This is a genomic window from Chitinophaga sp. 01L420 (assembly GCF_056399985.1).
In genome coordinates, this window is sequence record NZ_JBFTSK010000002.1 from 1 (window position 1) to 57,671 (window position 57,671).

48 protein-coding genes (1 of these 48 running past the window's edge) are annotated in these 57,671 nt (G+C 41.3%); 4 read left to right on the forward strand and 44 right to left on the reverse strand.

The window, feature by feature from the left end:
- Positions 1–212: 212 nt before the first annotated feature.
- The 21 genes from AC1DP6_RS01690 to AC1DP6_RS01790 form a co-directional block, all read right to left on the reverse strand.
- The gene (locus tag AC1DP6_RS01690) at positions 213–1,580 is read right to left on the reverse strand and encodes a N,N-dimethylformamidase beta subunit family domain-containing protein (RefSeq protein WP_477053309.1); all 1,368 of its coding nucleotides are present in this window, start codon (positions 1,578–1,580) and stop codon (positions 213–215) included.
- A 103-nt stretch (positions 1,581–1,683) separates the two neighbouring features.
- Positions 1,684–3,504, reverse strand: a complete 1,821-nt coding sequence (locus tag AC1DP6_RS01695; RefSeq protein ID WP_477053310.1) for a cytochrome-c peroxidase — start codon at positions 3,502–3,504, stop codon at positions 1,684–1,686.
- A 44-nt stretch (positions 3,505–3,548) separates the two neighbouring features.
- Entirely contained in the window at positions 3,549–4,154 is a 606-nt protein-coding gene (locus AC1DP6_RS01700; RefSeq protein WP_477053311.1) for an LbetaH domain-containing protein, read from the reverse strand.
- A gap of 5 nt (positions 4,155–4,159) precedes the next feature.
- On the reverse strand, positions 4,160–5,014 hold the full coding sequence (locus AC1DP6_RS01705) for a glycosyltransferase family 2 protein (protein ID WP_477053312.1): 855 nt from the start codon (positions 5,012–5,014) through the stop codon (positions 4,160–4,162).
- Between the two features lie 49 nt (positions 5,015–5,063).
- A complete protein-coding gene (locus AC1DP6_RS01710) occupies positions 5,064–6,206 on the reverse strand; it encodes an NAD-dependent epimerase/dehydratase family protein (protein WP_477053313.1) in 1,143 nt (380 codons plus the stop codon).
- A 121-nt stretch (positions 6,207–6,327) separates the two neighbouring features.
- The gene (locus AC1DP6_RS01715; RefSeq protein WP_477053314.1) at positions 6,328–7,302 is read right to left on the reverse strand and encodes a WaaS/CpsH family glycosyltransferase; all 975 of its coding nucleotides are present in this window, start codon (positions 7,300–7,302) and stop codon (positions 6,328–6,330) included.
- 18 nt (positions 7,303–7,320) lie between these two features.
- Positions 7,321–8,358 carry a hypothetical protein gene (locus AC1DP6_RS01720; protein ID WP_477053315.1) on the reverse strand — a complete coding sequence of 346 codons (1,038 nt, stop codon included), beginning with the start codon at positions 8,356–8,358 and terminating at the stop codon, positions 7,321–7,323.
- A gap of 245 nt (positions 8,359–8,603) precedes the next feature.
- Entirely contained in the window at positions 8,604–9,965 is a 1,362-nt protein-coding gene (locus AC1DP6_RS01725) for a lipopolysaccharide biosynthesis protein (RefSeq protein ID WP_477053316.1), read from the reverse strand.
- Between the two features lie 203 nt (positions 9,966–10,168).
- Positions 10,169–11,356, reverse strand: a complete 1,188-nt coding sequence (locus AC1DP6_RS01730) for a hypothetical protein (RefSeq protein WP_477053317.1) — start codon at positions 11,354–11,356, stop codon at positions 10,169–10,171.
- 62 nt (positions 11,357–11,418) lie between these two features.
- On the reverse strand, positions 11,419–11,973 hold the full coding sequence (locus tag AC1DP6_RS01735) for an acyltransferase (protein WP_477053318.1): 555 nt from the start codon (positions 11,971–11,973) through the stop codon (positions 11,419–11,421).
- 39 nt (positions 11,974–12,012) lie between these two features.
- Positions 12,013–12,750 (reverse strand): SDR family oxidoreductase, encoded by a 738-nt coding sequence (locus AC1DP6_RS01740; protein WP_477053319.1) that lies wholly within the window; start codon positions 12,748–12,750, stop codon positions 12,013–12,015.
- A 2-nt stretch (positions 12,751–12,752) separates the two neighbouring features.
- Complete coding sequence (locus tag AC1DP6_RS01745; RefSeq protein ID WP_477053320.1) at positions 12,753–13,664, reverse strand: Gfo/Idh/MocA family protein; 912 nt, start codon at positions 13,662–13,664, stop codon at positions 12,753–12,755.
- Entirely contained in the window at positions 13,661–14,374 is a 714-nt protein-coding gene (locus AC1DP6_RS01750; RefSeq protein ID WP_477053321.1) for an acylneuraminate cytidylyltransferase family protein, read from the reverse strand. Before AC1DP6_RS01750 ends, AC1DP6_RS01745 begins: the two co-directional genes overlap by 4 nt.
- Position 14,375: 1 nt before the next feature.
- Positions 14,376–15,419: a nucleotidyltransferase family protein gene (locus AC1DP6_RS01755; RefSeq protein ID WP_477053322.1), complete on the reverse strand. Its 1,044-nt coding sequence runs from the start codon at positions 15,417–15,419 to the stop codon at positions 14,376–14,378.
- A gap of 56 nt (positions 15,420–15,475) precedes the next feature.
- Positions 15,476–16,639, reverse strand: a complete 1,164-nt coding sequence (gene neuC, locus AC1DP6_RS01760; RefSeq protein WP_477053323.1) for a UDP-N-acetylglucosamine 2-epimerase — start codon at positions 16,637–16,639, stop codon at positions 15,476–15,478.
- A complete protein-coding gene (neuB, locus tag AC1DP6_RS01765) occupies positions 16,636–17,643 on the reverse strand; it encodes an N-acetylneuraminate synthase (RefSeq protein WP_477053324.1) in 1,008 nt (335 codons plus the stop codon). Before neuB ends, neuC begins: the two co-directional genes overlap by 4 nt.
- Before the next feature lie 2 nt (positions 17,644–17,645).
- A complete protein-coding gene (locus AC1DP6_RS01770; protein ID WP_477053325.1) occupies positions 17,646–18,281 on the reverse strand; it encodes a NeuD/PglB/VioB family sugar acetyltransferase in 636 nt (211 codons plus the stop codon).
- A 13-nt stretch (positions 18,282–18,294) separates the two neighbouring features.
- Positions 18,295–19,443, reverse strand: coding sequence for a LegC family aminotransferase (locus tag AC1DP6_RS01775; protein ID WP_477053326.1), 1,149 nt, complete (start codon positions 19,441–19,443; stop codon positions 18,295–18,297).
- A 12-nt stretch (positions 19,444–19,455) separates the two neighbouring features.
- Positions 19,456–20,454, reverse strand: coding sequence for an NAD-dependent 4,6-dehydratase LegB (locus AC1DP6_RS01780; RefSeq protein WP_477053327.1), 999 nt, complete (start codon positions 20,452–20,454; stop codon positions 19,456–19,458).
- A gap of 61 nt (positions 20,455–20,515) precedes the next feature.
- A complete protein-coding gene (locus AC1DP6_RS01785) occupies positions 20,516–21,604 on the reverse strand; it encodes a Wzz/FepE/Etk N-terminal domain-containing protein (RefSeq protein ID WP_477053328.1) in 1,089 nt (362 codons plus the stop codon).
- Between the two features lie 58 nt (positions 21,605–21,662).
- On the reverse strand, positions 21,663–23,987 hold the full coding sequence (locus tag AC1DP6_RS01790; protein ID WP_477053674.1) for an SLBB domain-containing protein: 2,325 nt from the start codon (positions 23,985–23,987) through the stop codon (positions 21,663–21,665).
- A gap of 675 nt (positions 23,988–24,662) precedes the next feature.
- Here AC1DP6_RS01790 and AC1DP6_RS01795 point away from each other — a divergent pair.
- On the forward strand, positions 24,663–25,163 hold the full coding sequence (locus AC1DP6_RS01795; RefSeq protein ID WP_441577800.1) for an RNA polymerase sigma factor: 501 nt from the start codon (positions 24,663–24,665) through the stop codon (positions 25,161–25,163).
- A gap of 68 nt (positions 25,164–25,231) precedes the next feature.
- Here the strand turns inward: AC1DP6_RS01795 and AC1DP6_RS01800 are convergent, their stop codons facing one another.
- The 12 genes from AC1DP6_RS01800 to AC1DP6_RS01855 form a co-directional block, all read right to left on the reverse strand.
- Positions 25,232–26,449, reverse strand: coding sequence for a sterol desaturase family protein (locus AC1DP6_RS01800; RefSeq protein ID WP_477053329.1), 1,218 nt, complete (start codon positions 26,447–26,449; stop codon positions 25,232–25,234).
- A 224-nt stretch (positions 26,450–26,673) separates the two neighbouring features.
- Positions 26,674–28,086: an RtcB family protein gene (locus tag AC1DP6_RS01805; protein WP_477053330.1), complete on the reverse strand. Its 1,413-nt coding sequence runs from the start codon at positions 28,084–28,086 to the stop codon at positions 26,674–26,676.
- The gene (locus tag AC1DP6_RS01810) at positions 28,068–28,838 is read right to left on the reverse strand and encodes a hypothetical protein (protein WP_477053331.1); all 771 of its coding nucleotides are present in this window, start codon (positions 28,836–28,838) and stop codon (positions 28,068–28,070) included. Before AC1DP6_RS01810 ends, AC1DP6_RS01805 begins: the two co-directional genes overlap by 19 nt.
- 88 nt (positions 28,839–28,926) lie before the next feature.
- A complete protein-coding gene (locus tag AC1DP6_RS01815) occupies positions 28,927–29,715 on the reverse strand; it encodes a hypothetical protein (protein WP_477053332.1) in 789 nt (262 codons plus the stop codon).
- An 87-nt stretch (positions 29,716–29,802) separates the two neighbouring features.
- Positions 29,803–30,867: an AAA family ATPase gene (locus AC1DP6_RS01820; RefSeq protein WP_477053333.1), complete on the reverse strand. Its 1,065-nt coding sequence runs from the start codon at positions 30,865–30,867 to the stop codon at positions 29,803–29,805.
- A gap of 997 nt (positions 30,868–31,864) precedes the next feature.
- On the reverse strand, positions 31,865–32,431 hold the full coding sequence (locus AC1DP6_RS01825) for a DinB family protein (protein ID WP_477053334.1): 567 nt from the start codon (positions 32,429–32,431) through the stop codon (positions 31,865–31,867).
- A gap of 580 nt (positions 32,432–33,011) precedes the next feature.
- Positions 33,012–34,094 (reverse strand): PA0069 family radical SAM protein, encoded by a 1,083-nt coding sequence (locus AC1DP6_RS01830; protein WP_477053335.1) that lies wholly within the window; start codon positions 34,092–34,094, stop codon positions 33,012–33,014.
- A 68-nt stretch (positions 34,095–34,162) separates the two neighbouring features.
- Positions 34,163–35,941, reverse strand: coding sequence for a MutS-related protein (locus AC1DP6_RS01835; RefSeq protein WP_477053336.1), 1,779 nt, complete (start codon positions 35,939–35,941; stop codon positions 34,163–34,165).
- Positions 35,942–36,070: 129 nt separating this feature from the next.
- Positions 36,071–37,501, reverse strand: a complete 1,431-nt coding sequence (locus AC1DP6_RS01840) for a glycoside hydrolase family 125 protein (protein WP_441577791.1) — start codon at positions 37,499–37,501, stop codon at positions 36,071–36,073.
- A 64-nt stretch (positions 37,502–37,565) separates the two neighbouring features.
- On the reverse strand, positions 37,566–39,995 hold the full coding sequence (locus AC1DP6_RS01845; RefSeq protein ID WP_477053337.1) for a bifunctional YncE family protein/alkaline phosphatase family protein: 2,430 nt from the start codon (positions 39,993–39,995) through the stop codon (positions 37,566–37,568).
- Between the two features lie 212 nt (positions 39,996–40,207).
- Positions 40,208–43,609 carry a methylmalonyl-CoA mutase family protein gene (locus tag AC1DP6_RS01850; protein ID WP_477053338.1) on the reverse strand — a complete coding sequence of 1,134 codons (3,402 nt, stop codon included), beginning with the start codon at positions 43,607–43,609 and terminating at the stop codon, positions 40,208–40,210.
- A gap of 650 nt (positions 43,610–44,259) precedes the next feature.
- Positions 44,260–44,979: an NUDIX hydrolase gene (locus AC1DP6_RS01855; RefSeq protein ID WP_441577788.1), complete on the reverse strand. Its 720-nt coding sequence runs from the start codon at positions 44,977–44,979 to the stop codon at positions 44,260–44,262.
- Positions 44,980–45,144: 165 nt separating this feature from the next.
- Here AC1DP6_RS01855 and ligA point away from each other — a divergent pair, with 165 nt between their 5' ends.
- Together ligA and AC1DP6_RS01865 are read left to right on the forward strand one after the other, a co-directional pair.
- On the forward strand, positions 45,145–47,259 hold the full coding sequence (gene ligA, locus AC1DP6_RS01860; protein ID WP_477053339.1) for an NAD-dependent DNA ligase LigA: 2,115 nt from the start codon (positions 45,145–45,147) through the stop codon (positions 47,257–47,259).
- A 114-nt stretch (positions 47,260–47,373) separates the two neighbouring features.
- Entirely contained in the window at positions 47,374–47,811 is a 438-nt protein-coding gene (locus AC1DP6_RS01865; protein WP_441577786.1) for a nucleoside deaminase, read from the forward strand.
- Here AC1DP6_RS01865 and AC1DP6_RS01870 read toward each other — a convergent pair whose 3' ends face one another.
- From AC1DP6_RS01870 to AC1DP6_RS01880, 3 genes are all read right to left on the reverse strand, one after another.
- Positions 47,812–48,741 carry an SPFH domain-containing protein gene (locus tag AC1DP6_RS01870; RefSeq protein WP_477053340.1) on the reverse strand — a complete coding sequence of 310 codons (930 nt, stop codon included), beginning with the start codon at positions 48,739–48,741 and terminating at the stop codon, positions 47,812–47,814.
- Positions 48,742–48,937: 196 nt separating this feature from the next.
- Positions 48,938–49,153: a hypothetical protein gene (locus AC1DP6_RS01875; RefSeq protein WP_477023583.1), complete on the reverse strand. Its 216-nt coding sequence runs from the start codon at positions 49,151–49,153 to the stop codon at positions 48,938–48,940.
- Between the two features lie 286 nt (positions 49,154–49,439).
- Entirely contained in the window at positions 49,440–50,144 is a 705-nt protein-coding gene (locus AC1DP6_RS01880) for a LuxR C-terminal-related transcriptional regulator (protein ID WP_477053341.1), read from the reverse strand.
- A 301-nt stretch (positions 50,145–50,445) separates the two neighbouring features.
- On the opposite strand from AC1DP6_RS01880, the gene AC1DP6_RS01885 reads away from it, so the two are divergent.
- Complete coding sequence (locus tag AC1DP6_RS01885; protein WP_477053342.1) at positions 50,446–51,051, forward strand: superoxide dismutase; 606 nt, start codon at positions 50,446–50,448, stop codon at positions 51,049–51,051.
- An 81-nt stretch (positions 51,052–51,132) separates the two neighbouring features.
- Here the strand turns inward: AC1DP6_RS01885 and AC1DP6_RS01890 are convergent, their stop codons facing one another.
- The 8 genes from AC1DP6_RS01890 to AC1DP6_RS01925 form a co-directional block, all read right to left on the reverse strand.
- On the reverse strand, positions 51,133–52,524 hold the full coding sequence (locus AC1DP6_RS01890; protein ID WP_477053343.1) for a Gfo/Idh/MocA family protein: 1,392 nt from the start codon (positions 52,522–52,524) through the stop codon (positions 51,133–51,135).
- Positions 52,525–52,704: 180 nt separating this feature from the next.
- On the reverse strand, positions 52,705–54,378 hold the full coding sequence (locus tag AC1DP6_RS01895; protein WP_477053344.1) for a S41 family peptidase: 1,674 nt from the start codon (positions 54,376–54,378) through the stop codon (positions 52,705–52,707).
- A gap of 50 nt (positions 54,379–54,428) precedes the next feature.
- Positions 54,429–54,659, reverse strand: a complete 231-nt coding sequence (gene yidD / locus AC1DP6_RS01900; protein WP_441577780.1) for a membrane protein insertion efficiency factor YidD — start codon at positions 54,657–54,659, stop codon at positions 54,429–54,431.
- 110 nt (positions 54,660–54,769) lie between these two features.
- The gene (locus tag AC1DP6_RS01905; protein WP_477053675.1) at positions 54,770–55,162 is read right to left on the reverse strand and encodes a ribonuclease P protein component; all 393 of its coding nucleotides are present in this window, start codon (positions 55,160–55,162) and stop codon (positions 54,770–54,772) included.
- Between the two features lie 13 nt (positions 55,163–55,175).
- The gene (gene rpmH / locus AC1DP6_RS01910) at positions 55,176–55,331 is read right to left on the reverse strand and encodes a 50S ribosomal protein L34 (RefSeq protein ID WP_012788729.1); all 156 of its coding nucleotides are present in this window, start codon (positions 55,329–55,331) and stop codon (positions 55,176–55,178) included.
- Between the two features lie 180 nt (positions 55,332–55,511).
- A complete protein-coding gene (locus tag AC1DP6_RS01915; protein ID WP_477053345.1) occupies positions 55,512–56,021 on the reverse strand; it encodes an OmpH/Skp family outer membrane protein in 510 nt (169 codons plus the stop codon).
- A 57-nt stretch (positions 56,022–56,078) separates the two neighbouring features.
- The gene (locus tag AC1DP6_RS01920) at positions 56,079–56,594 is read right to left on the reverse strand and encodes an OmpH/Skp family outer membrane protein (protein ID WP_291925254.1); all 516 of its coding nucleotides are present in this window, start codon (positions 56,592–56,594) and stop codon (positions 56,079–56,081) included.
- 66 nt (positions 56,595–56,660) lie between these two features.
- Positions 56,661–57,671: the 3' portion of a BamA/OMP85 family outer membrane protein gene (locus tag AC1DP6_RS01925; protein ID WP_477053346.1), read on the reverse strand. 1,746 nt of this gene lie beyond the right edge of the window; only the last 1,011 of its 2,757 coding nucleotides appear in the window; the start codon falls outside the window, past its right edge; its stop codon occupies positions 56,661–56,663.

Sequence of the window (57,671 nt, forward strand, 5' to 3'; positions counted from 1 at the left end):
TCGGTATGCCATGTGGGGTTATGTTCCAGATAGCTTCCATCTGTATAAATTTCCGGCATATTGATTTATTTTAATCAATTATACTTTATTTCCTCTTTTATTTCAAATTTAATTACGCAAAGCCACCCCCGATTTGTGAGCATGATAACTAAATAATTAAAAAGGAGCAGCCAAATGCTGCTCCTTTTTAAGATAGGCTTATAAAGCTTATATTAATTACTAAATAAATTTTTATTCGCCATTATCCCATCAATAGCATTCTGAGTGACTTTAGAGATGTTCGGAAAGGTTTTATATGAATAAATCGTGCACCAGTTAGTAGAAGGAAAAGTAACTACTATCCCTGACTTTTTCCTTTTCCGGAAAATGATGGCTGTCGGAACTGTTTTTACTGATCTAAATCCAAAATCATACCCTATGAGTTCAACTTTGTCAAATTTCAAAGCCTTATTATCGATAATGGGCGTGCCTTCACTATCAAATCCCTTTAAGGGAGCACCATCATATTCATTTGAAGGACATTTAATAATATCTCCTTTTTTCAGGTTCATCCCGGTCAATAGCGGCGAATTAGGATTCACTATTTTGAATCCATCCCATCCGTCATTCTTTGTTGCTATAGAACCATTCCCTCCCCGATCATAATCCACTCCAATGCTTTCGGTGATTTGATACCTAAGACTGGGACTAATCCAAAGCCACGTTTTAAGAGAGTCTGCAACACGTGGCTCCCCAACCGCTTTATAACAGATAAGTTTGGTCTTATCCTCGTTGTAGCGTACCTGCCACCACATGGTATTACCTGAAAGCACAATTGCATTTTTGCCTTCATCAATAAAACGATCAAAATTCCGTCTTGCCTTTCTTGACCAATATTCACTATGGCCGATAATAACAACAATCTTACCCTTTATATTATCGTAATCTTCCAGATCAATATCTGAAATCATATTGTAAGAATACGATTGTTGGCCAATCCATTTTAAGAATCCGGCGGCAAATGCAGAATACGGTATAGGCCTTTGAAATGAAACTATTTTGGCAACAGGTGTTGTATATAAACTCCTTCTTCCTGTTGCGCAATAAGCATTCTCAGTATTGTAGGGATAAACGACGGTGAAATCTACGGTTTCGTCTTTTGACTTTACTATCAACGGGATCTGGTTCGCAACAAGGTAAGTTCCACTTTTAAGTGTTGGAACTTTAAAAGTTACAGGATCACTATATCCAAATCCGTCTTCATATGGTTTTTCACCGGATGCTTCCTGCTTTGTCAGTCTATTAACCGGAACGCTGAACATAATCTTTCCGTCCAGATTATATACATTCAACGCTCTCTTAACAATTACTGATTGGGTAGACAAAAATAAAGCAACACTGTCTCCAACGTTGTACGATTGCTTATCTGTATATCCATTAATTACCAACTTATCCGGGATCGCGGTGCCTTCTTCCCCTGGGACTTCGGTATTGATGGGTTTTGTATTGTTTTTCCTACATGCTAAAAGACTTGCGCAAATTACAAGTAGGAAAACGAGTCTGTAGGCACCCTGCCTATAGAAGAGAGCATTTGATTCCAAAGGTATAATGTTTAGTCTGGGTTAAAGAACTTGCCAATTTAGTATTTAACTATAGCTGAATAAATAACGGAGCAAATTCTCATCCCCCCTATCAGGTCAGGATTTATTTTTGAGCGGTATCTGAAAGCGCATATAAAAAGGCGATAATCTGTCGCTGTTCAGTTGTTGTGAGCTGCAGCTTTCTTGCAGGAAGTGTTTGATTAGGCACGTGTATCCCCAAGCCAATTCCCCCTCCTTCATTATAAAAGTCCAGTACTTCTTCCAAAGATTTAAAGGCACCATTATGCATATAAGGCGCTGTGATGGCAACATTACGCAAGGTGGGCGTTTTAAAGGCAAACTTATTGGGAGCTGCCGGGATAACAAGGTACCGGCCCAGATCCCTGTCAATAATCTTACCATGTGGCTTTTCAGGCACTCCTAACACCTCAGCATCTTCTTTTACAAAATTCGGGGGCAGTACGCCATTAAACAATGGCACGAAATGACAGGTTGCGCATTTGGCTTTACCCATAAATAGATTAAATCCCTTTATGGCCGAGTCGCTGAGCTGCTCTTTTTCCCCTCTCATGTACCTATCAAATGGAGCATCCAAACTTACTAAAGAACGTATATAGCTTCCTATAGCATTCTGAAAATGATACGCAGTAACTGTTTCCCGTGATTCCGGAAATGCTTTCTTAAATAATTCGATATAACTGGCGCTAGCCTTAATTTTTTGTAGCGCATTACCAACAGAACCATGCATCTCATTTTCACTAGAGATAACATCAGTTACCTGATCTTCGAGAAAAGTAACCCTCATATCATAAAACAGCGCTGGCTGAAGGCCAGCATTATATAACGTAAGCGTATTACGCTTTGTTACAGATCGATTGTCTATGGATGGACTTTTAGCCAAACCGTCTGTAAATCCTTTAGCAGGTAGATGACAGGTAGCACAGGATCGCTTACGGTTGCCAGATAGTATAGGATCGTAAAAAAGCTTTTTGCCTAATAAAACTTTCTCACTGCTAATATGATCGCTCTCATTATCAGTATAAAAGTTATAGTCAAAAGCATCCGGTACAAATAAATTCTCCGCACTACTTTTTACAGGGCTATGCATGTTACCCATATCCACAGAAAGTGCGTTGGCTAACTTTATCAGGGAATGTGATAGCGGATTAGCATATGTAGTAATAAAAGTCAGTCTGTCGAAATCATTAAAACTCACCCCTGTAGCAAGATTACGGTCCCCTCCAGCAATAATACTGTCACATTGTGCCACAAGTCGCCCATCAACTTTCAGAAGAGATTCCTTATACAGACCAAGTACTTCACCTACCGATTGCCAGGCAGCTCTTGACTCTGGAATAGCATTTCGGGTAAGGTCTGCATCATAACCAACAACACCCAAGGCGATAATACGGAATACTTCCTGTCTAAGTGATTTAAAAACAAGGGAATCTGATAGTATTATATTTGAAGATTGTGACAACACAAAACGGATACTGGCGCTCAACTTATCCACTTCCTGTAGTAGTGTTGCTTTACTCATTGTTCCATGTTCTGAAAACAATATGGATTCAATGACCTGGAAACCTTCCGGTTCTATGATCGTATTCAGATTATCTTCTGTTTCCACTTCTGGTACAGCCGCACCATTGATAAGTGTAGCCATATGGGGTATGGCATACTCGATAAGAAATTCGGTCCGCTTGTAGGATATTTTGCTTTCTTTAAAAAGCTGTTGCTGTTTCGCTAATGAGTCATTTTCTATTACACTCTTCCGAAACAAAGTAATAAGGCTATCTGTATCAACTAGTTTTCTCTTGAAATACTCGTCAAGAGCTTCCACTGCTGGGCGACGTGGCAAAGAATTACTGCATTGGACACAGCAAGCTATTATCAATATACAAAGGATAAATAAAGAAACTTTCATCGGTACTTGGCTTTCGATTTAACATCGAAATGCAATGTAAATTATTAAATCTTCTCCCAAACACCTGTATGCCTATTAAATTTTTTAATTGCCCTGGCCGGTGAACCAACGGCAATAGTGTCGGGAGGGATGTTCTTCGACACAACAGACATGGAACCGATAATTGAGCCTTTTCCAATAGTTACTCCAGGCAAGACTGTAACAAATTCACCTATCCAAACATTATCTTCTATTGTTACACTTTTAAAAGTGATAGGCCTATCTGCCGGGGGCTCATCTGGGTGCGATTGCAGTACGTGTTCTTCGTTGTATCCTCCATGATTGTGATCCGTAATAAATACCTTGCTGGCAATTAGCACATTGTTGCCAATTTTTATCGAATTCACTGCTGTAATATGAACATAGTCATTTACCTGTACATTTTCTCCTATTTCTATAATAATCTCGTTAGCCGACTTTACATACGGAACATCTATCCGCATCCCTACTCCTGATGTAAATCCCTTTCCAAATTTAATTTTACCTTTTCTTTTTATATAATAAGGAGTTCTAACCAAACGACATTTCGGAAAAAACAACTTCGTATTAATGACATCTTTCACCAGTTTTACAAATCCCCGGAACCCATAAATGCTTAGGTAGTTTTCCATAATAATCAATGCTGTGTTGACTTAGTATATTTAAAAAATCCGTCAATACGACCCGAAATAGCGAAACGTCGTCTCTCAGCAGCTTTTTTATCCCTTTGCAGAATGGCTTTTCCCAGCTGCAATATCTGCATGACGGTAGAACTCATATAGAGCAGCAGCAAGGGGGTATTTACATGCTTACGCAATACGGCGCCATATCCGCTTGCATACCTATATATCTTATCTGCAGTCATGGTATTAACATTCAACTCCGGGTGCCACACTTCAATCCTGTTGGTATAAATAACGTTGAGATTCTTTTTTAGGGCATTCACAATATAGTCGAGTTCTTCACCTGAACCATAAAAAGCACCAACGCCGAAATGAGTATCAAATAATAAATCCTTCCTTTTACTAAAGCAGGTAATTGCAGAATAATTGAGATGAAAATTGAATGGATTCAACTTCTTCTCTCCTACAAACCATTCCCGCATGATATTCTTATTTGCCTTCCTGTCGAATATCCGGCCATATACCACATCAGCTTCCGGATGCTCTTTGAAAAAGGTGAGCGCACTACTTACCGTATCGTCATAGAACATACAATCATCGTCTGGGAAAGTAACTATATTGCCACGGGCTAACGTCACTCCTTTATTCTTACTCTTCGCGAGTCCTTTCTCCAATGTTTTTACATGCACAAGATACGGCAGTCGTGTACTATACTTACTTAAAACAGGTACCAGGTCAATTTGATCATTCTGATCAACTACTATTACCTCAATAAGTTGAAGATCATGCGACTGCCGGGAAATACTATCTAAAAGTGCATCCACCTCATCACTTCTCCCGTACGTTGAAATTATCAGACTTATGTCCATGTATTAAATACTTACAATTCGCAAAAGATATATTTCTCCTGTACTAACCTTAGATGTACAATCCTTTGGCCTTCATTTCCTCGATAGATTGAGCATACTTGTCTTCCTGTATAGCCTGCTGCAATACCCAATCAGTAAAATATTTCAATCCGGCATGAAATTCGAATTTCGGATAAAAACCGAGTGTAGCGGAGATTTTAGCAAGGTCTGCAAAATTATGGCGGATATCGCCCATCCTATAGTTCCCACTAATTGTAACCGGTACATCAATACCGTAGTTAGTTATCAGGGCTCTGGCAACTGTAAGCACGTCAACAGGCGTACCTGACCCCACGTTAAAAATCTCTCCGTTTGCTGCGTCTTGTTCTATTCCCAAAATAGTGGCATCAACTACGTCGTCAATATAAACAAAATCCCTGCTCTCCTTTCCGTCTTCAAAAATGTTGATCCCGTTATTATTTCTTATGCGCGTAGAGAAAATTGATAAAATACCGGTATAAGGATTTGATAGCGATTGTCCTGGACCATAAACGTTCTGATACCTAAAGGCAACAGGCGCTATACCAATAGTGGGACAAACGGTCATCACCATCTGTTCCTGATTTTGTTTGGTAATTCCATATACCGAAGAAGGATGTATTCTAGATATTTCATCGGTAGGCAACAGCTTCAGCGGTTGTTTACTGCCGGGATAGGTCACTTCGAAATTATTCATACGCATATCCGCTTCCTTTCGGTGTTCAGGATATACAACGCCAAATTCCTCACTTAAATACTTGCCTTCTCCATAAATGGATCTGGAAGATGCAACTACGACTTTCTTTACCAAACCGGGTTGATTTGCCAACAGATCCAGCAATATAGCAGTACCTCCGATATTTACATCCGTATACTTCTGAATTTCGTACATGGATTGCCCAGTACCGGTTTCGGCTGCGTAATGCACAACGATGTCCTGACCAATCAATGCCTTTTCCCAATCCGCGCGGGATGTAACTGTTCCTTTTATGAATTTAACTTCATTTTTGATACTATTATATAGTGGCGACGTTGTTTCAGGTGAATTCCCATGAATCTGAGGAGACAGATTGTCTAATACTGTTATAGTATATCCCTTTTTGATCAGCTTCAACGCCAGGTTGCTTCCTATGAAACCCGCGCCACCGGAAATGAGTATATTTTTATTCTTCATTATTTCTTGTCTTTTTGCTATTAAAAGTGTGTACAGATAATGTTATTCCAAACAAATATGCAATTTAGCCGATTAATTGTAATTAAATATAATTCCCTATTATCGGCAGGCTTCTACCTTATTAATTGATTTCAGCAAACATTTTCATTAGCCATTCTTTGACAGTATACATATTTGCAGGAGGCGAAGTAGGCTGAATGCGTAAAAATTGTTCGTCTATTTTTGGATTATCCTCATCAAAAAAAGCTACGTATTCTGATGAGTAAAATTTATCTTCCTGTAACTTGTAATTATTTGTCAACACTTTAGTTCTACAAGCAAATGCTTCAATAATACGCATAGCCAATCCCGTTTGATCAGGATTACTAACGTCTACCATTACGTCTGACTTTACCAGATTCTCCAGGTATTCTGCTCTCTTCATAGGCCTGGTAGAAATCACAGAGCGATCGAGACGTTTACCGTCTAATCGTTCCTTTACATAAGTAGTAAAAGGAATGAATAAAAATGCCTTAAGTTTATAATTATGCGCGTCGGCATATTCTTTAAATTTCATCAATGCCTCATATCTTTTCGGAAAATACCATCCCATAAAAAAGAAATCGTATTCTTTCACCTGTGTTTTATTTCTGGCAACCCCGGCTACATCGTCTATATAAAAAAGCGGCAGATACTTCAATTTAGGGTTATGGTCACAATCATCGAAATCAAATGAAAAAACCTTATCAAAATTTGCTACTTGTTTTAAAAATGGATTACTCTTATTGGAATCCCACTGGTACATAATTGTTTGGGCACGGGGATTCATTTGTTTAAACCTTCTGACGAAGTTATCAGGAAGCATATAACCTCTGATCACGAATAAAACATCATACTGAGTGGTCCCAATTTGCTGCAGGATCTTATCATAATGCTTCTCCTGGTACCGTTCCAGATACTTCTTCCTAAAATTATTAATCGCCTTAAATAAGAGGCCATACTTTCTTTCCGGGAAAAAAGATACAGTTGCTCCTGCCTCTTCTAACTTTCTGATAATAGCCGTATGATAACTATGAAAGATTGGTCCGATGAATAAAATACGTTTATCTGAAATCATCTCACTTTATTAACAACATCAATTTTTTACAATAAGTTTTGTCTTGACTTTAAAATAATCGACGATACCTTTTCTGAAAATAGAATATCCATATATTGTTAGCATAGTAAGCATGGAAGGAAAGATAATCAGGAACCACATCACCAGATCAAAAAAGTAAAGCAAGTGGTAAAGACCAAGTAATAAGGGCAGTAAGATATATGGCTTATTATAAAATCTATAACATAAAAAATAATAAAATAGCAATACAGAAATGGCAACCACTACAGTAACAAATTCATTGAAATACATATAAAGGTAAACAGGCAATGTCAAATTTATCGAGGTATATACGTTCTGTACAAAGTCTTCTGAATACCCCAGGAACAAAACCCTATAATACTGATTTGGCATTATATCCGGCTCAAAAACATTACCTGGAATTAAGGCATCGATCATCATTTCCAGTTGATGAAACGGAGAATATTTTGCGTAAAAAAGGTCTAGATTCAATGTTCCGTTCTCTTTATAGTGTATAGGCAGCATCGATGTTTCCAAAAAAGACATCCGCCCGGCAATCTGATTAAGAATAACGTCCGTACCAATGCCGAGATCTGCCTTTCTGATAAACACAGTTGCCACAAAAAACAGGACAGGGGAAATTATCATCATCAGGAGCAATACCCTTTTTAGCTGCTGCTTATATCTTGAATAGTTTTCAAACAGCGGATAAATAAGAAAAATCACAAACATACTTATAACCCCACTCCTGCTCCCCATTACCATGGTATAAATAAGATATACGATAAACAGTAGTGCTGGCCTCGTTTTTCTTTGCTGGTAGAACAGGATGGCAACTAGTATGGCGTTACTTTTTAGGAAAAGATCAATATAGCTCATCCCCGAACCACTCATACTACCACTGATCGCCCCGCTGAAGCCCCCTTTGAGAATATACAACCCAATCGAAAATCCGAGTGCCAAATAAAAAAGCTTACTCAAATTGTAAAAACGAGGTTCTATCTTGTATTTTTTATCAGGTAAAAACATAATAATGGCAATGGCGCCGAGAATCATGAAAGTATTCAGATAAAAACCCTTCAGAGTTGCATTCGTGTCATATACATCCGAATATATATTAACGTATCCGTTTATAAGATAATAAGTTCCGGGTATAAGAAAATGTAACGTATAATAAAATAACAGTATGCTTATGAAGACCTTTTTCATTACCCCAAGTTTTTTTTAACCCTGTTCCGAATACGAGGTCGGGACGAAATTAATTAAATACCCCGAAACTATTCCGGGTTGAAAAAATTACATTACCTGGTCATTTTAAGTTTTAAGCCCGTCCACCACTTATAAATAATATCATTAATATAATTCCTGAATTCCGATGTGAATAGGTAGTAAATCGATATGGACATTAAAACACCAACACCAATTGCAATAATCACTTCAATTAGATGAATACTGCTCTTACTACCAGGCAAATATGGGTTTAAGAAATACCCGTAAATAGCGAGAAACAATAGCGACGGAATAACCTTTACAATATATTTATTAAAGAACCCTATAAAAGTAAGCTGCAGATATTTAATAGAATAAATAGCATAGAATATACCCAAGCAGATAAAGGAAAAAAACTTCATAAAGGAAAATGCAGTAAATCCAAATTGAGGAAAAAACAACATCACTCCCAGCCAATAAATAACCGGCAAAAAGAACCCAACGGTATATAGCAACCGGGCCTGTTTTCTGGCGACAATAAGTACTCCCGCAGGATAGGTAATAAACGCCAGCAGATTACTCAATAATAAAAAATTAGCTGGTACGATAGCCTCTTTGAAATTGGTACCAACCCACGATAATATAAATGGTGAAATAAAAATATTGATGGCTACCAATGGAAACAGTGTGAGAGGCAACATCACTACTATTACCCTACTGTATAAACTCCTCAATGTTGTCCAATCGTCCAAACCAATCATGTGATTGAACCTGGCCGTAAAAGGGTTAAACACAGCGCCGAAAAGAGACCTCACAAATGAAAGCAACATTAAACCTACTGCATACAATGCAACAATAGTAGGAGTAGAAATTTTTGCCAGCACATAAGCATCCAATTCATAATACACAATCCATGACAAACTCAAAAGAAAAGTACTTAGTGCCAACGACTTTGTTTTTTCATATACTGCTTTTGAAAAACGTATATGGGGTATGAGAGAAAACAGGGATGAATGGTACCTCTTCTCTGCCACCAAACTTGTAATAATAATGACAACAACTGTTATAACCTGATTGAATAAAAAATAGCCAACCAGATCATAATTTCCATTTTTGAAAAAATAGAATACAGAAAGTATCTTTAACAGATTTCCTACAATATTTATACTTTGAAAAATAAAGTCTTCCAGCCTTATGCTATAGATCATTTGCAAAACCCGTTGAAGAATAATAGCTGGGGCAAATAATGCAAGTGTCAGCAGTAATTTGGACGCAATGAGTTGGTCTGCTCCCTCCTTCATGTTACTGAACAACCATTGCGGTTTGTAGGCAATCGCCAAAATGGAGCAACTGAAAAAAACAGCGAAAAGCAACAGTATAAACCCGACAAAGCCAATTATCTGTTTTTCCTCCGCATAGTGTTGCTTCGCATAATCTTCAGAAGCATATTTCATGCCTGCGTTTATAAATCCCAAATCTGCATATGCGAAGAAAACGCTCAGCGATATGCAAATACTATATATCCCATACAGCTCCTGATTATTGGAAATAACAGGTAAGACAACAAACAAGGAACAAATATTAAGTACAATAGCCGAAATATTAAGTACGTATATTTTCAAATAATTCAGCGTATATGATTTTTTTACACTATCACTCATAATCTATGTGCATCATTTATCTCCAGTAATGAAAAAATAATTTCCTTTGTACTTGTATGCTGGGTATCTAAAGAAGTGAGGTATTTGTATTTATAATCCATATAAGCCTCTTCATGCACAAAAAGCTTGTTTAACTTTATATTATCCTCGTCTATATTAATGAGTGGGGCTTTTAATACTTCGCTGAAATGCTTTATCTGCTGAAACATATTGTGCTTATATGATTTATAAATTTGGTTATTATAAGCAAATAGAACAGGCTTTGAAAACAGGACCGCGAAAGACACTGCAGTGCTTATATGTGAGATTACAAAAGAGGCATCACTTACCAGGTCAGCTGTCTTGTTCATCAGAATAGTTCTTCCATTATATGGATTCACTGTATAATCTGCTTTAGGATGAGCTGCTATCACCACTTTAACATGGTAGGTTGACTCTAGTTTATCAAAAAACATATTGAGTGACCGGAAATATTCTTCCGCATCTATCGACTTCATTCCCACAATGGCAAGATCTGGATGGTAAGGAAGGTAAATATCAAGGAACACCGCATAAGGCCCTTCTATCAACCTTTGTCTGTGCTGTTTTAAACTCAAATAATGGTCATAATCCAGGGAGTTAACTGGTATTAGCCTGGCACTACTTCTCTCTTTTTCAGCCCCCATCCCGACGGTATATATTCCTTCGCTCCCGGCAGTAAATACGATGTTATGCGTTTTAATATATCCCAGTCCCTTCACCTTGCTGAGCAAATAATTTGAAATAACGCGATTAATATAGCGGAGACTGGTCAATTGCCCCGCCTTCTTTTTAAGCTTGGTCAAAAAAGGAGCATTCAGGACAGGCGCCGGCAACATTCCTCTGGCAAAAAAACAGGTTTGCACATCTGCTTGTGCCAAAACCCTGAATAGGTCTGAGACTTCGTGTGTTAAGGTGATAAACACAACGAATAATGCGCCTTTATTTCTATTTAATGCAAGCCTGATCTCTTTTATAGAAGAAAAAGGCTTTACATAGGCGGCAGTCAGAGAATGATTAAGTTCTAGACCTGGCTTATATATATTTGTAAGATCCCAATACTCAATTTCAACACCTGCTTCCTGCAGCTCTTTTATGTAAAAGTTCCGTTCAAAAATTGCTGTCAGTGGCTGGTATGAAATATAAATAATCTTTGAGTAATCCATTATAACAGTAATTGAGACCCTATTTTCTTTAATCCTTTTGATAAAGCAGTTGCATACGAAACCTACTTATCGATATATCTAATTATTTTGGCCGGTATACCTGCCACTACCACCTTATCAGGAACCGACTTAGTTACAACCGATCCTGCTCCCACTACACTATTGTGCCCGATGGTAACACCTGGAAGTATTATAACATTGGCACCAATCCAACATCCTTTTTTTAATGTAATGCGCTGTGCAGCAGTATGCCCCTGATCAATAATTGGTATATCAGGATTATCAAACGCATGATTATTTACATAAAAATGTACTCCACCTCCCACCAAAACATCGTCTTCAATCATAATGCTTATGTCCAAATTCTTCGCTTCTCCAAACAAATGTGTACCTGGCCTTATAACCACTCTTTTACCGATTGAAATTTTGGAGCAGGCAACCGCATATGCTCCCGGCCGGAACTCTGCAGTATCATCAAAATGATAAAATTTGCGTTTGCAGAGCTTCTGCATAGCCGTTTTAAAATATAATCGCCAATGGGTTAGGGGAATATCCGGACCAATCCGATCAGTTCTTTTCCAGAATCTTATCCTACCAGGCAATTCACTTATTATCATATTTTTTTATTTGACTAAATCAAATATACCATTCAAATCTTAAATAGCAGTCCACCCACCATCTACTATAAGGTTATGCCCTGTGATATACCGGGCTCCATCTGATAACAAAAAACTGATGGATGGTGCGATATCACCTGGATTTCCTAGTCTCCTCATAGGAACTTTATCTTCATAATTTTTTACAAAAACAGGATTTTGATGATCGAAAATTCCCCCGGGAGAAACACAATTCACCCTCACATTATAAGGCCCATAAAATGCGGCCATGTAACGGGTAAAATTAATCAATCCTCCTTTTATAGCAGCATAGGCTCCTTCGTTCAACATGGAAGTGCCATTATAAATAGTAAAATCAGGACCAACTACCCCATAAATAGAAGACATATTAATCAGTGAACCACTTTGCTGCTGTTTCATTTGATTTAATACGAGCTGACAACATTTAACATACCCTCCCAGATGCCACTCTACATTCTTACTAAAAGACTCCATTGACTCCTCATCAAACGGCTTCTTCCCCCAATCCTCAGTTCTCGGATAAGCATTGTTTACCCACCCGTCAATCCTGCCATACTTCGCTAATATCAGGTCCATCGCATGTTGAATGGACGGCTTATCTGTAATATCACAGTTAATTTCATTCTTATTAAGATCTGTGGTTGCATTGTTGTCCAAAACAATCACCGTCCCTTCCTTCGCCAGTAGTTCCTGTACAAAAGCATTACCCAATAAGCCTTTACCACCAGTAACAACTATAATTTTATCTTTCAGCATATTCATTTCAAACAAATTTTCAGTATTTTAAATGCCTCCTCAATATCATTCATGATAACACGATCTTCATGAATGTTCTCAAGAAAATATTTCATCTGCTCTACATAGGTAAAATGGATGTCTGTTTTCCTTTCAAATAATAGCTGATTATTAAGGACTACCGTTCCTGTTAATAAATCTGCTTTGAGCGTTCCATCTTCCAATAATATTTCTATTTCTCTTTTTGAATCCCGTCTGTAGTAGTTAAGTGTAATGTTTGCTGTGAAGCCAGCATAAGACAGATTATAATGCGCATAGTCAACCGCTCTTATATCAAGGCAAGAGTGATTTGTAAGTTGCTTATAGCTGCTTATTGGCGCCCCAAATAACCAATAGGAATAATCCAGTTCATGGATAAGGTCCAGATGAACTCCCCCTCCCAATTCAGGATGAGCGCTATAAATGGTTCTGAAATCCTTTTGTGGACGCCAATCAGGCAAATAGGAACCACAATAGATATTTACTTCATTGATCCGGCTAATATTATTTGTCAGGTATTGCTTTAGGAACTGAACGCATGGATGGAATCTCAGATTACAAGCAACGTAAGTCTTAATACCCTCGTTAACGCATTTATTCACCAAAGCCTCACCTTCTTCCAACAAATGGAATAATGGCTTTTCAATAAATAAAGGGATCTGCAGTGGTAAAAGTTGTTCTATAGTTTTATAATGAACAGCAGTTGGATTGGAAATAATAGCAAAATCAAATGACAACTTTGCATGATTAAGTTCATAAATATTTATAACATCTTCTATCTGATCATTATTATCACTTGATCGAAGTGCATAGATATTTATTTTATCCGACAATGCTTTCAAAGCATATATGTGCTTGCGCGCAATAGATCCGAGACCAATAATCAGAACATTCATACCAAAAAATCAAGCTTCTGGTTCTCTAATAAGTACTCCATAAATTCGAAGTCAATTGGATGATCCAAATCAAAGCAGATATGCGGCATTTCATAAATCAAAGACCTGGATGTAATAGCACTGGAAAAAGCAGTATCAAAAAAATTACGCCTATACACATAAAAGGAAGCATTCATGTCATATACCTTGGGGGCAGACTGGCGGGTAATAAAATCTCCCTTTTTACATAATTCATAATAGCCTTCCTTATTTTTTTCCACCATATTAAAGTATGGATTTCTATTCGCCGGATTAACTGAGAAGATATTAATTGCATGTTCATCTTCCATGATGATCTGCAATGCAGCTTCAATATCATCATTAGTTCTTAATGGAGAGGTAACATCAAGATCGATGATATAGTCAAATTTCAATTGTCGTTTTTCCTCTTCGAATTTAATCAGATCAGCAATGACGCCCAACTTTCCGGCAGTATCAGTCGCGAGAGCTTCTGGCCTCCGATAATCTGTAACCAATCCCGCGCTTTTTGCCGCCTCTATTATTTCACTACTGTCAGTAGACAATCCAATTACACATTTCTTACCTATAGCAAACTTGACTCCCTGATCAATGGAATAGTTAATCAAAGGCTTACCGGCCATATTCTTAATATTTTTTCCTGGAATACCTTTCGATCCACCCCTTGCACAAATTGTTATTAGTATATTCATTTCAAAGCTTAATATGTTTTATATCTATCTGCGCTTTTTCAAAATCCTCTGGCCGACCGATATCCAGCCAATAGCCTAATATTGGATAATGAGATACTTTCTTATTGGCAGCGATCAATTCTTCCATAAAATCTGTTGCATTGTAAAACGTATTTTGCGGTACTAATTCAAGCAAGGATTTTTTAAAGAGGTAAATCCCTCCATTTGAATAGTAATTATAGGTAGGCTTTTCGTCAAAGGAAACTACGTCACCGTTCTCTATTTCAAGTACGGCGTAAGGTACTTTCACTTGATATGGAACGCTGGCAATCATTAAATCAGCGCCCGATGCGATATACGAGCTATAAAAATCTGTAAAATCTATATTTGTCAGAAGATCCGAATTCATTAACAGAATATGATCCGAATCGAAATCAGCAACTAGACTAAGAGCGCCAAAGGTTCCTAAGGGCTCAATTTCTTCAATATACTCAATGGACAAATCCTTGTCTGTACCATTTCCAAAATATTCCCGAATCTGATGGCCCAGGTAACGAATCGAGATAATAACCCTGCTTATCCCATAGGTAGCTAATCGGTCGATATTATGTTCAATTATAGGTTTATCTCCAATTTTCAACAAAGGTTTAGGACAATCAGCTGTAAGTGGCAACAGGCGCTCTCCTTTTCCACCGGCCATTATTACTGCATTCAATGGCAACAACGATGACTTTAAACGTAGATTGAGAATATCAACTATATATCTTTGATCATCGACAATAGGTATTATTCTAATGTTTCTTCGCTTATATTGCTCAAGCTCTTCAATAGAATAATTCTGTAATACAATACAAACTGGATTGGGTTGAATGAACTCCTTAATGGGAGTTTCAAAGGTAAGCTCTTTAATGAATCCCCTTCTAATATCTCCATCAGTAAGCGACCCAATTAGTTTTTCACTACTGGATATAACAAACAGGATGGCATCGGCACCAAGCGCATTTAATTTTTTAAATGCGTCGGTTATACTTTCGTGTTCAAAAATTAAGTGTTTCCGGAATTCCATCAATCTCAATAAATTTTTAATAATTGAATACTTCTGTATAGCTCGGAAAAAAACGTCTATAAATCATAGAATCGCTTTTTTATTAAAGAATCAAGTGGTATCTTCTTTAGAATGTCTACAATTTCGTCGGAAGCATTTCCTCTACCATAAGGGTTTTCAACATCTTTTATTGTATCCTGGAAAACATTATCCAATGCCAATTGAATAGCTTTTCTCATCTCATCAATATCAGGATGACAATCAATAACACTCTCTGCCTTAATTCTACCTTTCTGTCTGTCACCAATGTTAACAGTTGGCTTTCTGAACGAAGGGACTTCAAGAACACCACTGGAGGAATTACCTACTACGGCATCCACAAAATTAAGCGCCGATAGATACCTCAATTGACCCAGAGAAGTAAAAGCAATCGCCTTTTCTCTTCTGTCAGAAACAAACTTGTCAATTAACTGATTGATTATCCTGCCATCTGTATCTGCATTTGCCTTTGTAAAAATAAGCTTAACATCGGCTAACTCATCCAAAACCCTCAGCAAATCTCCAAACTGCTTTTCAGCAGACGATACTTCCAATGTGACAGGATGAAAGGTAATAAGCAGGTTCTTTTCCCCTAACTGGAAATCGATACTTTCTTCAAACTCTTCTCTGGTTAATAGTTTGAGTTTATTAATATTCTCAATTCCCAGCGCCCCCACGTTAAATACACGGGCTGGTTGTTCTCCTAATTGTATAACTCTCTTGTGATAAGCTTCAGTGGCGGTAAAATGAATCTGGGACATTTTGGTTATTGCATGCCTGATAGATTCATCTATAACTCCCTCTGTGGCTTCGCCACCATGACAATGGGCAATAGGAATTCTACTTATCATAGCAGCTGTAGCGGCCGCAAAAATTTCAAATCGATCACCCAACAATAGAACCAGGGATGGTTTAAGCTCTGCAAAAGCATCCCCAAAGCCAATCATACCCAGTCCTATACTCTTGTTCACGCCAATAGTGGTATCTGATGATAGCAGCATCTCTACTTTCTTGTCTATCCGGAACCCGTCTGCTTCAATCTGGTGATAAGTAAGTCCGAATTCGGGAGATAGGTGCATGCCAGTCACCAATAGCTGCAGCTCCACATCAGGATCATCATTCAGCTTCTTAATAGTCCAGTACAACAGGCCATATTCGGCCCTCGTACCAGTTACCACGCATACTTTTCTCTTATTCGTCATAAAGTAATGATCTCATCTTCTAAATAATCCTTATTGGCTATGGTACCTACCACATTATCCCACTCCATCGGGCTTATCCCTGTGCCAGGACGCTTTACGTCCAGATTTTCTTCAGTTAAAATCTCACCCTTCTTTATATCCCTACCGGCAACAATGCTTTTACGCGCAATGGCAATATTCTTCGTTTCAGAGGCAGACTTCCGTTTGGTCCCATCTCCCAATGCACTTTCTATATTTCGTATGGAAGCTACCATACAACGTAATTCTGCCGGATCCAATGAGGCTTTATGATCTGGCCCTTCCATATTCTTATCCAATGTGAAGTGCTTTTCTATCACCTTTGCCCCGAGCGCCACGGCTGCAATAGGGACCTCAATACCTAAAGTGTGATCTGAATACCCTATTTCAACGCCCAGTTCCCCGCCTATGGTATTCATTGCTTTCAAATTCACATCCTGCATAGGGGTGGGGTATTCTGTATTGCAATGCAGGACCGTTATATCCTCCAAACTCCTACCCGCTTTAATTAGTACCTGAATGGCACTCTTTATCTCATCCATATCGGACATTCCAGTGGACAAGATAACCTGGGGGAATGTTGCTGCTATTTTTCTCAGAAAGGGAAGATTGGTGATCTCTCCAGAAGGTATTTTACCTAGGGTAATGCCTAATTTTTGCAACAAGTCAATACTTTCAAAATCAAAAGCACTAGATAAAAAGTTTACCCCTTTAGTTTTAGCATAGCTAATTAATTCAATATGCGCAGTTTCATCAAGTTCGAGTTTTTTCAACATTTCCAGTTGCGACTCCGTTCCGGTTCCTGCCGCCTTTTGGTAATCTGCCTTTCCTGCAAATTTACTTGCCAACTTCTCTGAGCGAAATGTCTGAAATTTAATATAATCCACTCCGGCACTAGAGGCTTCATCAATAAGCAACTTCGCATTACTTAAACTTCCATTGTGATTTACTCCGGCTTCTGCGATTATTATAACCTTATTCTTCATATTCAATTAATTTGACGACAAGGATTACCTATGTACATTCCTGAAGTCGCGATTACCCGATTAACCAGTGTCCCTGCACCAATAACAACCTTACTGCAAACTGAAACACCCTGCACCAAAATGCTACCACTTCCTATAAATACTTCATCTTCAATGGTACAATTGCCGTTGATATTGACGCCTGTTGAAACGTGTACAAAATTTCCTATTTTACAATCATGTTCAATGTTGGCATTCGTATTAATAATTGCATTTGCTCCAATCACAACGTCTGCATTTACTTTTGCCCCATGCATCAGAATCGTTCCCTTTTCAAATATGCTTCTTTTTGAACGAATAGCAAATGGCGATATAACGGTAGCTAGCTCCCCACCAATGTTGGCTATTCTTTCTGCAATTTTTATCCGCGCTGCTGCGTTCTTAATCTGCCCTATTGTAATCAAGAATAGCATACGCTCGTTAACAAAGAAAGGAATGTCTTCATCTGAACCTAATATATCATAACCACAAACTTTCGCTCCTTTTTCTTTCAGTGGATCAAGAACTCCTCTTATTATGAAACTGTCTGTTGATTCTATTACCTCAATACACGATTTACAATGGCCTCCACCTCCGATTAATATCAATTCTCTTTTCATAATGGCAGTACAATTAAAATCTTACACTACTCGGGATGTTCACTACCCTTTTCTCGAGCCAACTGGCATTAACCAACGCATCTGTTTGGCAATTGCTATAGATAGGTAGTTTATTCATTAGCGTCCAGATTGGTCGGGTCATTACGCTGCTTTCGTTACTTTGTTTCAGAAAGTTCTGCTGTTCCTCTTGTTCTTGAAAAATAATGGTATTCAGCCAATAATTAGCAGTACTTCCAATTCTTTCTGTTACAAATGTTATATTAGTTTCAGCAAAAAAACCATGGTATATATTGCTGAGTTCCCGCTTGTTCAATAAAAATTTATCCAGCTGTTCTAATTGTGCACACGCCAAAGCTGCATTCAGATTAGGCATACGATAATTATAAGCGATTTCATCATGTACAAATTCCCAGGCATGAGGCACTTTCGCCGTAGTAGACAAATGTTTACCTCGCAATGCAATTGCTTCATTATTTGTAATTATCGCTCCGCCACCACCACAGGTAATCGTTTTATTGCCATTAAAGCTAAACACCCCAATATCTCCAAACGTTCCGGTATGACGGTTATTCACATAACTCCCCAAAGACTCTGCTGCATCCTCGACCAACACAATATGATTTTCTTTGCAGATATCTGCTATTTCCTGAATTCTTAAAGGGAAACCAAAGGTATGCATGGGCACACAAGCCACAATTCTTTTGCCTGTTTCTTTATTGATGCAGTTGTTGTTTTTATCCCTGAAAGTTTTTTCTTCTAAAAATAGCCTGAGCGCCTCTGGAGACATCCCCATTGTATCTCTGTCTACATCCACAAAAACCGGCGTTCCTCCAGCATGACTGATAGCATTGGCAGTGGCTACAAATGTTAGTGGTTGCGTAATTACTTCATCCCCATGATTTACACCTGCCAGCACCAAAGCCAGGTGTAAGGCAGTTGTACCATTTACAGTGGCAATGGCAAATTGACTTCCCGTCACCTCTTTCATCATTTCTTCAAACCTTGTAACATAGGCTCCAACAGAAGAAACAAAAGTTGATTCAATAGTATCTAATACATATTGTTTCTCATTACCTCCGAAATAAGGTGCATGCAATGGAATAAAGCCCTTCTTCTCATTGAAGGTATTTCTTATAAAGTCAATTATTTGTGTTGATTCCATTTATTTAGAGAGCTAGATATTGTAAATACCGGCCTTATAGCTACGGAGATTTTCCTCTTTTCTAAACCAGTCAATGGTTTCCTGTAAGCCTTGTTCCAAGCTATATTGCTGCTTCCATTCCGTTAATTCAAGGATTTTCTCTTTAGAACCAAAGAGGCGGAATACTTCGCTTTTTGCAGGTCTGATGCGATCACTGTCCTGTAGAATGCAGGCGTTGGGGTTAATCAGCGATATCAGCTTATTGGCCAGTGCTTCTACACTTATTTCAGACTGTGTAGCGATGTTGCAGTCCTGACCTATTAATTTATCCGATTTAGCAATTTCCACAAAACCATTTACAGTGTCTTTTACAAACAGTAAATCTCTTGTAGGCGTAAGATCTCCTAATTTAATCTCTGTTATTCCATTAAGGAGTTGACTGATAATGGTAGGTATCACAGCTCTGGCAGACTGTCGTGGACCAAAAGTATTAAATGGTCTTACAATAGTTACCGGTAGATTAAAACTTCTATAGAACGATTCCGCTATGCAATCTGCACCTATTTTAGAAGCTGAATAAGGCGATTGTGGTTGCCTTGGATGTTTTTCATCAATCGGAATATATTGGGCCGTGCCATATACTTCTGATGTAGATGTTACAAGTATCCTGGAAGTATTCAAATCCTTTGCGGCCTGAATAATATTCAGTGTACCTTTTATATTTGTATCTATGTATGAATCCGGTGAATGATAACTAAAAGGAATGGCAATCAGTGCCGCCAGGTGAAAAACAACATCAATTCCTACCATTGCCGTTCTGACTCCATTGGGATCACGAATGTCTCCAGCAAAAATCTCGATGGCTGATAATTGATCCGGAGACAATGTATCCAACCATCCCCAGCTATTAAACGAATTATAATAAACAAAAGCCTTTACCTTACATCCTTCATTTAACAACCGCTCAACAAGGTGGCTTCCAATAAAACCATCTGCTCCCGTTACGAGGACTTTTTTACCTTTTAACTCCATGATAAATATGCTTGCTATATCTTGTTACTAACATTGATTTTATTAACCGCGATAATTAGATTTATTGCATGATTTCTCTGTAAACCTTCCGGATAATCAATGCTATTACTGTCAGGAATCCGCCAAGAAAACCACCCAGAATTAATCCTTTTAATCTTCCGAACTTCTTCTTATCCAAAGGCAAAATAGGCGTATCAACTACCTGGATAACAGGTGTTTCCTGGGCCATAGCCAACTTACTTAATTCCAGATTTTTAATTACCTCTGCATACATGGTCTGCAACACCATTTTATCCCTCAGGGCTAATTCAACGCCGACGCTTGCAAGCTGTCTGGCAGGATTAGTATTCAGGTCCTGGGCTTGCGCTGCCGAATACGTTTTCTTATTCAACATCCCTTCCAGCGAGTCGGCCTGTTGTTGCAGCCTATCGACATTTATTTTATTGCGCTGGGTTTTGGTGTCAATATACAGGTCTAGTGCTACAGCTACCAGTTTCTCTGTAAACAACTTGGCAAACATTTCATTCGTGCTGTTACAAGTCACCGAAATAAATGACAATTTTTTATCTGGTTTCTCAACTTTAAGATTTTTTTCAGAGAGCGCGTTTTGAAACACATTCAGTATACTGTCTTGCTGCAATGTAAACAACGTACGGTCTGCCCCAATAGGAAAATGCATCGTTTCAAGAGCTAATTTATTTTTCCACTTATCCTTCAATTCATTATACTCAATATACAGATCTGCTAATGACATTTTTTTTCCTCTGTAGACGGCCTGCCCGGACAATAAAGCCTTTTCGATCAGAAGCCTGGATTTTAGCAACCCAAGTATGTTATCGCCACTAAACGCACCACTACTTCCTCCTATTCCTCCAAGATCTATCCCAAACTGGCTTGCGATACCAGCATAGGCTCCCAACGGACTGGATTTACTATCTTCCACCACAAAAGTAAGCTCCGCGCTATAAACCGGGTCTGTAATATAAGAATACCAAAGCCCAAGCCCGGCGCCAACTAATCCTATTGCAATAACCAAGAACTTCTTCCTCCATAAATAGCTGATCCACTCTTTAATTTTAAGAATCAGCTCCTTAAGTGATATCTCTTCATTATCATCCCTGTCAGCTGAACTCTTTTTTGAGATCTCCATGTATTCTTATCTTTTAATTATTGCAAACTGTATTCTAATAACTAATGAATACTAAATATTATTTAATTTTATCCAGTAAAGTCACAATAATCAATGCCACAGTAGCTAGTCCGCTTATTAGTCCTACAGTTTGGKGATTCAAACCTTTTCTTTCCCTTTTACTTGGCACATACACTTCTGATCCGGGTTTAACTTTAGGATATTTATTGAAGAATAACACCTTCCTGGTGCTTTTAACCTCACCATTAGGATATACAACATAGCTTCTCCTTTTCAAAGCACTCGAAGTAAAACCACCTGCTCCCCTTATATAATCTCTGAAATCATTTCTTGTATCAAACCGTATTTTCTTAGGGAAATAAATTTCTCCAAAAACTTGAACCGTTTGCAGCTTTTTAGGGATCTTCAATACGTCCCCTTCTTCCAGCAAAATATCATACTTTGATCCTGGTTTCTTTAATATGTCGTCAAGATTAATTCCAAGCAATTGATATTTACGTTCCATCATATTCTTAACACTGGAAATGCTCGCACTATCCTCCAGCTTGCTATAAAACAGTGCCAATTTGTTATTTAATAATGCACTATCAGAGCCATTCACATAGGTTTTACGCAACAGCAGAGCACCTTCCGGGAAGGCTTCAGATCTCAACCCGCCAGATCTGGTAACAAGCTGAGAAATGCGTTCCCCTTTGTTTATAATAGCATATTGCCCAGGATAAACAACCTCCCCTTCCACCAAAATATTGGCCTGTTCACTATATCTTGGAGATTTACGAATTATCACCTCATCAAACGGTTCTAACATAATCTGTTCTCCAGCGATGCTACTCAAATCTGCACTAATATCAAACTGTCTGATAATAGCTTTTGCACTGTCCTTACCATTATAGTCGCCACTCCTGATCCTTCTGGATACTTCCACATGCTTTAATGAGGCCGCGTCCTTGAGACCACCAGATATCAATATGAGGTCTTCCAAACGCATACTATCTGCATAAGGAAACGCACCAGGTCTGTTTACCTCCCCACTGATCGAGATAAAATACTGCTGTCTTAGATCCTGCTTGGAAAACACAATCACACTATCTTCTTTCTGAATGGGCAAGTTAGTTTTTCCACTGATAATATCCTGTACGTTAAAACTTATAATCGCAGGGGTAAAGTCATCCTGCAAACGACGTATGATACCTCGGTTTAGGGATGCTTCTTCTCTTACACCATCTGCCTTTTTAATCAAGTCCAGCAATGTCATGCCTTTTTCCAGACCATAATTACCAGGATGAAAAACCGCTCCTGCTATGGTGACTCTGTTACTAAAACGGTTCAGGATAGAATCAACAAAAAACTGATCACCTGACTTAAGTTTAAAAGTAGCAATCTGATCAGCCGAAACATTTATAACTTCTCTTTCCTTATTATTAATACGATATCCTGTTATATTATCTTTAAACGAACCATCTGTATAACCACCCGCATAATCCAATATTGTCTGCAGCGTTTCATTATCTTTTGCTTCAAAAATAGCCGGACGTTTTACCTCTCCAATCAATTCCACGCGTGTTTTGTAAGGATTTACCTTCACAATATCCTGATCCTGTAAAATAATATTGTTGGTTAAATCTCCTCTGGTAATAAAATCATACAGATCGAAAGTATTAATCACCTGCCCATTTCGAATTACCTGTATGCTACGAAAGGAGCCATTTTCATCCGGACCACCAGAAACATACAACGCATTTGCCACAGAAGCCAGAGAAGGCAGTGTATAAGTACCCGGCCGCTGCACTTCACCTATCATTAAAATCCGGATGCTCCGAATATCTCCAAGAGAAGTTTGTACGAAAGTTTTACCGCTTGATATAGTAGAATAAATAGTAGACAATTGTTTGGTAATTCTTGTTTTGGCCTCTTCCATTGTTAAGCCATTCACATATACTGGTCCCAGGTTAGGAATGCGTATATATCCTTCTTCTGTTACAGTCAGCTTATACTGTACTTCTGAATAACCATATACATCGATCATTAGTTGGTCATTAGCCGCTAGTCTGTAATTAGAAGGAGTGGGGATTCTTAAGTTGGGTTCAAATGTGATATTCTTATTGCTGAACAGTTCTGATCCAAATATTTTCTTCCTTTTTATGGCCTCAGGGTTTGAACCTTGTCTGAAAATATCTACCTGACTTGTATCAGAATCGTTAAATGATCGTTCAGAATACTGTGTATTTTGCTGAAAAGTTTCGGAAGCTTTTTTCTTATCAAGCGATTTATCCAATCCCATTATTGTTATCCTGGTCTTCAACTTCTCTGCTTCTGCCGGAGGCACACCTTTCTGTTCAGCATAAGAATCAATATCAGACATGGTCAGATTATTTTGCTTCATCTCTGCCACGATCCGTCTGATTTGATCGTCTGATAAGTTATCTACGTTTACTTGCTTTATCTGAGCTGGGGACGGAACCTGTGCCATTACACACATACCTATAAACAGGAACAGTTGGACCAACAGTAATTTTCTTAACATGTATGATAGGATCTAAACTTTCTCGAATACTTTTTTGGAAACAATCTTACTTGGCTTCCACCAAATAAGGTGCAAATCTATTAAAAATAACATATAAATGTTAGTTCCATCAGAATTCCTAACACTTTTAAGCTGAAATCATTATGAACTATCGGCTGAATGTTTAAACATATGGTCTGAAGATACGGGCAGCACCATGCAAATATGCGTCCAAATATTATTCTACGACTAATTTTAAGATAATTATAATATATGATTTTACTTAATACAATAAATCCTTATTATTAAAATCCTTTTGTTATTCTTTTACGTTTATCTATCTGAGAGTCGTCCATGAATTACCTGTTTTGAAAAATTACGATTACTACTTAAACTACCACCGTTTTTATTGATCTAAGTACTAGCCTGGGATAAATTGCTTGAGAATCAATTGTATTAACTAAAAAATGTCATGTTTTAACAGCCCCTTGGCATCCTCTGAATATATCTTTTACCCCTTTTTGTTTAAATTAGTTAAGGCAAAACTTAAACATTATGTCGTCTGTTGAATTTAACACCTTGCTTATTGGAAACGCTGATTTCCTGAAACCCTTTGCTTTTACCCTCACGAAAGATGCCGAACAGGCAAAAGATCTTTACCAGGAAACCCTTTTCAGAGCCCTTTCCAACCAGGAGAAATACCTGGAAGGCACCAACATCCGCGCCTGGCTATTCACCATCATGCGGAATATTTTCATTAATCATTATAGAAAAAAACTGAAGCATCGCATGGTCGCAGAACCCAGTGCCAGCGATTTCTTCATTAATTACCAGCAACATACAGTCACCAATAAAGCGGCCTCTAACTTACAGATGAAAGATATTCATGTGGCAGTTTACCACTTGCCCAATATCTTCAAAAAGCCATTTATGCTTTATTACGAGGGTTACAAATATTTCGAGATTGCAAATATTCTACAGGAACCATTGGGAACTATCAAAAGCAGAATACATTTCGCCCGGAAAATACTTAAATCGCAGGTGCCAAGACAATAATTTATCCCTAAACATTAACATAAACGTATCATCCAGCCCGAAATAACTTTCAGGCCGGACTATCTTAGCTATGAACGGTAGTAACCATATACCAGCCGCAGATAATGTTCTTTCAGATGTGACTGGAAATAAAAAGCAGTAACCATAATAATGGCAGCCGCACAAAGGAACCCTGGATGAGGCCATACATAGTAACCCGCAAAGCATAACACCAGATAACGGGCATACTCCAGATAAAATACCCACTTCTTTTGCTCCATAATAGCACCACAGTTGATCAGCGTAAGCAGTATCAGCAAGGCTACACATACCTGTATAAATACAGGTACATAATGCTCCAGTAACAGGAAGGAAAATAAAACCAGCAGCGTGACTACTATTTGCCACAATACATAATTAAACAGCTTAGGCGTTTCCGTTATATGAGGGTTACGCAGCAGGAATTTCTCCTCCAGTACCTCCCGTGCTCCCGGATCAACATTGTCCGGCTTACCAAAAATAATACGCAGCTTGTTTCGCCATCCCTTCGCCTGACGGGCAGAATAAAGCATCTCCAGTATAAAATGAAAATGCTGCCATAGAAAACTATTACTTTCCAATGGCTTGGTTAAACCATACACAGGTTCCTCCCCTTCTTTCACAAAAGTGCCGAATAACTTATCCCAGATGATAAATACATCTCCATAATTCTTATCGAGATACTGAGGATTGCTGGCATGATGTACCCGGTGATGAGATGGTGTAACCAGGATATATTCAAGAATACCCAAATTACCAATAGTACGGGTATGTATAAAAAACGGATATAACCCATGCACCAGTAGCATACTCGTGATCATGGCGGGCGGGAAACCTATTACCGGCAGTATTGCCCAGAAACCAGTACGTACAAATGCCTGGAACACCGTGATACGTGCAGATACCGTATAGTTAAACTCTTCACTCTGATGATGCACTACGTGCGCACACCAAAAAACAGTTACTTCATGCGCCAGCCGGTGATACCAGTACCAGATAAAATCGGTACATATCAGTAACGCTACCCATAACAATACACTGGATTTAATATCAAATATGGCGTAATGACGATACAGGTAATCGTATACAAAATAGAAAAGGCCCACGGTAAACGTATCCAGTAAGCGCTCGGCAATACCCACACTCAGGTTGGTAATGGAATCATTAAACTTAAAATAAGTCTTGCCTTTTTTACGCGACACTAGGTATTCCAACCCAATGAATGTCAGGAAAAAAGGAACTGCCAATGCCAGGTAGTTTAAATGCACTTTGTTAAATTTTAAATCCGGAAATCCTTGATCATAAGACATAGGCTCATACACGGTGCCAGCCCATGTATAGGTATCATAAATAAGTATCTGGTGGTGGTAAACTACCACAATGATAAGTAATAAAAATTAAATATCCTACTATTTCACTAGACTAATAAAAACGAAAAGCGGAAAACAACTTTCGTCATCTTCCGCTATCGCGTCATTGCATATATCTTTAGTTAGTCCTCCGGAGGTCCGCCATCGGCCATTCTCACTACCTTAGGAACAAATTTCCCTATCACTTCCACCAGGTCTGTTTGGGCGGCCATCACGGTATTGATATCCTTGTACGCACCAGGCGCTTCATCCAACCCTCCTCCAATCAACGTAACTCCATGCTCCTGCAACACCTGCGTTAACTGCTGGTCCGTAATTGATTTCTGCGCCTGAGTACGGGACATCAGTCTCCCTGCACCATGCGATGCTGACTGCAGGCTGCTTACTTCTCCTTTTCCCCGTACAATAAATCCAGGTGCCGTCATAGATCCCGGAATCACTCCCAGTACACCTTTACCTGCTGGTGTTGCACCCTTACGATGCACAATCACTTCTTTACCCTCATATGTCTCTTTCCAGGCGAAGTTATGGTGGTTCTCTACTCTTGCCAGCAAGGTGGCGCCCATCGCATTGATAAGCCGTTTATGAATCAAATGGTGGCAGGCAGACGCATAATCACCCGCCAGGTTCATAGCCAGCCAGTATTCCTGTCCTGCTTCTGAATTCAGATCCAGGTAAGCCAGATGTCTTGCCTTCTCCGGCAACGGACAAAGATCTTTTGCCACCTGCGTATAATGCCCCGCTATCTGTGCCCCCAGTCCACGGGAACCGGAATGCGATAACAACGCCACATAATTACCCGGTGCTAATCCCCACTCATTCCGTGCATCTGTGATAGTCGCAATTCCCCACTCCACAAAGTGGTTACCGGAACCGGAAGTTCCCAATTGACCAGCAGCTTTATCAAACAGATTCTTCACGAAACGTATTTCCTTAAACTCAGTTCTTTCCAATACCGGATCGGCTTCCCTTTTCTTCCACTCCACTCCCGCACCAAATTTAGTCCAGTTCACCAGCTGCTTCTTGTATTCGCTTTCATTTATCAACAACGACTCCTCCGGCAGATCCAGTATACTCAAACACATACGACAACCAATATCCACCCCCACACCATAAGGAATAACCGCATTATCAGCTGCTAATACCCCACCTATAGGCAATCCATATCCCTGATGCGCATCCGGCATTAAAGATCCGGCTACGGCAACGGGTAAACGAACTGCATTATTCAGCTGCTGTATCGCGCCGTCCGCAATATTATCCAGCCCGAAAACGGCGTAAGGTACCGGCGTTTCACGCAATGCAATTTCTTCCGGCGCAGTTGGTGTCAGCAACTGTTCAGCTACCTTTCCTAACTTCTCATCCGCTACATAAGCAGCAGGATCCGCCAACACTTTCTTCAAAATATCTATCGCTTCGTCACGGGTCAGATGACTGAAATGTTCGTCCATTACATTGATGACTAAACGAAACACAGGACTTTTTGGGTAACCTAATCCCAGTAAGGTTTTACCGCCTACTTTAAAATTTGACATACGGGGTTATTTTTGTCATACCATTCTTCCTGCAACAGTTGTTGCAGGGTCTTCTGCTTAAATTTATACTTTTCATTACCGCTAAAAGACCATCTTCTCCAACTAGATCCTCTGCTCCGCGTAAGCTTTCTGATTTTATGATTCAGATAATGCTGCTCCACGTAATTATCGAGCTGTTTGATTTGCGATAGCAGTTCAGGTACCATCATTCTCACTTGCGTAATCATATTAGGCTTGATACGCAATACGAATCGCCACGACTCTTTAACAACCATTCGCTTCACCGGCAAGAGACTATTCTTGTGAAAGAAAAGCTGTTCTTCAAAACAGTTTTCCTCTCTATCAGTAAATGCTAACTTTTTAAAGTGACTTTCATCAGGCTGTAACAAATGCTGTTCTCTCAATACCAACTTCTTTCTGCCATGTGATCTTTTCTTTACTTTAAAATCTTTACGATGACTGTAGTCATAGGTATTGATCTTCTTTAGCAACGCCTGGTAAAAGTCGGCGTGCTTCCCTCTTGCCACATCATCTCTCAACACAAAGAATCGCTTATAACCTATCATTACCGGCGGCTCCAATGGTACATAGCCACGCTTGTTCCAGGCCAGGCTCAACTCCTTTCTTTTTTTATCGAGCGCTAATAAGTATTTCTCAAATTGCGTCCGCGCATCACGTGTTCTTCTTCTGCCAGTTCTTATTCGTGATGCTGCAATATAGTTTTCAATTTCCGTTTGTATCGGATTGTCCATAACCAATGATTCATTTCCCACTTAATTGCTTCCATTTTTTTGTAGAAGCGATTGCTCAAGCTGTTGTATATGGACATTTTATTCTTTCTCATGACTTCATTTTTTTAAGGTTAACAAATATGTTTGCCCCAATTCCTTCTTCTACTTCTTTTCTTATAAAGGCATCCGGCAGCAGCCACTTATCCACAAGGTATCGCCCATTGCAGTCGCCCAACCATTCTCTCCGTCTGCTGTTATAGCTCCCATACTTTAACTTAGACAGTTTGGGGCGCAGCATATTTCGCTTCAGAAAGCCACCTATCTCATCCATCTGTGCAAGTAATTCCGGCGCCTCTACTCTTTGCTGTGTGATTACATTGGGTCTTACTCTCAGTATAAAGCGCCAGGGTTCTTTGAATACGTATTTTTTTACCGGCTTCTTTGTACGTTTATCCTGTTTAATGACTTCCTCAAAGCAATTCGCAGCACGACGGCTGAATCCCATTTTCTTGAAGGTGGCTTCATCTGGCTTGTACAATTTCTGCAGGTATACAATATACCTCCATCGCCTTTTACGCCGTTTACTCACACGGAAACTCTTCTCCGCACAATAAGTGCCGGTATTGATCTTGTCAAGAATACCCTGATAAAATCCGGCATCTTTACTGCGGGCTACATCATCTCTCAAGACAAAAAAACGTATGTATCCTTTTACGATAGGCGGCTTCAGTGGAATATATCCGCGGCTGTCATAAATTTTCCACAAAGCACTGTACTCCCTGTCCAGTTTCAGCAATTGCTTATCCTGATGCGCGATGGCAACACGCTTCCTCTGCCTGACACTTCTTATACGCGAAGCAGACAGCAGTGCATCTAATTCCAATAAATAATCGTTCATAAAACATGTTTAGGTGTTCGATCGGAACTCCCTTAACATGCTGATATAAATGGACAAATATTTTCTCTTGTTAGTCATATTTTCAGTTTATGCTATTTCTTCCAGCGCTTCTCTTCTGAACCCAATCACATGTTGTTTTCTTTCAAAAGAAGGCTCATGCTGATTCGCAATTTCTGCAATCGTCATGGGTTTATTAATCACACTGTCGAAGCCCATGTGCTTTGATAATTGCTGTGCTTTATCTACCTGTAACCGCTTAAATTCATACTTGGCAATCAACCGGCCTTTACGCAACAATGCACTGTCTATGGCAGATAAGTCGCTGTTAAAAGAACATACGAGTTGTATATTCAAACAGTCTGCCAGCAAGCCATCCGATAAGTTCAATAAATTAGATACCGATGAATTGCCTGAAAACTTACGATCCATAATTACATTTTCAGCATCTTCAATAATCACCACGCAATTAGGATTATCAATCAACAGTTCCATGAACTCCGGATTCATAATATTGTTAGCCAGATCAGGCGAAACAAACAGTACCCGTTTTTTGATCCTGCCAATCAGGTAACGCAAGTAAGTTGTTTTCCCTGTTCCTGGTAAGCCATGCAGCAATACAATTCCTTTGTCTTTATCTTTCTTCAGTCGTTGCTGTATTACCTTATCTATTTCTTTAAATTCTTCCTCATAAAACATCCCGATATCGAGGCGGGTACGTTTTATTTCCAGGCTTTTCAGCTCCAATCCTTTGCGTCCGCTGGTGATGAGATTTATTTCATGTGGTTCTCTGCGCTGTTTTTCTTTATAGCGTGTAACCATGTCCGTTACTTCAGTTACAAAAGCAGGAATTTGTCCATTGTGCAGTATTTCGCACCATGATTGCCAGAACGCTACTACGCAGTTATTATTCAACACCATCAGTGTTTGATTATGCTTGTACTTTTTCTTTTTGTTATCATAATCGGTATAGCGATGGGTATGCGTAATAATATTTCCATATGTTTTTGCAAAAGCAGCGGCGGCTTTGTCGCCATCTACTTCATAAATATTGTTGATATCCGGAATCGCATTAAAATTAACGGTATACACTCCCTTCGGATCAAAATGCTCACCATCAGTGATTTCGATGTTATTATTAACTATATGCTTCATGTTACGTTATCTCTTGAATGTGAATACTTCCTGCTGATAAAGATTTCCCAGGGCGGTGAGCCCTGGGAAAATCATACTTATCATGGGGGAAATTACAAGTTATCCTTATGATAACCTGATTGTTGGGGGTTAAATTGCAAACAGAGACGAAAAAATATATCTTCAAAAGGAGAAGAAAGCGGAGCAGGATTACTCCGCCTGCCTGTTTTATATGTACCTCCTCAAATAATCTTTTTTGCAACACAAAAAAACCCGGTCTGTTTTCACGGACCGGGTTACTAACGTTAACGTATACACTACGTTAAGACATAACCCGGCCATTTAACATTAATTGAATTAATGCTATCCTGAAACCATTTACTGCGGCGGATCTGAACCCGTTCTGTAATTGCCGGCAAATTCATTATCATAAAAACGATAACAAAAAAGCCCGGATCCAAGGACCCGGGCTTCTGTTATTTTTACAAATATTTTTGATCTACCTGTAAACATAAAACGCCCGGAACCCGCCACTGCCTTGCTCGTAGCAAGGAATTGCGTTGTCCATATATAGATTGAAGCGTTTCATTTTTATAAGTTTTCTTTTATTATCAATTTTAACGATGCAAAGATAACAGGATATATTTTGATATTGCAAATTTTTAACAAAATATTTTCAAATATTTTTTCTATGCTTTATTCAGCAGTACTTTTTCACTTAAAAAATTAACGGTTGTATCTGTGACCAGCAGCAGGTTTCAAGATTTTGATGCCGGATTGCAACTATTCTTGTGCATCATTACATATACACTGTCCACTTATCTCCTTGCTGTTAACATTTATGATAAATGCTCGTAGATATACGTTATCTGACCCTCCTGCTGATCTACGCTCTTCAGTGTATATCCTTTGGGGATAGCCATTTTTAACGGTAGCAAAAAGCCGGAAGTGTGCATACCTCCGGCTTCAGTAACCAATCGGGACTAACAAATACAGATGTTGATGGTCGACCTTAAAATTATATTAATACCGCACTCTCTTCGAACTCTGTCTGGAGCCGTTGCATCTGACGGATATGCCGTTCAATATGCTTGGTGAGGAAATAGATGTATTGGTATATATCGAGCTTACCCAGCTGATTTACAGACATGTTAGTGAATACAAGTACACCTTCTCCATTTTTCAGGAGAGACAGATTATACATGCATTGTGCATATTGCTGTTTCAGGAGGGCTTTTACCTCTTGTATATTTTTAAATCCGGTAGGTTCCATATGTTCTGGTCTTACCCAACCAAAGGACTTGCTACCGATGACGTCTATCTGGCTTAATTTATCCTGGTAATCCGCTGGGAGTATCACGGTGTGGCCGGTCTTTTTACGTTCCAGCGCACGGCGGGTACTCTTATTAATGATCAGCAGCAGGAAATAGTTGGTCAGCGTAATATGCTCCAATACTTCTCTGATGTTCCATTGATCGCGGTCTGGTTTGAAGTGCAGTAATGCCTGGTCTTTTTCAAACCACTGATCCAACTCTTTGAAATTGGTGAGTAAAGCCTCTCTTACAATTTGAATAACGTTTCTCATCATCTAACGTTTTGGGATTATGCACTTTGCTGTTTGCTAATGAAATGGGTTAGCGCATAACTTCATTTAAAAAATATTTTGTTTGCCATTTTTATGCCGGATTTGGCCACAAAAAAACCCGGCCGTATTTACGGACCGGGAGTAATAATGTATAGAGAGTGATCTCACATTACCGCATACCATGTCCGTATGACTTTTTAAAGGCAAAGCCATCCCGTTTACACCACGAGGTGTATTTTTTTTGCATTACAGTTATCTTTTGAAATTCTTTCAATGTCGTCATTTCAGTACTGCTTCAAAAGCAAAAAGTCCCACACTTTCTCTAGTGCGGGACTTTTGTTTATATCGTTTGATAACTTTTTCTATCGTTAACAATCGGTGCAACACGCCCGCAATCTGGCCTTGACCTGCTTTTGCTTGCAGGCCATCGCTAAAATCTCGTATGTTGATATAAGTTGCACAGTTCTTTTTGTTCTTGGAACAAAGATAATTTTTATTTTTTTTATTACACAAAAAAACACCCTACTTTTTTCCTAGACTTAACATTTAGTTTAAACTGCAACTATTTCATACGGCTATCTCAGAACAAACTCAATTGTGAATTTGGCCGTCGGAACGCGTCTGTATTGAATTCGAAGCGATCCTGGTTCAATCCGTTCTTTTTAGTGTGAATTTTAAATTGTTGCTTAATCAGGTCGGCGAAGTTTCCTTCTCCTCTCATCCGGCGTCCAAATTCGCTATCATTCACGGTTCCTCCGTGCATTCCTTCTATGAGATGCCATACTTTATCTGCCCGGTCGGGGAAGTTTTTGTAGAGCCAGTCGTTAAAAATGATCTTCACTGCATCGTTGAGCCTTACCACCGTATAGCCTGCATACCTGGCCCCATTGGCCGCTGCCGCTTCCAGCAGGCGGGGAATCTCATGGTCGTTCAGTCCGGGTATAATGGGGGCTGTCATAACGCCAACGGGTACACCGAGATCGCTCAGCTCTTTCACCACTTTAAGTCTTTGTGCTGCAGTAGCTGTACGGGGCTCCATTTTCAACCGCAGATCCTCCTGCAGCGTGGTAACGGACAGGTATACGCATACCAGGTTTTCCTGGGCCAGCTGTTGCAGCAGGTAGCGATCCCTCAATACCAATGAGTTTTTAGTAATGATGCCCACCGGCTGTTTGTACTCCAGCGCTACCTCCAGCAGCTGACGGGTAAGCCACATCTTGCGCTCCACCGGCTGATAGCAGTCGGTATTGCCCGACAGGGAAATGGGCTTGGGCACCCAGTTCTTGTTGTCCAGGAACTTACGGAGCAGTGCAGGAGCATTGTGTTTCACTATGATTTTACGCTCGAAATCAAGACCGGCACTCAGACCCCAATATTGATGCGTATTCCGGGCATAGCAGTAAATACAGCCATGTTCGCAGCCCTGGTAGGGGTTCATAGAAAACCACATTCCCACATCCGGACTATCTACCTTGTTGACAAGGGTCTTTGCATGTTCTTCAAATATCTGGGTGGGTACATCCGCCTGCCACCACTCATCAATACCTTCGGCATGTTCCTGCGCATATTCGTCCGTCAGAAATTTATTCTTCGGATTTATCTGCGCACCACGGCCTTTATAATATTGAGGCTCTGATCCCCCTTCCTGGAACGGCAAAGTCATAGACTAAATATTTTAGTAAAACTACTAAAATATTTAGTTATTTATATAATTTGTTTTAAGCGGTAAGGTTAGATAATCTCCATCTGCTTCATCAGGAAGGTGGCATTCTTATTACGAGCAATGCCTTCCCGGATGCGATAGTCGAAGTAAAGATGATTGTCCTGTATAGTGCTTTCGAAGCAATAATTGCGGATCTGATTGGGATACGCACCTTCCAGTTGCCCCAACTCCAGGTCGTGCGTAGCAATCATCCCCAGGCAATTGTACTGCAGGAAATGTTCTATCAGGCTGCGGGAGCCGGAGAGCTTGTCTTCCGAATTGGTGCCTTTGAGAATTTCATCTAACAAAATAAATACCCGCTCCCCTGTTTTCAGTTGACGGATAATATGCTGTAAACGTAGCAATTCTGCCTGGAAATAAGAAGTATGACTGGCAATGGAATCCTTGATCCGCATAGAGGTCATGATATGCATAGGGCTGAAAATCAGACGCTCCGCACATACCGGCGCACCACACATGGCCATCAGCAAATTGGCGCCCACACTGCGCAGGAAGGTACTCTTCCCGGACATGTTGGATCCGGTAATGATCAGGAAATTGTCTTTTTTCCCGGCAGCACCATCGTTCTTTACACATTCGCTGGCGGGGATCAATGGATGCCCCAGCGCAGTAGCCTCCAGTACACACGCATCTTGTGGTTCCGGCCAGGAAAACTGCGGATGATTATACGCATAAGTGGCCATACTATTCCATAATTCAAACTGCGTAATCACATCAAACCATTTGGCAATATGGAGCTTGTGTTGCTGCTTCCAGCGCTCCAGTCGCAGGATACAATGAAAATCGTACAGCATCAGGGAATTAAGGATTAACCCTACCAAAAGATTCAAACGCTGATCAAAGGCAGCGCTTACACGTGCCAGCCCTTTCAAAGCCACATCTGCCTCTTTCGCAATGTCCTGCTGCTCCTGAAGCAATGTCGACTCCTTGAAAGAACCACTTTTAATAAGGTTGAGCAAAATCGAAAACTTATCCAGTATACGCTCCTTATGAGACATGAGCCCATACTGCGCCATGATATCCTTTTGATTAATGCCCAGTAAGAACCAATTCACCACAATCATAATCGTTAAGGGGTACCAATGCCCGCTCACGCTACCATACACAATGGCTGCCACTGCCAACGAAGGACTTGCCCAGATGGCAATATTGATCAGTTTACTGTTAATAAAATGGAAAGGCATTTCCAACCACGCGGCAATTTCGCGGCGGTCACTCTCCTCTTCTTTTGCCAGCAGGGCATTAGCGGTGAGCAGTTGCCGGAACTCCAGTTCGGGCGCCAGCACTTTCAGCGCCTGTTGTGTATCCAGGATTGCAGCCCCACTTCTAAGCGGCGTACGCAAAGCTGCTGCCAGCATGCGTTTGCCGGATAAAGTACCGGTTCTGTTGATATGTTGAAAGATAGAAGATGGTCCAAATACATCCAGATCACTGGTAAAATCATGCTTATCATCCACAAATTCATTCCCGTCTTCAAATGACGATTGCCAGGTGGTGACAAGCTGTAACTCCTTCCTGTTAAGCTCCAGCAAGGTTTCGAATAATTGAAGTCTTTGCAGCGCTTTGGTATAAAGTATCAGTAACCGGGCAAATGCAATAACCCCTGCTATAACTAACAGCAGCCAACCAACCATCCATCCGTTCCTGATCAGCTGTACCACGCTGGTGCCTACCAGCAGGAAACTGATTAACCGGGCCCACGATAAAGTAGAAGTCAACCTTTTCTCCTTTTTCATCGATTCATTGAACTGATCTATTCGTTGCTGGTAAATATTTGCTGCTACCATTAATACTGTCAGGTTTATTGATTTAAGAATACAGGTACTATCTAATAAAAAATCAGGGACCTCATGATTTATGTTCACAATTTATTGAACATACCTCACAAAATCCCTGATTAAAGTTATCTGGATGATTTATGCGTATTGTCTTTTCAGCAGATCCGGATATTCCTGGCTTACTTTCAGGATCAATTCACCGAATAAGGTATTCACCCAGGCAAACCAGGGGCGGGTAAACTTAGTCGGATCATCCTTGTGATAAGATTCATGAATAAAACCAGTACCACCGTCTGTATTGCGTAATGTTTTGATACAGTCAGCTATTTCTTCTTTATCATGGCTGGTTAAAGCTCTCATGATAACACTCATTGGCCAGATATAATCGTTACCGGTATGCGGACTGCCTACGCCATCACCATATTTACCTCTGTAAAACCATGGCTGGAAATTGCTCCATACAAAATGCCTGGATGCCTGGTACAGTGGATCATCGATGCCTGTGTAGCCCAGGTAAGGGATGGATAAGAGACTAGGTACGTTGGTATCGTCGAGGAATAAACGATTGCCAAATCCGTCCACTTCAAAGCCATACATCATGCCCAGCTTGGGATGCTCCACAATAGCATATGCTTTGATAGCCCGGTCTACTTCATCTGCCAGCGCAGTACATTCTTTTGCAAAGGCGGCATCTTTATAAATAGTTTCGCTGATTTCCGCCAGCTGCCGCAGAGATACTACGGCAAACATATTGGAAGGAATCAGGAAAGGAAATACGGTGGCGTCATCAGAAGGGCGGAAAATAGACACGATCAGGCCTACCGGAGATATTGGGTTCCCCCAGCCTCCATTTGCCACTGTATCCGACTGCACAGCAGAGATACGCTGGAACTTGTACGGACCATGGCCATCTTTACGCTGCTGTTCCTTAAATGTTTTTACGATAGACTGAGCCGCCTGTTTGTATTTAGCATCAAAGGGCGTATTGTCGCCACTTATTTTCCAATAATTATAAGACAAGCGTACTGGATAACACAGGGAGTCAATTTCCCATTTACGCTCATGCAGTTCCGGTTTCATATCTGTCAGATCTTTATCCCACTCACTACCGGTTGGTCCTTCATTGAAAGCATTGGCATATGGATCAATGAGAATACATTTTGTCTGGCGATTAATCACGCCCACTACCATTTCCTTCAGTTTCGCATCATCTTTTACCAATGGCAGATAAGGCCATACCTGGGCAGAGGAGTCGCGTAGCCACATCGCATTGATATCGCCGGTGATCACGAAAGTATCGGGTCTGCCGTTTTCTGATTTAAAATTAACAGTGGTGTCAAGTGTATTAGGAAAACAGTTTTCAAACAACCAGCCTAATTTGGTATCTGCGATCTGCGCTTTTACCTTCACAATCGTCTTTTCCACTGCTTCGCTGGTAAATTTCCGCTTTGCCAATGGTGGGCGCTGGGAGGTATATCCGTTCCAGCCAAATACTGTTTTGGGCAGTCCCAGCCCAACAACGCCTGCTACCAGGGCGCTGTTCTTTAGAAAATCTCTCCTTGCAACCATAACGTTTTTTGAATTTAGGAACCCCTAAAATAGAAAAGTTTCCTGGATTTGCTTAATCGATTTATCAATCGTCCTCTTCTTCCGTAGCCTGTAACTTCACAAAAGCACTTCTCCTGGGTGCTGGCATCACTGAATGCTCTCCATGGATGGCCTTCCACACCACTTCATTCAACTCCAGGTCCGGTACCCGGTCTTCATGCGCCAGATCAAAAGTGGCAGAACGGCGTGCACTTTCATTCCAGGCCACATTTCTTTCATGAATGTCTACCCGGGCGGATAAAGCTGTATAAGGTGTCAGGTCAGGTGTAGCAGAAAATAACTCCCACATAGGATTGGCGGCAGCATCATACTGACTCATAGGAGGCAAACCCAGTATCAGTTCTATGGTACGCAACATTCCTGAAGTGGAATACATATTATGACTGACTGCATTTCTTTTGACGTAAGGACTGATAACATAGGCCGTAGAACGGTGAGCATCTATGTGATCAGGGCCATTCTGGGCATCATCTTCCAGAATAAAAATGGCGCTTTCCTTCCATATCTTACTATGGGAGATGTAATCAACCAACTGCCCTACTGCCAGGTCATTGTCCGCGACGGCAGCATAAGGCGAATAGGCGCCTTTCCGCATACCACTGGTATGGTCATTGCCTAAACGGATACTGTTGAAATGTGGCACTGCGTCAATGGCCAGCAAAGAATCAAAATCATGTTGCCAGATTTGCTGCCGGACTACATCCTGGATATTCAGATCAAAAGAAGGATAATCTGTACAGAAATTATTTTCCAGTGATTTGAGCGCCGCTTTTCCCTTACCCGCAAACTCACCATAAGTACGGTAAGTCACACCTGCACGATTACAATAATCCCAGATAAATCCTTTTTTGGGATACGCTATTTTACGGCTGCCCTCATAATCATAGGTGCCACCACGGCCACCATAGCTGGTAGGCCAGGTTTTCTCCACATAATCAGTAGCATAGGCCGCCATACTCCAGTTATGTCCATCCGCGCTGACTTCTGCATCTACATAGAAATTATCCAGTAACACAAAATCACCTGATAAACGATGCTGATTAGGCGTAATACGCTCAGGAAAAATACACAAACTGCTATCTCCGTTTCCTGCGGTCATATCCCCCAATACCTGGTCGTAGGTTCGGTTTTCCTTGATAATGTAAAAAACATATTTAATGGGAGAAGTTTGTCCGGCAGTCCGTGGAATCGGGTTACCAGCTTCCCCTGCAGCGGTATCTTCTTTCGCTTTTGTATAAGGTGTATTTTCATATACCCATCCGGACCAGCGGCTCAACAATACATCCGTTGGTTCATTAAAAACAGACAACGTCCCTTTAAACAAACCTCCGATATATTGTACTGGTCTGTCTTTCCTTGTATTCGCCTGATGTGATCCACTCTCCTCTTTTTTGTTGATTGGATTAGGGCCATCAGGATTAGCCATAGAGGTAAATCCTTTACCGTTGGCAACGAGTACTTTCTTTCCCATTACTCTTACACAGGTAGGATACCAACCTACTGGTATAAATCCTTTAGACCTGCTTTTACCTGGATTGGTCACATCAAAAACGGCCAGACAATTATTATCTGCGTTGGCAATGTACAGCTGTTTATTATTTGCTGATAATGCCAGCCCATTTGTAGTAGACCCCGCGGGCGCATCCGGGTACAATGCCGTTTGTAACGATTCAATTACTTTATGATCTGCGGTATTGATAACGGCTACCGAGTTATCATTTGCATTAGCTACGTATAAGTATTTCCCATTGGCAGATAGAATCATTTCATTGGGATGGCTGCCTACAGTAATCGTATTACTTATTTTCTCTGAAGCGAGGTCAAACACAGCCACTGCATCACCACCCCAGAGGGAAATATAGAGGTGGCTTCTATCTTTTGACAGCAGGGCCGTATAAGCTTCTGCCGCCAAAGGAATATGTGAGATGACTTTATTTTGCTGCAGATCGATCACATAAAGACTATTATCTTCCTTGGTTACTACGTATAGCCGGTTACGTGATGGATCTATTACCATACCTGTAGGGCAAATTTTTTCTTTCGGCCAGGCCAGTCCCAGCCGGATACTATCTGTTACCTGCAATTTATTATTAGTGATCGCATATTGCCAGATTACATTATCGTTGGCCCCGGAGGCATACAACTTCTTTTCATCCTTGCTAAAGGCCAATCCCAACCATGACTTCGGAATCGTTACTTCGTCCAGCAGCTGCTCTTTTACTGCGTCTATCAATTGGATGGTTTGCCGGCTTTGCCCATTATTGGTAACGGCCAGATACTTCCCGGAAGACGACAGTATCATGTTCAACGGTAAATCACCCAATGGCAATGAATGCCCCACAGGCGTTAAAGCCCAGCCATTGGGTAATGTAATACGTTTTGCTACTGTATCTTTGATTTGTGCAGTTGCCTGTAAAGTCACAAAAAAAAGGAAAACGAAAAATATTTTCTTCATAACGATATGATAAGTGAAGCTGTAAAAATAGGCGCCCTACTCTATGGAGATAATGGTTCAATAAAAAGTAATACTAATATAATATAAAGAGCGGAAAGCTTAAAGCAGAAAGCAAAAAGCTATTGAAGCGAATGACTAAAGTGGAAACAATACCCGCTCTGATCATTCGCTTCAATAGCTTTTTGCTTTCTGCTTTAAGCCTTCCGCTTTAATTACATATTTCTACGGTACTGTCCACCCACTTCGTACAGTGCATGTGTAATCTGTCCGAGAGAACAATGTTTCACCGTTTCCATCAGTTCTGCGAAGAGATTACCATTGCCTACTGCTGCCAGCTGCAACTGCTTCAGCGCTGCAGCACTCTTGTGTTGGTGTCTGTCCTGGAAGGCTTCCAGCGTATGTATCTGGAATTCTTTTTCTTCTGTAGTAGAACGGATTACTTCCGCCGGAATAATAGTAGGTGACCCATTTTTATTCAGGAAAGTATTTACACCTACGATCGGGAATTCGCCGGTATGTTTCAGTGATTCATAATACAGGCTTTCTTCCTGTATTTTATTACGCTGATACATTCTTTCCATCGCGCCTAAAACACCGCCACGCTCTGTGATACGGTTAAATTCGTTGAGTACGGCTTCTTCTACCAGGTCCGTCAGTTCTTCAATAAAAAAGGCGCCCTGCACCGGGTTTTCGTTTTTAGCGGTACCCAGTTCCCGGTTGATGATGAGCTGTATAGCCATAGCCCTTCTCACACTTTCTTCTGTAGGCGTGGTAATGGCTTCATCGTATGCGTTGGTGTGCAGGGAATTGCAGTTATCGTAGATAGCGTACAATGCCTGCAATGTGGTGCGGATATCGTTGAAATCAATTTCCTGCGCATGCAGACTGCGGCCGGAAGTCTGGATATGGTATTTCAGCTTCTGTGAACGATCATTTCCTTTGTATTTATACTTGATGGCCTTTGCCCAGATGCGGCGGGCTACACGACCTATTACCGCATATTCGGGATCCATACCGTTGCTGAAGAAGAAAGACAGGTTAGGCGCAAAATCATCAATGTTCATGCCTCTGCTCAGGTAGTACTCTACATAGGTAAACCCGTTGGACAGCGTGAACGCCAACTGTGTAATAGGATTGGCGCCGGCTTCGGCAATATGATAACCGGAAATACTCACAGAATAGAAGTTCCGTACTTTTTCTGTGATGAAATATTCCTGCACATCCCCCATTAACTTCAGTGCAAATTCAGTCGAGAAAATGCAGGTGTTCTGAGCCTGGTCTTCTTTCAGGATATCTGCCTGTACGGTACCGCGAACGGTACTTAGTGCGTGTGCTTTTATTTTTTCATATACCTCTCGGTCCAGTACTTCTTCGCCGGAAATGCCCAGCAGCTGTAGCCCGAGACCATCGTTACCTGCTGGCAGGTCGCCGCTGTAATGCGGCAGCGGATGATCTTTGAATTTCGTTTTTATCAGTGTGGTTACCTTGTCGGTCAACCCATTTTCTTTGATGTATTTTTCGCATTGCTGATCAATGGCGGCATTCATGAAAAATGCCAGCAGTATGGGCGCTGGGCCGTTGATCGTCATGGATACAGAGGTTTTTGGATCACAGAGATCAAATCCGCTGTACAATTTTTTAGCATCGTCTACGGTGGCAATGCTCACGCCGGAGTTACCTACTTTACCGTAAATATCCGGTCTCACTGCAGGATCTTCGCCGTATAGAGTTACGCTGTCAAATGCAGTAGACAGGCGCTTTGCCGGTTGATCCAATGATACATAGTGAAAACGTTTATTGGTTCTTTCTGGTCCGCCTTCTCCGGCAAACATGCGGGTTGGATCTTCTCCCTCTCTTTTTAATGGAAATACACCCGCAGCATAAGGGAACTCGCCAGGCAGATTTTCTGTGAGCTGCCAGCGGAGAATATCGCCCCAGTCTTTGTACTTAGGTAAACTAACCTTAGGAATCCTGCTATGGCTAAGGCTTTCGGAATAGAGTGGTAATTTAATCACTTTATCCCTTACCTGGAATTCGTAAAAATCAGCAGTATATTTTTTCAGCAGGGCAGGCCATTCTTCCACCAGTTTCTTACACTCCGGATGTAATGATTTCTCCAGGTGTGCTTTGATGTCGGCGAGGGAGGCGGCGAGAGCTGGCTGCAAAGCGATGACTCCTTCTACCTGGTACAGCTGTGTGGCGATTTTGCATTGCTCATCTGTCCATTTGCTGTAATCCCCGATGGCTTCTGCAATTTCGGCGAGGTAACGTACTCTTGCCGGCGGAATGATCTGTGATTTGGTAGAAGTAGATTTCACGCTTTCATGGGCCATAGGACCGAAGCTGGCACCTGTTTTCTCTTCTACTTTCTCCATTACCCTTTCAAACAACAGGTTGATGCCCGGATCATTAAATTGAGAAGCAATAGAACCGACTACTGGTAACGCATCTTCCTTAGCGTCCCAGAGGCCGTGGTTGCGTTTATATTGTTTGCGCACATCATGCAAAGCATCGAGTGCGCCGGCTTTATCAAATTTGTTGATGGCAATCACATCTGCATAATCCAGCATGTTAATTTTTTCCAGCTGAGAAGCAGCACCATACTCTGGTGTCATTACGTACAGGGATACATCGCAGTAGTCAGTGATAGCGGTATCGCTCTGTCCTATACCGGATGTTTCCAGGATGATAAAATCGAAGGCAGCCAGTTTGCAGATGTCGATTGCTTCCTGTATATGCTCACTGATGGCTTTATCGCTTTCGCGGGTAGCCAGGGAGCGCATGTAGGCGCGGGGATGATGAATGGAGTTCATACGGATTCTGTCACCCAGTAAAGCACCACCCGTTTTCTTTTTGGATGGATCGACTGAAATAACGGCAACCGTTTTATCATTTGTATGATTCAGGTAGCGACGCACCAGTTCATCGGTGACACTACTTTTACCGGCGCCACCTGTTCCGGTAATGCCCAGTACGGGAGATCTTTCCGGGTCAGCTGCAGTATGAGTGATATGTGCTGTTGCAGTTTCATCCACCGTTACAGCGGTGCTGGTTTTCTGCCCTTTGAGCAGTGCTACTGGCATATCATTTTCTGCCAGGCTGATCGACCGGGCGATGATTTTCGGATTCTTTTCTTTTTGCAGTTGTGGGATATCTTCCACATTACCGCCTTCTGTGAGTGGTTTCACAGCAATGTCGCACTGGCTGATCAGGTCTTCAATCATGCCTTCCAGTCCCATCTGCCGGCCATCATCGGGTGAATAGAGGCGTGCAATGCCGTATGCATGCAGTTCTGCAATTTCCACCGGCAGGATGGTACCGCCGCCGCCACCAAAAATTTTTATATGGCCACAGCCTTTTTCCTGCAGCAGGTCATACATATACTTGAAAAACTCCACGTGCCCACCCTGGTAGGATGTTACCGCTATGCCTTGCGCATCCTCCTGAATGGCACAGTCTACAATTTCCGCTGCAGAACGGTTATGCCCGAGATGAATTACCTCGGCACCTTTTGCCTGCATAATGCGCCGCATGATATTGATGGCCGCATCATGACCGTCGAATAAAGCTGCTGCTGTTACAATGCGAACCTTATGTTGTGGTGTATAAGACATAATATGATGGTAAGTTTTAGGTATCCGTTAGTCGTAATCCAGTCTTTGTCATTCCTCCACAGGAAGAATGCAAGTTACGGAAAAACCTGCTGAACTGCCGGTATAGCACGGGTTTACCCAGAATTAGAATTGATTGAACAGGGGCCTTGTCTTGTTGCAAAATTTTTAACTGATTCCGAAATCGCTTAGTATTTCCCTAAAACAACTTTCCCCTGTACAATGCCTGTACAAGGGAAAGCGTAAAGTAAGACACAAGGCAGTAATGCTTAGCAGTCTTATGATTCATAACGTGGAACTATAAAATCAATTTATTGATGAATGATTTTGTAGTCTTTTAAATCTTGTTTAGTGGAATTTTCTACATACGAAATATACTGTGAAAAAATCTTAGCGCGAATCAGTCGTAAATTTTGGTTTTATGTCGAATAATAAGTTGCTTTCTAGGATGTGTATATCTTACACAATCTTACTTAAATTTTTGTTAAATACAAACTTTTTTTTCTTTTTCTGGAGAAAAAGAATGCTGCAAATTATTTGCAGGTACGCACGTTACCAAATCCTTATTGGTAAAGGATTTTGACCTCATGAAAATTAACGGAAATAATAAGAAACAGGGGTGTGCGGGCTAAAAAAGTACCATCACAACGTCACTAGAAGCCTATACCCAGGTAGCGCTTCTTACGCTGGTCATATTTATCAAAATTAAATTTGTAGAGCTTGGCAGGACGATGCGGTACATCTTCCTCTTCTTCATTCAAATCCATCAGTAAATCCATGGATAAAAACTTTTTCCTGAAGTTGCGGCGGTCCAGTTCCATATCCAATATGGCTTCATAAAGATTTTGCAGCTCGCGGAGGGAGAACTTACGGGGTAACAGGTTAAATCCGATAGGCTGTACCAGCACCTGCTGTTTCAGGCGCTCATGGCAGGTATCCAGGATTTGCTTGTGGTCAAAGGCCATGTCTTGCAGGTCTTTAACGCTATGCCAGTGCAGTTCGTTATTATGCGTCTTCAGCTCTACATGTTCAATATTCACAAGGGAGTAGTAAGCTACCGTAACCACCCTGCCTGCAGGGTGCCGCTGAATAGCACCAAAGGTCTGTACCTGCTCCATATACACAGTATCCAGGCCTGTACGGGCTTTCAGCACGCGATAAGCAGCTTCGTCCAACTCTTCCTCCGGCCGGACAATATCGCCCAGCAGCGACCATTTCCCTTTGTATTCTTTCAGATCTGATTCGATCAGTAATACCTTCAGCTCATCGTTGTTAAAGCCGAAAATAACGCAGTCTACAGAAATCGCCACCTTGAAATAGTCTTTTATTTCTACAAGGTGCGTATTGATGTTCTTGGTGTACATAGACATCATAAGGAACGTGGAATTACAGAAAAACGCAGTTAATTGTTCTTACGCAGAATTATAATCAAATGAAAGAAAAAATTACCACATTTAAAACAAAATCCACCGAATTTTTTGAAGAGATATCCCTAACGTGAAAGATAAGTTTAAATTTACGTCTCAGTTTCACATATTATGTACACAAAGGAGATAGAAATAACCCTGGCGCAGCTGGCCAAAGATCTGTTAAGCCACTTACAGCAGCAGCAACTGCTGCAATCCATTGATGAAACCCTGGATGCCCTTCGCCGTGTGATCAGTTACAACGACTGGCGCTACTACGTGCAGAGCGAACCAGTGATAAGTGATTATGAATACGATCAGCTTTTCGCCTGGCTTAAAAAGCTGGAGCTGGAACATCCGGATCTCATCACAGCAGACTCCCCTACCCAGCGTGTAGCTAAGGGGCTTACCAAGGAATTTGTTACGGTACCCCACCTGGTACCTATGCTCAGTCTGGAGAACTCCTACAATGCAGATGATCTGCTGGACTGGGATCGCAAAGCCCGGGAAAGCGCCGGCATTCCTGAAATAGAATATTGCATTGAACCTAAGTTTGATGGCGCCAGCATTTCCCTGATTTATGAAGATGACCATCTCACACGTGGCGCCACCCGCGGCGACGGCGTGGCAGGAGAAGATATTACTACCAACATCAAACAGATCCGCTCTATTCCATTATCTGCTAAATTCTCCAAATACGGCATTCACCAGATAGAAATCCGCGGGGAAGTACTGATCAATAAAAATACCTTTAGTGCTTTCAATGAAAAACGTATTGCCGACAATCAGCCACCACTGGCTAATCCACGCAATGCGGCCTCCGGGTCCCTCCGGATGGTAGATCCTAACGAAGTGGCCAAACGTGGACTGGAAGCTTTTCTGTACCACATGAGCTATCATACCATAAACCCGGGGCAAACAGAACCCGATGCGCTCACAACGCATAGTGGTACGCTGGAACTATTATCTACCCTGGGATTCCGCAGTCCGGCCAAAGAAAAGAAAGTAGTTAAAGGTATTCAGGCCGTGATTGATCATTGTTTGTGGTTTGAAAATGAACGCGATAACCTGCCATATGAAATAGATGGTATGGTGGTAAAAGTGAACGACTATAACCTGCAGGATAAACTGGGCATGACCACGCATCACCCGCGTTGGGCTATTGCCTATAAATTCAAAGCACGACAGGCCACCAGCAAGCTGCGCAGCGTAGAGTTCCAGGTAGGCCGCACCGGCTCTGTTACACCTGTGGCAAAGATTGATCCTGTGCCCATTGGCGGTGTTACCGTTGGCTCTATTTCTCTTTTTAATGAAGAAGTGATTAAAGAGAAAGACCTTAAGCTGGGCGATACAGTACTGGTAGAAAGAGCGGGAGATGTGATTCCTTACATTGTAAAATCTGTAGCCGACCTGCGGGATGGCAGCGAACAGGATATTGTGTTCCCCACCCACTGCCCTGTATGCCACGATAAGTTGGTAAAAACAGCAGACGAAGCTGTGTGGCGCTGCACCAACATTAACTGTGAAGCGCAGGTAGTGGAAAGAATGATTCACTTTGTGAGTAAAGACGCCATGGATATTAAAAGCTTTGGCGAAAGCAATGTGCGCAAGTTCTTTTCGTTAGGACTACTGAAAGATATTCCTGGCATCTACGAACTGGACTTTGAGAAAATAGGTGCACTGGAAGGCTTCGGTAAAAAATCACTGACCAACCTGGAAACGGCTATTGCACAATCCAAAACACAACCGCTGCATCGGCTCATATTTGGACTAGGCATACGCTATGTAGGCGAAACCACCGCCAAAACACTGGCCAACGCAGTAACGCATATCATGGATCTGCAAAACTGGACAGAAGAGCAGATCCTTGCGCTGGAAGATATAGGCCCTAAAGTAGCCGGCTCTATCCGTGTGTTTTTTGCCAATGAAGATAACATCGTCATGCTGGATAAACTGGCTGCGCTGGGCATCAACATGGAAAACACTAAAAAGTCAGCACCTACATCAGGTAACCTCAACGGACAAACGTTTTTATTTACCGGCACCCTGCATAAACTAAAACGTAGTGACGCGGAAGAGATGGTAGAAAAAGAAGGGGGCAAAATAGTGAGTGGCGTGAGCAGCAAACTCAACTACCTGGTAGTAGGAGATGATGCCGGTAGCAAACTGGAAAAAGCCAAGAAAATCAATACCGTTAAAATACTTTCAGAAGAAGAATTCATTCAGCTGTTAGATATTAGCCTCTAGCTTTTATTCTTCAGCTATACAATTGACATCATTCACTAAAAGCAGTTGGCCGTTCGTCTATCGCTACTCCGGTAGCAAGACTAACTGCCAACTGCTAACAGCTAAGAGCTACATATGACCGATGAACATTTTATGCGGCAGGCGCTGCAGGAGGCACGTAAAGCCTTTGAAGACGGAGAAGTACCTATTGGTGCAGTGGTAGTATTAAATAACCGGATCATTGGCCGTGGCTATAATCATGTGGAAAGATTAAATGATTGTACGGCACATGCGGAGATGATAGCATTAACAGCCGCGTTTAATACACTGGGCAGTAAATATTTAATGGAAGCTACTTTATTTGTAACCGTAGAGCCCTGCCTGATGTGTGCGGGTGCCCTTTACTGGAGCAAGATTGGCCGGATTGTGTATGCGGCAGCAGATGACAAGAACAGCTATCGCAGAGCTACCGGTGACCGGTCCCCGTTTCATCCTAAAACAAAACTGGAAGCCGGTCCGTGCAGCGAAGAAAGTTTACAACTGATGAAAACTTTCTTTGAACAAAGAAGATAATTATTTCTTATTGGAATCCATCAGTTTATTCATCCCCATCATTTGCTTCATGGTATGATCCATACCTTCAGAAGAGCCATCCAGGAAGATGACGTTTCCTTTTGAGTTTTCAGCAAAATGTTTAATAGCTTCTGTCCACATGGAAAAGAGGATCACCGAGGTATCCAGGTTAGCCTGCTGCATTTCTTTAGCGGCCATACTCATACCCTTGGCTACTTCTTCCCGGAACAGCGCCACACCCATACCACGCAGCTGAGCGGCCTGGCGTTCAGCCTCTGCAGCAATTTTGATGGCGTTACCATCTGCTTCTGCTGCTTTGGTTTTAGTAATCAGCAATGCCTGTCCTTCGTTTTCAGCAGCCGCTTTCAGGTTATTGGAAGCTACTACCTGTGCCATGGACTTCATAATCACTTCATCAAAAGTGATGTCGTTCATTTGCAGATCCAGCAGATGGAAACCCCATTCTTCCAGAGTTTTGTCGATCTGCTCTTTTACGTGTTCGGTAATATCTTTGCGCAGGCCCAGTACTTCTGCTTGTCTTTTTGTAGCCACAAATCCACGGATAGAACCTTCAATAGTGCGCACCAGCGCCTGCATAAAGCTTCTTTCATCCATAAACTTGAAAGCCACATTCTTAATCGTTTCCTCCTGCTGGTTCCATACGGCATATAACAGCATGGCTTTGAAGTAAACGTTCGCCTGATCAATGGTAATTGCTTGGAATTCCAGTTCTACAGACCTGTTCTGGATAGATACTCTTTTAAATACCTTTTCAATAACAGGTATTTTAAAGTTCAATCCTGGAAACAACACCCGGTTGTATTTACCGAAGATGGTCGTTACGCCAATGTTACCCTGTTGTACAGTAACGAAGCACKACATTAAAACCAGGAACGCCAATACCAGTAAAGTAATCAAGTACACATTCATAGTATGATTGTTTAGGTAGGGTTTAAGCTCGTAAATATACTGAAATAAAGCCAACAGGGGTAGATAGGCATAGTTTTCCCAACGGATATATTAAAAGAAGAAATTTGGAGGTAGGAATAAAGAAAACAACAATGGATGAAAGCTGAGCTTAAAAACACAACGAATGAATAATAAAAAAAACTTAGTCAGTTATCCTTTATATTCTTTGTTTTCTTCTGAAATAGATAAATACGTCGTCCAGTTCTATTTGTTTTAATTGATAGGCGAGCCGTGTTCTAAGGTCTTCTGTTTCATCTTTTATCCTCCTGTATTGGTCTTTCAGAATTTCATAGCGGGCCACAATTTCTTCAGCAGTTGCAGATTCTTCCAGTTGCAAAATATAAAATGCTCTTTCCTCGGTTATCATAGTCATAGGGGTATTTCGGCTAATAATCATGTCGGGCGTTTAAAAAACACACGTAATATTTAATTCACTAAATTAGTGGAGTTTGAAAAACGAGCAAATACCCAAGATTGGGTATTTTTTAAAAATTTAGCAATTTTTAGCAAAATTCTTTTTAACAAATTTTTAGGCTAGTTATTGGTTGACAGGAAAATACGATTTAGAATTATGGGTTCTATGCATAGGGGCTAAAAAAAGTGTGAGGCACCTACGCGGGGTGCAAACGTACATGCTGATACTATCTTCTCCTTTCTATTTATTCAAAGCCTATCTTACGTGCAATGGTTATCAGCTCAGAAGTATTGCGCACTTTCAGTTTCAGACGGATGTTTTTCCGGTGGGTTTCTACGGTATAACGGCTAAGGTTCAACGAATGGGCGATCTCCTTGTTATTGAGTCCTTTTACGGCCATGGCCAGTACATCTTTTTCTCTTGGTGTAAGTTTATTAAACAGGTTTTCATTCTGCCGGCGCAGGATAGCGCTCAATGCTTCTGATAGCTGCGCATTGGTATCAATCGCATTGGTCAGGTCCAGGAAGGCGCAGATGATTTCTACCACTCGCCCATTCTTATCATGTGTAAAGGGTACTTCCAGCCCCAGCAGCCAACGGTAATCTACCTCGCCCTTTTTGCGTATGCGGGCAAGGCCTCCAAATTGCGCCTTGTTATTAATGAACGATTGCTGTGCTACAGCAGCCAGTTTAAAATCCTCCGGATGCATGATGTGCCGGAAAAACTCCATCCCCATGCCTGTCATCTCTTCTGAAGAAAACCCGACTGTTTCTGCCAGGCGTTCATTACACCAGGTAACGGATTTGTTATTATTGTCGTAGCTGTAAATCATGGCGGGTACATGATGTAAAACGCTCTCCAGCCAATGAATACGATTTCTTAAATACTCATTTTCCTTTTGTAAGGCATTGAGGGAAAAATTTTGCCCTGAGTCCGAGCCTGTCTGCATACTATAAGTTTTAAACAAACAATAGGTAAACAACAACCAAGCACACACGAAATATGCCTAATGTTACGTCCTGTTAAACCGAGTATCCGTAAATATAAAATAATTTTCCATATGATCAAGCCCGGGCATTAGTTGATTGCCCGATTTTACTGTTGGGTTATTGTGTTTTACAGATATAAGCGATTAACGGAAACTAAATATCTAAATAACTAAATAATTAAATGGCTAAATTTTAACGGATTGGCAGTAAATTTGGCGACTATCAAGAAATCATATTTTAAAACCCATAAAAAATTGAGTTATGGCATTTACACTTCCGAGCTTACCATACGCAACTGACGCGTTAGAGCCGAATTTCGATAAACTGACAATGGAAATTCACCACGGTAAGCACCACCAGGCTTATGTAGACAATCTGAACAAGGCAGTTGCAGGTACAGAAAACGAAAACAAATCACTGGAAGAACTGGTAGCTAATGCCGGTAAAATCAGTCCTGCTGTAAGAAACAATGGCGGTGGTCACTGGAATCACAGTTTCTTCTGGACCAGCCTCGCTCCTAATGCAGGCGGCGCTCCAAGTGGTAAACTGGCAGATGCTATCAACAGCACCTTTGGTTCTTTTGAAGCATTCCAGGAAAAATTCAACACTGCCGGTGCTACCCGCTTCGGTTCAGGTTGGGCATGGTTGCTGGTAAAAGATGGCAAACTGGAAGTTTCTTCCACACCTAACCAGGACAATCCGCTGATGGATGTTGCTGAAGTAAAAGGCACGCCAATTCTGGGTGTAGATGTATGGGAACATGCTTACTACCTGAAATACCAGAACCGCCGTCCGGAATACCTGAAAGCATTCTGGAATGTAGTTGACTGGAATGCTATCAGCAAACGCTTTGAAGCAGCTGTATAAGCCGCAAATATTAGCCTTTAAGGCATTACATAAAAAATCCCGTCAGGTAAACCTTGACGGGATTTTTTTATTGCTTTAAAATTACTTGCTCACCACTTTAAGATTTGTTGGATCCCAGTGGATGATCTTATTTTCGAAATAGCTTTCGTTACACAGCAATGCCGGTGCAGCAGCGCGGAAACCGAAAGTAGGATTTTCTGCTACTTTACCACCAGTACGCATCGCATTAAACAGGTTGTAGAAGTGATCGAAGTGAGCACCTTTATAACCCTTCTCTGCTTCATACTCCATTTTCTCCTGTGGAAGTATCTCTGCACGGTGATAGGCGTATGATTTACCTGTGTTGGCTGCAGCTGCATTCGCTGCTGCCAGCGGATCATTCTCGTCTACATGTACGTTGTTGCGATACAGGGTTACTTTATCCCACTCAACTGTCATGGAGCCTTCACTACCCACCATACGCAGGTAATTGGTACCACCGGTACCATCCACAAAGTTGACGCGGAGCGACAGGTTAAACGCAGGGTGTATAGCTGTTTCAGGATAATCGAACATACCCAGCATTACATCAGGTACTTCCCTGCCATCTTTCCAGTAACGTAATCCACCAGTAGCCATTACTTTGTTGGGACCAAGGGAGCCGGTTACCAGGTGAAGACTGGAAAACAAGTGTACGAACAGATCACCGGATACGCCGGTACCGTAATCTTTATAATTACGCCAGCGGAAGAAACGTAATGGGTCAAAATCGCGCTTGGGTGCGTTTTTGAGGTAAGCCTCCCAATCAACCGTTTTAGTGGATGCATCAGCCGGAATCGGGTACTGCCATGCACCGGTAGGCGACATACGTGCCCAGAAACCTTCTGCATAGTTCAGTTTACCGATAGCGCCATCTTTCAGCAGCTGTCTTGCTTTTTCATTTCCCAGAGAACTCATCCCCTGGCTACCTACCTGGTATACTACTTTTCCATTACGTTGTTGTGCTTCTACTACTGCAGGTCCTTCAGTGATATCGTGCACCATTGGCTTTTCACAATACACAGATTTACCTTTGTTCATAGCAGCCACAGAAATATCCTTGTGCCAGAAATCAGGTACTGCAATAATTACAGCGTCAATGTCTTTGCGGTCAAGAATTTCCTGGTAATTGCGGGTCGTATAAATATCATTCCCCCATTTCTTTTTAGCATCTGCCAGGCGGCCATCGTAAAGGTCGCAGGCGGCTATCAGCTTCACACCCGGTACAGTAATCGCGGTGTTGGCGTCTGCAGTACCCATTCCACCAGCACCTATCAGCGCTATCTGAATCTGGTCGTTTGCACTATACTTTTCCCTTAAGCGGGAAAGCGATTCAATATTTCTTTTTTTGTCAGCAGCAGTCAGAATACTGGGTAGCAGGGATGCGCCCACTACTCCTTTGGCAAATTTGCTGATAAAACTCCGGCGAGAGTCTTCATTGGAATTTACTGGCATGATTTAACCCTTTTAGGTTGTAAATGATAACTGTTTATTAATCATTGAGATTTCTCAAAATATAAACAATTCATCGGAATTCATAATTTTAGTAAACAGTCAAAAATATAAAGCGCGCATTCCAGACCGGAACGCGCGCTTTATATTTTCTTATTCTCAATAAACCAGTAGCCCGCGTTTTTATTTCGCAGCTGTCAGCAACTGTTTATATTTAGCCTGATTATGCAGGATGTCTGAAGCTGTATTTACTTCATTATCCCATTCCAGTGATTTGATAATACGACCTCTCTGCAAATAGTACCGGTTAACGATTTCTTCTTCCAGCAAGCGTTTTATCTCTTCTTTATTTTTCAGCAGGTCCTGCTTTTTATCATGTTTCATTTTAGTTTCCAGCGTTTCCAGTTCTTTGGCAACCGCATCATAATACTTTTCTTTCTTAGCAGTGCTTTTGAAAGAGTCCAGCGCTTCTTCACTACGGGTTTTATAGCTGTAGTCTTTGTTGTCGAGGTATCGTTCGAAATCATCGAATTCTGCATCGCTGAGCGTGAAACTACCGGCAGCTGCTATTTTCGGATGGCTGTAATAATAGCTGGTAGCATAATCGAAGATAAATTGTTTGCGGATGAGGGTAATCGCTACCTGGCTGATGTAGGTAGGTTCTACTTTCGCATCCGGTTCTATACCACCACCATCTTTCACAGCGCGGCCACCAATCGTGGTAAATGATTTACGCAGAGAATCCGGTACATAGTCTACGCTGCCATCATCATTGCGGTGAGAATAATCTATTGCCTGGATACAACGGCCGCTGGGCGTATAATATTTAGCGGTGGTTACTTTCAATTTGGTGTTATAAGGCAGCTGCCGGGTGGTTTGCACCAGTCCCTTGCCGTAGGAGCGCTGGCCAATTACGAGGCCGCGATCCAGGTCCTGAATGCTGCCTGCCACTATTTCTGAGGCAGATGCAGAGGAATGATTGGTGAGTACTACTAATGGCAGATGTACGTCTACCGGCTGATCGGACGTTTCGTAGCTGCGATCCCAGTTTTTCACTTTCCCACGGGTACTGACAATGAGTTTATTTTTATCTACAAAAATATTGGCTACGACTACAGCTTCATCCAGCAGGCCGCCGGGGTTACCCCGGAGATCTAGCACCATTCCTTTCAGGGAAGGGTTGGTTTGTTTCAGTTGTTCTACTGCCCGGCGTACCATGGCGCCGCTGTTTTCGGTGAACTGGGTCATTTTTATGTAGCCAATATCGTTTTTCAGTATGCCGGCGTAGCTCACTGACTTTACGTTAATTTCTTCGCGGATGATCTTTTTAGGGGTTTCAACGCCGGTTACCGGGTTTCTGAAAACCATATCCAGCGGAGTACCTGCAGCGCCTTTCAATTGTTTGCTCACGTCTTCCTGGGCTACATTTTTTATGGATTTCCCGTCCATGCTCACAATGATATCACCTGGTTTTACGCCGGCTTTGTCCATGGGGCTGCCCTCGTATACATCAGTGATGGAGGTCCATTCACCGTTGGTATTGATGGAGGCGCCTACGCCGCCGTATTTACCGGTAGCCATGAATTTGAGGTCATCGAGGTTTTCTTCGGAAACAAAATCTGTAAAAGGATCCGTTTCTTCCAACATGGCCTCAATGCCCTTGCGCATCACTTTTTCGGGAGGCAGGTCATCTACGTAGTAAGTGTTCAGCTCCCGGTAGAAAGCCGCGAATATGTCCAGGTTCTTGGCAATCTGGAAGTATTTATCGTTTTCATTGAAAGCAAAGATGCCTGCTGCTGTAATCAGCAACAACAGCGCTGCTGTCAGTTTCTTTCTTTTATTAAAAAACGTACGCATGCAAGAATGTATAAGATGAACGATTAATAGTTGGCAACCGGTTTCACTGTTCAGGGAACCGGATCATATCCATGCCCACCCCAGGGATGGCATGACAATATACGCTTTATGGTGAGATAGCCACCTTTGAGGGGGCCATATTTTTTAAATGCTTCGATCCCATACTGAGAACAGGTGGGCGTATAACGGCATTTACTGCCCAGCAGGGGCGAAATAAACCATTGATAGATCTTTATCAGGAAAATAAATGGGTAAGTAAGCCAGCGCACTACACGATTCATATAAACAGCTTTTAGCTCTTAGCAATTAGCTTTAGTGACAAAATATTGGTGTATTCCGCTATATCGGATACTCCATTTGCTGCAATCAGCTAAAAGCTAATTTCTAAAGGCTAAATACTGGTTTGCAGCTTCTTTAAAATTACCGAAATTTTGCCTTGCAGGGTAGAAAAGGGGGCTATTTTTTTGTCGGTATAGATCAGGAAAACGGCGAGCTGCCGGGATTGTGACTGGAGATGGTCATATAATTCCTGCTTTTGCAGGCGCCAGGCTTCGCGGCCCAGACGTTTGATGCGGTTACGGTCTACTGCATGTGGGAACTTGCGGGTAGCAGCACTAAAGCCTACCTGCACAGGATATTTACACGGCTCCTGTAGGGGCATGTATACCACACGGTATGGAAAAACAGAAAACGCTTTTCCTTCACGAAAAAGCGTTTCAATAAGTTTTCTGCTTTTTAACCTTTCTTCCTTTCTAAAAGAATAAGTTTTTATGGCAAATAGTATTTAGCTACTATAATTATTTCAGCTTACGCTCGTCAGAAACAGTCAGCTTCTTACGACCTTTTGCTCTACGGGAAGCCAATACCTTACGGCCATTAGCGGTTTCCATTCTCTTTCTGAAGCCGTGAACGCTCTTTCTGCGTCTGTTATGCGGTTGAAAAGTACGTTTCATTTCTTTTTTTTGTTTTTACCTGTACTATACTAAAACTCCCGAATTAAAGTATACTGTTTTTTAAAACGGAAGGCAAAGGTAGCAGAAAATATTTAGAAAGTAAAATTAAAATCCAAATTCCTAAATGTAAAGGTGGAATGCAGTGTTAGCCGCATTCCACCTTTACATTAAAATAATTAATTATTTAACGCCTAATTTAGTCTTAACGGCTGCCAGGATATCGTCTGCAGCAGGAGAAACCAACAGCATACCAGCTGAGCTGTCGATTACATAACCGTAACCTTTTTCCTTTGCTACATCTTCAATGGCTTTGCGTGCTTTATCGTAGATAGGTTTCAGCAGTTCCTGTTGCTTAGCCTGTACTTTCTGTTCAGCAGCTTCGCGGTAGTCCTGGATACGTTTCTGAGCATCCTGGATTTCACGACCTTTGATTTCTTTCAGATTGTCGGTCATAGTGGCCGCCTTGTCATCAAACTCCTTCATTTTCTTTGTGTACTCATCCACCATAGTTTTACCCTCACCTTCCAGGCTCTGAGCAAAAGTCTGTAGATCAGTTTCTGCCTTCTTAGCTTCCGGCATGCTGGCTACCAGTGCTTGTGCATTGATATGCGCTACTTTGGATTGTGCCATTGCATTCACGCTGAACAAACCGGTAACCGCCACAAAAGCAATAATTACGTACTTCTTCATGATGTTGTCTGTGTTTAAAAAAATTTAAATACTTATAGTTAAAAAATAGGTACACGATTATTTCTTCACCCCTAAGGATTTCAGAATCTCTTCGCTTTTGTCCAGCTTGGGATCAGAGAAAATAACGGTGGCACCTGCGGCCTTGTCCAGTACAAAGTCAAACATTCTGCTGGCAGATAATTTCTGTACAGCATTGTAGATCCTGTCCTGGATTGGTTTTACCAGTTCTTCTCTTTTCTTGAAAAGATCTCCTTCGTAACCAAAACGCTTCTTCTGCAAATCCTTTGCCTCTTTTTCTCTTGCTACAATCTCGTCTTCACGTTTCCGCTTCAGTTCTTCCGTCAGCATTACCTGTTCGGCCTGATAAGACTTGTACATCTTATCTACTTCCTGGAATTTAGCGTCAATTTCCTTCTGCCACTGTTCAGCAACGGCATCCAGCTTTTTCTGCGATTCCTTATATTCAGGAATACTTTCCAGTATATATTTTGTATCTATCACGCAATAGCGCTGTGCACTTGCTGCACCGCCCATAGCCAATACAATAGCGGCTGTAATAAATATTTTCTTCATGCTACAATAGATTTTTTGCAAAACCAAAACAACGGTTAAACTTGCAATATATAATTTATTTTCACATTATTCTGGTTCAAAGCCGAGCATAAAGGTAAACTTAGCCGCGTCTTTCAGACCACCACCTGGCGTAAGACGGTCAAACCCAATACCGTAATCAAATCCAAGCAACCCGAACATTGGCAGGTAGAAACGCATACCAATACCAGCAGAACGACGTAACAGGAATGGATTGTATTCTTTAATATCCTTGTAACCATTCGCAGCCTCCAGGAAAGCCAGACCAAAGATCGTAGAACTTGGATTCAGACTGAATGGATACCGCAGTTCCATCACAAACTTATTAAACACCGTGAAACCAGAGTAGTTGGCTGGCTGYCCGTTCTCAGGATTAACACTTGGATTGGAAGTGTAATACACCGGATAACCTCTCTGGGAGATGATATCACGATCGTAGATAGCAAAGTTACTCAAACCGTCACCACCCATTTCAAACCTGCCGAACGGAGACAATGTTGTACGGTTGTTGTAACGGCCAATATAACCAAACTTCGCCGCCACTTTCAATACAAACGTTTTGTTATCACTACCCATCGGACGGCTCAAAGGAACATACCATTCTGCGTTAAAGCGGTACTTCTGGTACTCAATAAATTTAAACGCCTCAGAAGCCGGTTCCTTGGAATAGTCCTTATCAGGATTAAACAAGGAATATGGAGGCGTATACTGCGCTGATAACATGAAGTTGGAACCACTGCGCGGGAAGATCTGCTGGTCAACAGAAGACCGTGCCAGCGTCAGTTTAATGTTCACGTTATTAGAGGTGCCATTTTCAAAACCCTGGATACCAAAATAGTTATAGTTCTTCAGTTTATACTGTTGATAGTTCAAAGAGTAAATCAGGGTGAAATAGTCATCCGGCCATTTCAGCTGTTTACCCAGTGATACGGAAGCACCTAATACCTTGAAGTGACCATTGGTAGAAGTAGTGGTATCTCCAGGCAGTTTATAATAATCATTGTAAGCATAAGGATTCTGGTAGCTGCTATAGAAGCTCACAGAAAACTGGTTTCTCTT

Coding starts and splice junctions, on each gene's coding strand:
- AC1DP6_RS01695 (WP_477053310.1), bottom strand. CDS start 3,504: ATGAAAGTTTCTTTATTTATCCTTTGTATATTGATAATAGCTTGCTGT.
- AC1DP6_RS01700 (WP_477053311.1), bottom strand. CDS start 4,154: ATGGAAAACTACCTAAGCATTTATGGGTTCCGGGGATTTGTAAAACTG.
- AC1DP6_RS01705 (WP_477053312.1), bottom strand. CDS start 5,014: ATGGACATAAGTCTGATAATTTCAACGTACGGGAGAAGTGATGAGGTG.
- AC1DP6_RS01710 (WP_477053313.1), bottom strand. CDS start 6,206: ATGAAGAATAAAAATATACTCATTTCCGGTGGCGCGGGTTTCATAGGA.
- AC1DP6_RS01715 (WP_477053314.1), bottom strand. CDS start 7,302: ATGATTTCAGATAAACGTATTTTATTCATCGGACCAATCTTTCATAGT.
- AC1DP6_RS01720 (WP_477053315.1), bottom strand. CDS start 8,358: ATGATTCTCGGCGCCATTGCCATTATTATGTTTTTACCTGATAAAAAA.
- AC1DP6_RS01725 (WP_477053316.1), bottom strand. CDS start 9,965: ATGAAATATGCTTCTGAAGATTATGCGAAGCAACACTATGCGGAGGAA.
- AC1DP6_RS01730 (WP_477053317.1), bottom strand. CDS start 11,356: ATGGATTACTCAAAGATTATTTATATTTCATACCAGCCACTGACAGCA.
- AC1DP6_RS01735 (WP_477053318.1), bottom strand. CDS start 11,973: ATGATAATAAGTGAATTGCCTGGTAGGATAAGATTCTGGAAAAGAACT.
- AC1DP6_RS01740 (WP_477053319.1), bottom strand. CDS start 12,750: ATGCTGAAAGATAAAATTATAGTTGTTACTGGTGGTAAAGGCTTATTG.
- AC1DP6_RS01745 (WP_477053320.1), bottom strand. CDS start 13,664: ATGAATGTTCTGATTATTGGTCTCGGATCTATTGCGCGCAAGCACATA.
- AC1DP6_RS01750 (WP_477053321.1), bottom strand. CDS start 14,374: ATGAATATACTAATAACAATTTGTGCAAGGGGTGGATCGAAAGGTATT.
- AC1DP6_RS01755 (WP_477053322.1), bottom strand. CDS start 15,419: ATGGAATTCCGGAAACACTTAATTTTTGAACACGAAAGTATAACCGAC.
- neuC (WP_477053323.1), bottom strand. CDS start 16,639: ATGACGAATAAGAGAAAAGTATGCGTGGTAACTGGTACGAGGGCCGAA.
- neuB (WP_477053324.1), bottom strand. CDS start 17,643: ATGAAGAATAAGGTTATAATAATCGCAGAAGCCGGAGTAAATCACAAT.
- AC1DP6_RS01770 (WP_477053325.1), bottom strand. CDS start 18,281: ATGAAAAGAGAATTGATATTAATCGGAGGTGGAGGCCATTGTAAATCG.
- AC1DP6_RS01775 (WP_477053326.1), bottom strand. CDS start 19,443: ATGGAATCAACACAAATAATTGACTTTATAAGAAATACCTTCAATGAG.
- AC1DP6_RS01780 (WP_477053327.1), bottom strand. CDS start 20,454: ATGGAGTTAAAAGGTAAAAAAGTCCTCGTAACGGGAGCAGATGGTTTT.
- AC1DP6_RS01785 (WP_477053328.1), bottom strand. CDS start 21,604: ATGGAGATCTCAAAAAAGAGTTCAGCTGACAGGGATGATAATGAAGAG.
- AC1DP6_RS01795 (WP_441577800.1), top strand. CDS start 24,663: ATGTCGTCTGTTGAATTTAACACCTTGCTTATTGGAAACGCTGATTTC.
- AC1DP6_RS01805 (WP_477053330.1), bottom strand. CDS start 28,086: ATGTCAAATTTTAAAGTAGGCGGTAAAACCTTACTGGGATTAGGTTAC.
- AC1DP6_RS01810 (WP_477053331.1), bottom strand. CDS start 28,838: ATGGACAATCCGATACAAACGGAAATTGAAAACTATATTGCAGCATCA.
- AC1DP6_RS01815 (WP_477053332.1), bottom strand. CDS start 29,715: ATGAACGATTATTTATTGGAATTAGATGCACTGCTGTCTGCTTCGCGT.
- AC1DP6_RS01820 (WP_477053333.1), bottom strand. CDS start 30,867: ATGAAGCATATAGTTAATAATAACATCGAAATCACTGATGGTGAGCAT.
- AC1DP6_RS01825 (WP_477053334.1), bottom strand. CDS start 32,431: ATGAGAAACGTTATTCAAATTGTAAGAGAGGCTTTACTCACCAATTTC.
- AC1DP6_RS01830 (WP_477053335.1), bottom strand. CDS start 34,094: ATGACTTTGCCGTTCCAGGAAGGGGGATCAGAGCCTCAATATTATAAA.
- AC1DP6_RS01835 (WP_477053336.1), bottom strand. CDS start 35,941: ATGGTAGCAGCAAATATTTACCAGCAACGAATAGATCAGTTCAATGAA.
- AC1DP6_RS01840 (WP_441577791.1), bottom strand. CDS start 37,501: ATGGTTGCAAGGAGAGATTTTCTAAAGAACAGCGCCCTGGTAGCAGGC.
- AC1DP6_RS01845 (WP_477053337.1), bottom strand. CDS start 39,995: ATGAAGAAAATATTTTTCGTTTTCCTTTTTTTTGTGACTTTACAGGCA.
- AC1DP6_RS01850 (WP_477053338.1), bottom strand. CDS start 43,609: ATGTCTTATACACCACAACATAAGGTTCGCATTGTAACAGCAGCAGCT.
- AC1DP6_RS01855 (WP_441577788.1), bottom strand. CDS start 44,979: ATGATGTCTATGTACACCAAGAACATCAATACGCACCTTGTAGAAATA.
- ligA (WP_477053339.1), top strand. CDS start 45,145: ATGTACACAAAGGAGATAGAAATAACCCTGGCGCAGCTGGCCAAAGAT.
- AC1DP6_RS01865 (WP_441577786.1), top strand. CDS start 47,374: ATGACCGATGAACATTTTATGCGGCAGGCGCTGCAGGAGGCACGTAAA.
- AC1DP6_RS01875 (WP_477023583.1), bottom strand. CDS start 49,153: ATGACTATGATAACCGAGGAAAGAGCATTTTATATTTTGCAACTGGAA.
- AC1DP6_RS01880 (WP_477053341.1), bottom strand. CDS start 50,144: ATGCAGACAGGCTCGGACTCAGGGCAAAATTTTTCCCTCAATGCCTTA.
- AC1DP6_RS01885 (WP_477053342.1), top strand. CDS start 50,446: ATGGCATTTACACTTCCGAGCTTACCATACGCAACTGACGCGTTAGAG.
- AC1DP6_RS01890 (WP_477053343.1), bottom strand. CDS start 52,524: ATGCCAGTAAATTCCAATGAAGACTCTCGCCGGAGTTTTATCAGCAAA.
- AC1DP6_RS01895 (WP_477053344.1), bottom strand. CDS start 54,378: ATGCGTACGTTTTTTAATAAAAGAAAGAAACTGACAGCAGCGCTGTTG.
- yidD (WP_441577780.1), bottom strand. CDS start 54,659: ATGAATCGTGTAGTGCGCTGGCTTACTTACCCATTTATTTTCCTGATA.
- rpmH (WP_012788729.1), bottom strand. CDS start 55,331: ATGAAACGTACTTTTCAACCGCATAACAGACGCAGAAAGAGCGTTCAC.
- AC1DP6_RS01915 (WP_477053345.1), bottom strand. CDS start 56,021: ATGAAGAAGTACGTAATTATTGCTTTTGTGGCGGTTACCGGTTTGTTC.
- AC1DP6_RS01920 (WP_291925254.1), bottom strand. CDS start 56,594: ATGAAGAAAATATTTATTACAGCCGCTATTGTATTGGCTATGGGCGGT.